Below are 57,314 nucleotides of genomic sequence, written 5' to 3'. Positions count from 1 at the left end.
GCGGCCGGCATCATTGTTGATCTTCGGCGTGCGGCCAAACTCGCCCATCCAGACGACGAGCGTGCTTTCGAGCAGGCCGCGTTCTTCGAGATCATCGAGCAGCGCGGCGTAGGCCTGCTCCATCGGTGGCACGAGACGGTTCTTGAGGCCGTTGAAGTTGTCCTTGTGTGTGTCCCAAGTGATCGACGGGCCGTTCACGGTGGTGACAAAGCGTGTGCCGGATTCGATGAGGCGACGCGCGAGCAGGTGCGACTGGCCCCAGCTATGACGGCCGTAGCGTTCGCGGACTTTGTCGGGCTCTTTCGAGAGGTCGAAGGCATCGGCGGCTTTGCCGGTTTGTAGCATGCTGGTCGCCTGCTCGTTGAAGATGTCGATTTGAGCCGTCTGCGGCGAGGTGATGGGCCGTGCGGCGGCGCTCATGTGATTGAGCAGCGCGAGACGCTCCTGAAAACGCGTGGGCGTGAGGCTGGAATCAAGCGCCATGTTTCGCACGCGGAAGGAGGCCGCGTTCGGATCGTCATCGAGCACGAAGGGATCGTAGCGATTGCCCAGACAGCCGCCGAATTGACCGGGCGTGAGGTACACTTTGCTGTCGCAGTGCGGGAAGGGCGTGATGACATACGGCGGCACGCCTTTGGAAAAGCCATCGCGCTGAGCGAGCCAGCCGCAGAGCGTGCCGACGCCGGGGATGTCGGTGGGGCTCGGTGTGATGAGCGTGCTGTCCACGCGATACGGCCGGCCGACGGTGGCCCAGTGCATGCCGCCGTTGTGGCTGCTGTGGCCGTGATGCACGCTGCGGATGAGCGCGAGCTTGTGCATGCGCTTGGCCATCTGCGGCAGCAATTCGGTGATGTGGGTGCCGGGCACGCTGGTTTTGATCGTTTTGAACTCACCGCGGATCTCCGACGGCGCATCGGGTTTCGGGTCCCAAAGGTCGATGTGGCTCGGTGCGCCGCCGTTGAAGATCAAAATGACTGATTTGGCCTTTCCGAGGCCGGTTTGCGGAGAGCCGAGCGCACGGAGGTGGCTCAATCCGAAGCCCAGCATACCCATCCCGCCTGCTTGCAGGATGTTCCGACGCGAAACGCGCATTTCTGGCAGAGGAGCCTTCACGGGAGAAACCTACGATGGCAAGCTGCTCATCTTACGAACGCAGGCAAAGCCCTGAACAGCCCGCATCACTTCGACTTCTTCTTTGCCTTCGCGGCGGGTATTGGTTTGCGAATTTTGACCTCCACGGCGTTCTTTTGCGCGTTGCCCGGAGTGCTTCGGCCATCGGCGACGATCTTTTCGAGCTGCTTTGTCATTTGCGCCACGATGTCTGGCTTTTCTCCTTGGAGATTGGTCTTTTCGGCGATGTCATCCTTCAAATTGTAGAGCTGGGTGTCGGGAAGCCCCTTCTCGCCAGGAGAACCGGGACGCGGATCACTCCAGCCGCCCGAACCGGCGCAGATCTCCAGCTTCCAGTCTCCATCACGCAGCGCGAAGCTGCCATTGATCGAATGATGGATCACACTCTTCCGCATCGCCGTGCTGGATTCACCCAGCAGGGCTGGCAGGAAGCTGAAGCTGTCCTCGGCGGCGTTGTCAGGAAGCTTCGCTCCCACGATGTCGGCGGCCGTGGCCATAAAATCTGTCAGACAGACGAGTTGCGTGGAAGTCTGCCCACCTTTCACCTTCGCAGGCCAGCGCACGATGAACGGCACGCGATGGCCGCCATCGAAAATGTCTGCCTTGTGACCACGATAGATCGCGCTCGGGTTGTGGCCAAAGGTCGCGAGCTTCGGGTAATCGGCGCTCGGCGAGCAGCCGTTGTCGCTTGTCACGATGATGAGCGTGTCCTGCCCAATGCCGGCGTCCTCGGTGGCACGCATGATCTGACCGATGGCGTCGTCCGTCTCCATCACAAAGTCGGCATACAGGCTGATGCCGCTCTTTCCCACCCACTTCTCACTGGGCAGGATCGGTGTATGCGGTGAGTTCAGTGGCAGGTAGATGAAGAAAGGGCTTCCTTTTGCCGCTGCTTTCTCTGCGATGATCTTCTTCGCCCGCCCGGTGAGCGCCGGCAGCACGTCCTCGCCACGGAAACCGGGTGCGCCGGGGCCTTCGCGCGTGAAGGATTTTTTTCCGCCAGCGGCGTTCATTTCCAGTTTCATCGTCTCCGTGGGATTCGCGGTGACGTGATCGTTTTCGATGAAGCAATACGGCACCATGTCCAGCGAGGCGCTGATGCCGAAGTAGGTGTCAAAGCCGACGCTGGTGGGGCCGTTCGCGATCGGCTTCGTGTAGTCCACATTGTTCACTTGCTCGGCGGATTCGATGTTCAGCTCGGCCACCTCGCCTTTGCGCACCCAATCCATGCCGAGATGCCATTTCCCGACGCAATGCGTCGAGTAGCCCTGTTCCTTCAGCAGGCTGGCGACCGTCGTGCGCCCCTGCTCGATCAAACGCGGGCTCAGACCACCGAGCACGCCGCTTTGCAGCTTCGAGCGCCACGCGTAGCGGCCGGTCATGATGCCGTAACGCGTCGGCGTGCACACGCTGGATCCGGAATGCGCATCGGTGAACTTCACCCCTTCCTTCGCGAGTCGATCCATGTGCGGCGTGGCGATCTTCCCTTCGGGATTGAGGCATTTCACGTCCCCGGAGCCAAGATCATCGCACAAGATGAAGATGATGTTCGGTTTGTCGGCAGCAGCGGCCGTGATGATGGCGAATGAGAGGCAAAGCAGCCCCAGGACAGGTCGGTTCATGGTCCGACTTCAACGCATTCAGTCTTCCGAGCTATCGAGATATTCCAACGCCTTCGAGAAACTGGCCTGCGTGAGGAAATGATTCAGCCGTGGCGGCAGTTGCGGGCGCAGTTTCTGATGCTCCGCCGTGATTTCCTCCGAGACATTCTTCAACGCCTCCAGATGCGCCGACGCGTCGCGATCACGGAAAGCATGATCCGCGATGAGATCAATGCGGCGTTGCAGTAAGACACGAAGATGAGTGAAGTCGGACATGTGGCAAATATGGAGGGCCTGCAAGTCGTCAGCAAGATGCTGCGACATTGCCAGGAGGTGGAAAAGTGAACGACAAAAGATGAACGCTAAGTCCGACTTCTGGCTTGTTTCAAGAGGTGCTCCGGCTAGCATGCGGTGGCATTCATCCTCCTCGTAAATTCCTCCGCGTGAAACCCGGTTTCCTTCCCGCCAGCGTGTTTGTTGCCGCCGGGCTGCTCATGTCCAGTCCGGCTGCGGAAAAGCGTGCCGAGGACCCTGGCGCGAGCGCGGAGATCGCCCTGCTGCGGCTGGATTACGAACGCAGCCTCATCGAATCGAGCCTGGCACCGGTCAAACAACAGATCACGACGCTTGCGGCGCTGGAAAAGCAGTTCGTCGATGCCCGCGACTACGACGCCGCCATCACGGCGCGTGACGAGCGGAAACGGCTGCAAAATGAGCTGGCACGGCTCGACAAGGAGCTGCTGCTGCTGCAGACACGTGAGATATCGCTCAAGACCTCGCTGCTGCCGGACCGCGTGAAGCTGCCGCTGGAGGCCGCCACCTTGAGCGACCTGCTTCGGGAAGGCGGCGCGATCACCGGCTGGTCAAAGATCGGCGCGTCCGCCACCTGGAAGCTGCCCGCGCTGCCGCCGGGAGGTTACGATGTCATGTTGCGCTATCGCTGTGGCGCGGCCGAGGGCGGCCAGTTGCTCATCAAGGAAGCGCGCTTCACTCTCACCACCAACATCGAAACCACGCTCAAAGGCCCGGAGGAACGCAGCGCGGGCACCTTGAAGATCAGTGACGGCTCCGGCACGCTCACGCTGGCCGCGCAGTCTCTCGTCACGAACAACCTCATGCAACTCCTGGCCGTGGAGCTGGTGCCCTCCGCACGATGAAGTCTCACCTCCTCCATCTGTGCCTCCTGCTGCCGCACGCCATCCCGGCGCTGCATGCGCAGACTCCCGTGCCTGCGGCGGAGCCAGCCGCGCTCACCAGCAGCCGCGCCGCTTTTTTGCGCCAGGTGATGGCGGACTCGCAACTGCTCACTGAGCAATACGAACGTGCACTGGCCAGAGCCGAGGTGGAAGTCGCCTCCGCAGGAGATTACGAGGAGGCGCGAGCCATCCGTCTGCGCCTTGATCAGTTGAAGGCGCTCTACGCCGGAACCGTGTCCAGCCTGGCCACTCCCCTGCCCCTGGCGCAGGCGCGGTTGACCGGCTCGGCACAATCCTCGGGCGAAACGCTCAGCGGCTGGCGCTCGAACGGCAGCGGCGCGGAGTGGATGAATTTCCGTATCGCCCCCGGCTCCTATCATCTCGAGTTCGAGGTGAACATGAGCGACGCGCCCGTGGCTGGCAGCATCTATGCCTCGTCGAAATTCCAGCCGCAGCAGAACGCTCTTTTTGAATTTAACGAAATCACCCTGCTTGGCACCGCCTCGGAAAACCGCCGCACGTTTCAGATCGCACGCAGCACCGACGAGACCACCTTCACCACGACACGCGTCGGGCCGCTGCAATTCACTCGTTCCCCTGTCACACTTCGTTTCAGCGCCGCCGCCGGCTATCCTGCGAACATCATTCGTGTCCGCAATCTGCGCCTCCTGCCCATCACCGATGACACGCCCGCCACTCCAGCGCCCGTGGCACCGACCAGCGCCACCGTCACGATGCAGCAGGCCGCCGCCGGACTGAAGTCCTCGCTGGAAACGGCACGCACCAGCGCCATCACCGCCTACCTCGCCTCCTTGCAGAAGCTCGCTTCCTTGCAACCCGCTTTGAAAGAGCAGGTCGAAGCCGAGATCAGGCGTGTGCAAAAGCAGGGAGGCCAGGGCAAAGGGGCAACCACCGGCCTGCGCGCGATCACCTCCACCAGCAGCGGGCTCGACGGCTTTGAGAGCATCGCGGATGCGCAGCTCGCCGATGAGCTGCCCGTGTCCGGAGAGCGTTTCAAAATCGTGCATGAAGGACGTGTCCTGCCTGTGCGGCTGCTGTGGATCGACTGCGCCCCGGCGGACGAATCGGATGCTGGCGTGAAACGTTTCTCAAAGCATTTCGGCATCGACGAAGAGGACACGGTCTCGCTGGGCCGCTTCGCGAGAGAATTCACCGCGGGGTATCTCAGCGGCAAACCGCTGCGGCTTCTCGTGCGCCCTGATCGCGACAAGGACGGCACCCTCGCCGCCCTGCTGTTTTTGCCGGATGTCGGGTTGTATCAAAACGTGCTCGTGGACCATGGTCTGGCCGCCGTCGTCCCGCCGCCACCAGATCCGCGGCGCGACGCCGCCGAAAAAGCGCTCATCGCCACGCTCGAATCCCGGGAAAACGCCGCCCGCCGCCATCAGCCGCCTGCCGGAGCCTGGGCGTTGGCCTCACAACCTGAAGGAGGAGGGAAACCATGAGCCGCCGCGCGCTGATCTCGTTGTTTTCTTTGATGGGAGCGCTTTCCCTGACAGCGCAGCAGCCCGCCGCCGCCCCAGCCACGCGGCTAAGGCAGATGGAGGCGATTTATCAGAAAGAACTCAGCTCTCGCCACATCCCGCTGCTTGGGAAGTATCTCGTCGAGTTGCAACGCCAGGCTGCCAGCGCCACGGACAAAGCCGCCTATCAGGCGGAAATCTCCCGCATCCAGCAGATCATCAGTTCCGGAGGCGTGGTGGATCTGATCGCCGCACAGCAGGCGCAATCGAATGCGATGCCCATGCCGCCTCCGACGCCTGAAATCGTGCCCGTGGAGCGCAGGCAGGCCTTGATCGTGCTTTCCCCTGCCCTCGCCAGCAAAATCGTCCCATTTCCTGCCCCAAACACGACGACCGCCGTGCTGGCAGAGGCGGAATGGCGCATCGAGGCCATCGCCGCAGGCACCTACGATGTGCTTGTTCAATACGCCTGCCCGGACATGACCGGGGATGTTCCTCTGAGCGTCGAGTTCAACGGCCAGACGGTGGAGAAGGCGCTGGAAGGAGACCGTGCCACTAAGGATGCCCAAACTTTTCGCATCTTCCGCCTCGGCAGCCTGACCTTGACCGGCGATCATCGCGGCGAAACACTGCGTTTTGCCGCAGGCGACAAAAACAGCCCCAAACTCATCCTCAAAAGCATTCTCATCACCAAACCGCGCCCCGCAAACTGACTTCCTTCATGCGTTCGCCCAGCCTCCTGCTCCTTATTCTGCTCTCCATCTGCGTCCTGCCCTCCTGCAAGCGCATCGAGGACAAGCTGCGCCGTCTGGCGGAGCAGAGCGGTGTCGCCCCCAAACCTCCCCCTCCGCCAAAGCCCGCCGAACCGGCGCTCACCGAGGAAGAGAAGGCTATCGAGAAAAAACTGCAGGAGTCGGCCATGGCTGCGACGGCGGCGCCCGAGCCCCAGATTCCCGCCGCACCTGCCTTTGAGCTGAACAAATCCTCCGTCGTCTCCATCCTCGGCTATCACGACTTCCGCGAACGTGGCGGCAGCCCGATGCTCATCTCGTCATCCAAGTTCCGCGAGCAGATGCAGGCCATCAAGGACTCGAAGATTCCCGTAATCTCCCTCAGCGATGTCATGGCCTGGAAGCGTGGTGAAAAAAACATCCCGGAGGAGTCCATCGTCATCACCATGGATGACGGCTGGGAGGGCGTTTACACCTTCGCCTATCCCGTTCTGAAGGAATTTGGCTTCCCCTTCACCGTCTATCTCTACAAGAAGTACGTGAACATCGGCGGCCGCTCGATGAGCTGGGACCAGATCAAAGAGATGATGCAGCATGGCTGCGAAGTCGGCAGCCACAGCGTCTCCCACGAAAGTCTCAAAAAACGTCCAAAGAACGCGAAGACCGAGGCTGATGTGCAGCAGTGGGTTTTGTCCGAATTGAAGGACTCGCGTGAATTCCTCGAACAGAACCTCAAGATCAAATGCACCTCCTTCGCCTACCCGTATGGCAATTTCGATGACGCCATCATGGAGACCGGTCTGCAGATCGGCTACGAATCTCTCGTCACCGTCAACGGCCAGAAAGTCACCTGGGACACGCCGAACGGCAAACTCGGCCGCTACATCGTCCACGGCGACAGCGACACGAACTTCAAGCTCGCCACCAGCTTCCGTGGTCGCGGTGACGTCGGCTCGAACAAGTTCCTCGTCGCAGACGCGAAAAACGACCAGGGCGAGCAGCTCATCCAGCTCAGTCCGAAGCCGGACGCCATCGTCACCGACCGCATGCCGCTCATTGAGGCGAACCTCAGCAAGCTCGGCACGATCCTTCCGGAGAGCATCAAGCTGCGCATCGCCGGCCTCGGCACCGTACCGGTCGAATACGACGCTGCCACCATGACCGTGCGTTACCAGTTTCCCTACAAGCTGCGGCGCGAGGAATGCGCCCTCAGCCTCAGCTTCCAGCGCAATCCCGCCCAGCCGGCTGAAGTCGTGAGCTGGCGCTTTAAAATCGACCTTGCCGCGGCCTATCTGCCCGCGAAGTGACATCCGTCCCCCCGCATCCACGCAATGTTCTCCACCCTCACCGAAAAACTCGAAGACGCCTTCAAAAAGCTGCGCGGCCAGTCCCGCATCAGTGAATCCAACGTCAGCGACGCCATGCAGGACATCCGCATGGCGCTGCTGGAGGCAGACGTGGACTTCAAGGTCGCGAAGGAGCTCGTCGAAACCGTCAAAGCGCAGTCCATCGGCGCGCAGGTGCTGCGCAGCGTCTCTCCCGGCCAGCAGATCGTCAAAATCTTCCACGACGAGCTCGTCAAGATCCTCGGCACCGCCACCGCGCTGAACCTCGACACGCCGCAGCGCATTCTCATGACCGGCCTCAACGGCGCCGGCAAGACCACCACCTCCGCCAAGCTCGCCAACTGGCTCAAAAAGCAAGGACGCCGCCCGCTCCTGCTCGCACTCGACCTCTATCGCCCGGCGGCCATCAAGCAGCTCCAGGTGCTCGGCCAGCAGCTCGGCGTGCCCGTGTTTGCTCCAGCCGAAGGCGAAACCGATCCCGTGAAGGCCGCGAAGGCCGCCCTGGATTGGCTGAAACAGCAGAGGGCTGGCATCGCCATCTTCGACACCGCCGGACGTCAGGATCTTGACGAGGAGCTCCTCGCCGAGTTGAAAAAGGTCCGCGAGATCGTGCAACCGAGCGAAACGCTGCTCGTCGCCGACGCGGCCACCGGCCAGCAGGCCGTCAGCGTTGCGCAGAAGTTCAACGAAGCCGTCGGCGTGACCGGTCTCATCATGACCAAGCTCGACGGCGACGCCCGCGGCGGCGCTTTGCTCTCCATGCGTCAGGTCACCGGCTGCGCGGTCAAATTCCTCGGCGTCGGCGAGAAGATCGAACAGCTCGAGGTCTTCCATCCCGACCGCATGGCCCAGCGCATCCTCAATATGGGCGATGTTGTGAGCCTGGTGGAAAAGGCCGCGGAGGAGATCGACGAGAAGGAGGCCATGAAGCTCGCCGAGCGCATGCAGTCGAACAAATTCGACTTCAACGACATGCTCCAGCAGATGCGCATGATGAAGAAGCTGACCTCCGGCGGCGGCATGGGCGGACTGCTCGGCATGCTGCCCGGCATGGCGAAGATGAAGGATGCCATCGGTCCCGACGCGGACAAGAAGATGAAGCACACCGAGGCGCTCATCCTCTCCATGACCCCTAAGGAGCGCCAGCGTCCCGAGATCATCAACGGCCAGCGCCGCAAACGCATCTGCGCCGGCGCAGGACGCCCCGTGATGGAGATGAACCAGCTCCTGAAGCAGTTCGAGATGATGAAAAGGATGATGAAGAACCAGGGAGCCATGATGCAGATGGCCAGCGCCATGATGGGCGGCGGAGGAGGCGGCATGGGAGGCCTTGGTGGCCTGCTCGGCGGTCTGGGAGGTGGCTGCGGCAAGATGCCCAAGCTGCCGCCCGGAATGAAGTTCCCCGGCAAGTTTTAAGCCCGCTCGTCATTCGTCATTCAAAATTCATCATTCGTCATTTGCATGTCCTCCTCCCCCTTCCGCATCGGAGTCGCCGGCGTCGGCGCTATTGGCAAGAATCACGCCCGCATCATGGCGGAGATCGCCGCGAAGAGCGGCGGTTCGATCGCCTTCACCGCCGTGTATGACGCGGACCCAGCCCGAGCCGCCGAATTCGCCGCGCAATACAAGACGCATGCCGCGAGCGACCTGGAGGACTTCGCAAAGCGTGTGGATGCCGCCACCGTGGCCGTTCCCACGATTTATCACCGTCGTGTCGCCGAGCCGCTCATGCAGAACGGCATTCACGTCATGGTCGAGAAGCCCATCAGCGAATCCTACGCCGAGGCGCAGGCCTTGATCGAACTGGCGAAGGCGAAGAGCGTCATCCTCCAGGTCGGGCACATCGAGCGCTTCAATCCGGTGCTGCGCCAGCTTGAGGAGCGCATGGACAACCCGCGCTTCATCGAGGCGCACCGCCTCTCCCCTTTCCCGAACCGTAGCATGGACATCGGCGTCGTGCTCGACGTCATGATACACGACATCGAGATCGTCCTGCACCTCGTGAAGTCCGACCTCATCCAGGTCGATGCCGTCGGCATCCCCGTATTGACGAAGCGCGAGGACATCGCCAACGCCCGCCTGAAGTTTGCTAACGGCTGCATCGCCAACATCACTGCCAGCCGCATCTCCCCGGAAAAGATGCGGAAAATCCGCGTCTTCCAGAGCAGCAGCTACCTCAGCCTCGACTACCAGGAGCAGAGCGGCTGGATTTACCGCAAGGACGGCATGCAGATCATCCGCGAGGCCGTCGAGGTGGAGAAGGACGAGCCGCTGAAACTGGAGATCGCCGCCTTCGTCGAATGCGCCCGCCACGGCCGCCGCCCTGTTGTCACGGGCCAGGAAGGCGCGGAGGCCGTCCGCATCGCCCTGGAGATCACCGACCAGATCGAGCGAAACGCCGCGCTCGGCGCGGTTAAGTGAGGCGTGCCGCCAAAGTTATTGAACTCCTTCCTCCGGAGCCGGATCGGGCGCGGGAGGCGGCAGGTTGTCGATGATGTTGAGGAGCGGGACACCACGCTCGACCGATTTGTCGAGGCGGAAGTAGAGATGCGGGCTGCTGCGGAGCTTCACGCGCTTGTAAAGATCGCGCTGGATAGCGCCCCGGGCCTTGGTGAGCTTTTCGATGGCGTTATCCTGCTGGTACGGTTTTCCAACGACTCCGACATAGACGAAGCACTGCTTCATGTCGGGGGTGCAGTCCACGTCATGGATGGTGACGAGGCAGTTTTCGATGCGGTAATCCTTCTCCAGGATCATGCACAGCTCGCGGCGGATCAGCTCGCAGACTTTTTGGATTCGAAGACTCATGAAGTTCGCTGTTCCTGGTTCGCCGTTCGCGGTTCGGCCACCGAGAACAGTGACCGATAACTGCGAATGTCTGCCATCAGAGTGTTTGGGCGATCTTTTCGAGCTCGTAGCACTCGATGACGTCGTTTTCCTCGTAGTCGGAGAAGCCGTTGAGCTTGATGCCGCATTCGAGGCCGTTGCGGACCTCGCCAACCTCGTCCTGGAAGCGGCGGAGGGTCTCGAAGCCGCCGTCATAGACGGCCTGGCCGTCACGCAGCACGCGGGCGCGCTGCTTGCGGAGCATGACACCATCGGTGACGACGGAGCCGCCGACGTAGCCTTTCTGCACCTTGAAGACCTGCTTCACACGAGCGTGGCCGAGGATCTTCTCGCGGGTGATCGGGTCGAGCAGGCCGGCCATGGCCTCCTTCACCTGGTCGATGAGCTCATAGATGATGGAGTAGAGCTTCACCTGGACGCCTTCGCGCTTCGCGGTGGTGAGAGCCTTGTTCTCCACCTTGACGTTGAAGCCGAGGATGACGGCGTCGGAGGCGCTGGCGAGAAGCACGTCGGATTCGTTGATGGCACCGACCTCCTTGTGCAGGATGTCGAGGTTGCACTTGTCGCTCTTGATGTCGGTGAGGCACTTGGCGATGGCCTCGACCGATCCCTGCACGTCGCACTTGAGGACGATCTTGAGCACTTTCTTGCTGCTGTCCTCGATGCTGGCAAAGAGGTGCTCCAGCGTGCTGCGGCGTGGTACGGTGAGTTTTTTCTGGCGGATATCCGCAAGGCGCTCCTCGCTGAGTTTTTTGACATCGCGCTCGTTTTTCATCACAACGACCTCGTCGCCGACGTGGGGCATGTCGCTGAAGCCGATGACCTCGCAGGGCATGCCTGGGAGGACTTCCTTGATGTTTTCGCCACGGTCGTTGATGAGCGCTTTCACCTTGCCCCAATATGGGCCGCAAATGAATGCCTGGCCGACTTTGAGTGTGCCCTGGCCGACGATGACGGTGGCGACAGGCCCCTTGCCAGCGACCATGGAGGATTCGATGACGGTGGCTCGCGGATCGGCCTTCGGATCGGCCTTCAGCTCAAGCACCTCGGCCTGGAGGGCCATGGTTTCGAGGAGATTGTCGAGACCGAGACCGGTTTTGGCGGAGACTTCCATGCACTCGATCTCGCCACCCCAATCGACGGGCGCGAGGCCGATCTCCTGAAGCTGGCTCTTCACGCGCATGACGTTCGCGGTGGGCAGGTCGCATTTGTTGATGGCGACCATGAGCTGCACGTCGGCGGCCTTGGCATGGGCGAGAGCCTCCTTGGTCTGCGGCATGATGCCGTCATCCGCGGCGATGATCAGCACGACAATGTCAGTGACATTGGCGCCGCGTGCTCGCATGGCGGAGAAGGCGGCGTGGCCGGGCGTGTCGATGAAGGTGATGGGCTTGCCGCCGTGGAAGATGCAATACGCGCCAATGTGCTGGGTGATGCCCCCTGCCTCGCCGGCGGTGACCTGGGTCTTGCGCAGCGCGTCGAGCAGAGAGGTCTTGCCATGGTCAACGTGTCCCATGAAGGTGATGATCGGGGCGCGCAGCTCGAGTTTTTCGACCGCGACCTCCTCGACGGGCTGCGCCACCGGCTCAACGATGACTTCTTCTACCTTGTGGACGCCGGCCCCCTTCTCACGCTTCTCGCGCTCCAGCTTGAAGCCGTGCTTCTCGCAAATTTTTTCAGCGATCTCGATGTCGATGGCCTTTTCGGCGCTGGCGAAGACCTTGAAGGCGATGAGGTCGGAGATGATCTTGAAGGGCTTCAGGCCCATCTTGTCCGCCAAGTCCTTCACCACGATCGGCTGTTTCAGATGGATGACCTTCTCACCGCTCTCGTTGACCTCAAACTCGGCCACCGGAGTTTCGGCTGGCGGCGCATGTACGATGGGAACGATCGGTTTAGGAGTGGTATCTTCTTTGAGCAGCGAGATGGGCGGCAGGGCGGTCTGCTGGACGGCGTCGGCAGGACGGCGGCGGACCTTTGGTTTGTCGTCGTCCTCGAACAAGTTCAGCGCGGCAGCCTTGCGCTCGTCCAGTGTGGGTTTGGCAGGCGCTGGAGGCTCATCCTTCACAGGCTCTTCAACAACCGGCTTTTTCGTGGCTCCCAAGGGGGGCAGTTCTGTGGCGCCCTTGGCTCTCCGAGTCTTGGGTTTTTCCTCTTCAATCAGCGAGAGCACCTTGCTTTTGGCCGCTTTTTTGGGCTTGGCGCTTTCGGCATGCACGTCGACTTCAGGCGTTTCTTCGCCTTCGGGCTTGTGCGGTTTGGAGGATGAGGACTTGCTGGGCATGAGAAAAATGGATCGGACGAGCGGAGCGGCTGGCTGGCTGGGATGAAGTGTTGGGGTTGTTCGGGGAAGCTTTCATGGCGGCACAAGAACTACTCCCCTGCAGGAGCTGCGTGTGCTTTCGCCTTTTCGAAGATCTGCTCGGCAAGCTCGCGGTTGCCGCCGAGAACGCCGGTGATGTCGTCCACATCGACGCCGGAGGCAAGCGTGGCGAGATCGCCCATGCCGCCCTCGGTGAGCTGGCGGGCGGTCTCCTCGTTGATCCCAAGAGCGTCCACGAGATGATGCACCGCGCTGCCCATCTGGCCTTCAAAGACCTCGGCGGCGTGCTGGTCTTTCTCGATGATCAGATCCATGCCCACGAGGCGGGAGGTCAAACGGGCATTCTGGCCGCGACGGCCGATGGCCTTCGACAAATCCTCCTCGCTGACCGTGAGGCGCGCCTCCTTCTTTTCAGCGTTCACCTGGATGGTGAGCACCTTGATGGGCTTCAAAGCCTCGCGGATGAACTCGGCGGGATCGGACTTCCAGCGGATGATGTCCACCTTCTCGTTGTTCAGTTCGCGCACGATGTTTTTCACACGCGCGCCACGCAGGCCGACGCAGGCGCCAACGGGATCGACTTTCTCGTCCGCGCTGTGTACCGCCACCTTTGTGCGGTAGCCGGCCTCGCGGGCGATGCTGGCGATCTCCACGGTGCGGTCGCCGATCTCGCTGACCTCGAACTCAAACAAGCGGCGCACGAAGTTCGGATGAGCGCGGGAGAGGATGATCTCGGGACCGCGACCGCTGTCCTTCTCCACCGCTTTCACATAGAAGCGCATGCGGTCGCCTGGGGTGTAGTCCTCGGTGGCCACGCGTTCCTTCGAGGTCATGACGCCCTCGAACTTGCCGAGATCAATCACGACATCCGACTTCTCAAAACGGCGCACCACACCGCTGACGACGTCTCCGGTGCGGTCCTTGAACTCGTCGTAGAGGTTCTCCTTCTCCGCCATGCGGAGGCGCTGGAGCATCGTCTGCTTCGCCGTCTGCGCGGCGATGCGGCCCATGTTGTTCGGCGTGACCTCGATCTCGATCTCGTCACCGATAACGGCGTCCTTTTTAAACTTCTTCGCCTTGGCCAGCGGCAGCTCTTCCCATGGATTGCTCACGGTTTCGACTGCGAGCAGTTTGGCGAAGGCCTTGATCGTGCCCTTGTCAGGATCGATGTCGATGCGCAGCTCACGCGCGGGACCGATGCTTTTCTTGGAGGCGGCGAGCAGTGCCTGCGAGAGGGCCTCGACCATCTTGCCGCGGTCGATTCCTTTCTCTTTCTCGTAGTAGTCGAAAAGGGCTTTAAGTTCGCTGATCATAAAATTTCGTGATGCCACCAGACAAAAAAGAGCGGGGAAGACCCCACTCTCGCCGAAAAACGCTAATTCTGTCCGGGAAGGACGCGGATCATAGAGGCATGTGTTCATTCGGCAAGCGGAAAAAGCCTGATTTCCCTTCGTGACGCCACCTGCCGCACCTGCGGCGGCCACCCCGCTGATGGTGCAGAAGAACACAAGCCCGTTCTTTGTTTTACTCGCGCTCCTTTCTCCTGAATGCGTGAACGCCGCAACCATGGGAAGGTTTGAGCGGATGGCGGCGTTGATGGTGATCATGATGCGCCTCACCCTCTTTCTGTTCTCCCTTGTCTCCAGCATTCACGCCGCGATGGCACCCAACATCGTGATCATCTTCATGGATGACATGGGTTATGCGGATGTCGGTTGTTTTGGCGCGCAGGGCTACCAAACCCCGAACATCGACAAGCTGGCAGCGGACGGGCGCAAGTTCACAAATTTCCACGTCGCACAGCCAGTCTGCAGCGCCTCACGCACCGCTCTTTTGACTGGCTGCTACCCCAATCGCGTCGGCATGCACGGCGCCCTCGGGCCATCGGCTAAACATGGCATCCACGCGGATGAGATGACCGTCGCCGAACTGGTGAAGCAAAAAGGCTATGCCACCGCCGCGGTCGGCAAGTGGCATCTCGGCTCCATGCCGCAGTTTTTGCCCGTGGAGCACGGGTTCGACGAGTACTACGGCATTCCTTACTCGAACGACATGTGGCCCTACCACCCGCAGGCAAAACCGGGCGCGTATCCGAAACTGCCGATGGTCGAGAACGACCATGTCGTCGATGAGGAAATCACACCGGAGGATCAAACCCATCTGACCACCGATTACACCGCGCGCGGCGTGACATTCATCGAGAAGAACAAGGACAAGCCATTCCTCCTCTACCTGGCGCACAGCATGGTGCATGTGCCCTTGTTTGTGAGCGACAAGTTCAAAGGCAAGTCCGGCAAGGGGCTATTCGGTGATGTGATGATGGAGGTGGACTGGTCCGTGGGGCAGATCATGGGCACGCTCAAAAAAAACGGTCTCGAAGACAACACCTGGGTCATCTTCACCTCAGACAACGGCCCCTGGCTCAGCTATGGCGACCACGCCGGCAGCGCCGGCCCCTTGCGCGAAGGCAAAGGCACCTGCTGGGAGGGCGGCACGCGTGTCACCGGCATCATGAAGTGGCCCGGCAAGATTCCCGCTGGCTCCACCACGGACACCATGATGATGACGATCGATCTTCTGCCCACCATCGCGCACGTCATTGAAGCCAGGCTGCCGGAACACAAGATCGACGGCCTCAACTGCTGGCCCATCGTCAGCGGCGCGCCCGACGCGAAGAACCCGCATGACTTCTACGCCTTCTATTACGAGCAAAACCAGCTCCAGGCCATTACCAGCGGCGACGGGCGCTGGAAGCTGCAACTCCCGCACAAATATCGCAGCATGGCCGGTGTCACCGAAAAGGCGAAAAACGGCATTCCAGTGCTATACAAGCAGCAGACGATCGAGCAGCCGGAGCTTTACGATCTTTACACCGACATCAGCGAGTCAAAGAACCTTGCGAACCAGCATCCCGCCGAGCTCGCGAAGCTCCAGAAGCACGCCACGGCAATCCGCGCGGAACTGGGCGACTCCTTGATGAAGATGCCCAAGGGCAGCGGCACGCGTGAGGCGGGGAAATAGCGGGCGCAGGACGGCGAATCCGGTCATTTGAAGGACGGGCATCATTTTTGCGAATGCCTGATTGCGAATTGTCAGGGAGGCGGGCATAGGCTTTAATTTCCGCCCTCTCATTTCCCTTCCCCAGATCTCCCAGCCGTCATGATCGATGTCGAAAACCTCACCAAGCAGTATGCCGGACGCACTGCGGTGAACAACATCTCCTTCAAGGTGGAGCCGGGGGAGATCGTCGGATTTCTGGGGCCGAACGGCGCGGGAAAATCGACCACGATGCGGATCTTGAGCGGTTACATGCCCGCCACCTCCGGCCGGGCCAGCGTGGCAGGCTTCGATGTCTTTCACCAGTCCATCCAGGTGCGCCAGTCCGTGGGCTACATGCCGGAGATGGCCCCGCTCTACACGGAGATGAAGGTGAAGGAATACCTGCGTTTCCGCGCCGAGCTGAAGGGGCTTTCCGGCCACGCCATGCGACGTCGTGTTGGCGAGGTGATGGAACTCACCGGTATCTCTGACATGCGCCGCCGCCTAATCGGCAATCTGTCCAAGGGCTACCGTCAGCGTGTGGCGCTCGCGGACGCGCTCGTTCACAAGCCCGGGCTGCTCATCCTCGACGAGCCGACGAACGGCCTCGATCCCGTGCAGATCCGCCAGGTGCGCGATCTCCTTCGCAGCATCAAATCCAAGCACACCGTGCTGCTCTCGACGCACATCCTCCAGGAGGTCGAGCAGACCTGCGACCGCGTGATCATGCTCCACCAGGGCCGCCTGCGGGCCAATGACACGCCGGAAAACCTCACCCGCCAGCTCCGCTCCACCACGCTGCTGCACCTCGAGATCGACGGTCCCGGCAATCTGGCCGAGAAACTCGCCGCCCTGCCCGGCGTGCGCAAAACCACCGAGGAGCCGGTGATCGCTCAGCCCTGGCGGCGCTTCACGCTGCGCGTCGAGCCGGGACATGACCTCCGGGACGCGGTCTTGGAATTGGCGATGAAGCAGAAATGGCGTATCCGGGAGATGCACCGTCAGCTCCCGAACCTCGAAGATGTCTTCGTTGAGTTGTCTATGAACGCAGGCGTCCCCACCGACATCCCCACCCACGTTCTATGAGGATTTTCTGGATTCTGCTCAAAAAAGAGCTGCACGCCTTCTTTGTCTCGCCCGTGGCCTATGTGGTCCTCGCGCTCGTGATGATCTTGAACGGCTTCGCATTCCGCGCCGCGCTCTCCGTGCTGGAGAGCGCGCCGAGCGAGGGCTCCATCGTGAGCTGGACCTTCCACGCGATGTGGTTCTGGCTGTCCTACTTTTTCATCTTCCCGCTGCTGACCATGCGCCTCTTTGCGGAAGAGAAGAAGATGGGCACACTGGAGACGCTCTTCACCGCCCCGGTGCGCGCCTGGCAGGTCGTCGGCTCGAAGTACCTTGCCTCGGTCATCGTCTATGGCGTGCTGTGGCTGCCGAGCTTGTTCAATTTCAAGTTCGCCCAGTGGATCACGGCCGGCCAGGTGGAGGTGCCTGCCGGGGCCATGCAAGGAGCCTATCTCATCCTCATGGTGATGGGCATGTTCAACCTCGCCGTCGGCTGCTTCGCCTCCTCTCTCACCGCGAACCAGATCGTCGCGGCGATCATCTCCTTCACCCTCAGCCTGCTGCATTTCCTGCTGGGCATCTTTGTCATGGTCGTCGGCCGCAAGCTTTCCGACACCATCGTGGACATCGTGAACTACTTCGCTGCCACGGAACACATCCGCATCTTCACCGCGGGACTGATCGACAGCCGGGCGCTGGTTTATTACTTGAGCATGTCGCTTCTGTTCCTGACCTTCACCCATCACGTCGTCGAGTTCCGTCGCTGGCGTCCGTGAAGACTGCCATTTCCCTTTCAGCACCATGCCGGATTCCGCCCAGCCACCCAACGCCGCGCAGCCGCCCGCCAAAGCTCTCGACATGCCGCGGCGTTACGGCATCGGCGTCAATGTCGCCGTCCAGATCATCCTCGCGCTGGCGCTTTTCGCCGGGGTGAACCGCCTCAGTTGGCGGCATTACTGGCGGTGGGACCTCAGCCCCAGCCAGGACTACACGCTGAGCCCGGCGACCCTGAATTATCTCGGCAGCCTTTCTCGTGACGTGCAGATCTTCATCGTCTTCGGACGTGACTCCAAGGTCTATGGTGAAGTGCAGTCCCTGCTGGAGGAATACCGCCTGCACGGCAGGCAGCGTGTGAAGGTACGCTCCATCGACCCCGTGCGCGACATCGAGCGCGCCGAGCAGCTCAAGGCCGACACCGGCCTCTCCCTCGCTCAAAACGGCGTTCTCCTGCGCTGCGGGGTGAACAAACGTTTCATCACCGAGGAGGAGCTCGTTGTACGTGAGTCCGGCACCAGCACCAACCGGCAGATCATCGAGTTTCGCGGCGAGGACGCCATCAGCTCCGCGCTCATCTCCGTCGTCGAGGGACGCGTCCGCCGGTTCTATTATCTCGTCGGCAAGGGCAGCCGTTCCGATGCCGCGCTCAGCGACGCCTACACCGCCGCAATCGATCTCGGGAAGCAGCAGAACTTCGAGGTCGCCCAGGTCAACCTCTCCGAAATCAACCGCATGCCCGATGACGCCGACGGCCTGCTCATTCTCGGCCCCCGTTATGATCTTTCCGAGCGCGAGATCACCATGCTCGACGACTACTGGAAGCGCAAACGGGCGGGCATCTTCGTCATGCTCGATCCTGGTGGGGAGACCCGCCGCCTCAACGCCTTCCTCACCGCCAACGGCGTGCGTCCGCGTGGCGACCGCGTCATTTTCGCTGAGAGCACCAGCACAGGCGCGCGGAAGGAATTCACCGTCCTCGCCGAGTTCATGAAGGAAGTCCCCTTCACCCGCCATCTCGCATCCTCCGCCATCACCCTCGCGGGCCAGTCGGAGTCCCTCGAGCTTCGGGACGAGCAGGATCCTTCGCTCAAGGAGCAGTCCATCACCCTACAGCCGCTCATGCGCGCCTCGCCCCGCTACTGGGGCGAGCGGCAGTATCTCGAAGAGCTGCCCATCGTCGATGAGGAGGACACGATCCCGCCCATCTACGTGGCTGCCAGCATTGAGCGCGGTATCGTGAGTGATGAAAGCCTCCGCGCGGACAGCTCCCGCATGGTCGTCGTCTCGAACTCCACTCTGCTCGACAAGCAGACCATGCTCGCCGTGAACCGCGACTTCGTCTCCGCTGGCCTGAACTGGCTCATGAACCGCGAGAGCCGCATCGGCATCGGCTCCAAGCCCAAACGCTCCTATCGCATCCAGCTCACCAAAAGACAGCACGAGCTGATTTTCTGGATCACCTCGATCACCTTGCCCGGCATCGTCCTCGGCCTTGGCTTCATGGTCTGGGCGAGCCGCCGGTCCGCCTGAACTGGTTTTGACGCATGAGCGCACGCACCACACTTCTTTTGTTCCTGCTTGTCGCCGCTCTCGGCGCCATCATCCTCGGCATCGAGCGCTACTTCCCCTCCGCCCAGGAGCTGCGCGAGATCAAGCGCGGCCCCTCCCGCTTCGAGAAGGAAAAAGTCACCCGCGTCGAGGTCCTCAACGCGGACAACACACCGCTCACCCTTGTGCGCGACGGCAACGCTTGGCAGATCGAGGCCCCTTTCAAGGATCTGGCCGATCCGCAGAAAGTCGCCGCCCTCATCCTCACCCTCGACGGCGTCGAATGGATCGAGCGCATCCACCGCGAGGAGTTCGACAACAACGAGTGGAAAAAAACCGGGCTCGACACGCCCCTTCACAAGGTCCGTCTGCTCTCCGGCGACACCGTCGTGCATGAGTGCTGGTTCGGTTCCCCCGCCGTCATTGAAAACAGCGTTTACATCGGCATCCCAGACGCCAAAACCGGCGAAAACGCCTGGTATCTTGCCAAAAGCGGGGCGCCCGACGTCCTGCAAATCCCAGCCGCCTCCTGGCGTGATCCCAAGCTCCTCCGCCTCCCCGCCGAGGTCATCACCGGCATCACCCTCACCCAGGCCTCCGGCCAGATCGTCCTCGCCCGCGAAAACGAGCACGCCCCCTGGATGCTCGAGAAGCCCCTCAAGACACGCGGCAGCAAGGAGCGCATCACCGAGCTGCTCTCCACTCTCCTCAACATCGAAATCACCGAGGCGAAAGACAAGGCCGCTAACGGCAGCGGCGGCTCCGCCAAGGACGACACGGCGCAGACCGCGCCCGCCGATGAGATCAAGATCACCATCGAATCCAAGACCCGCGGCAAAAGCTACGCACTCAGCTTGAAAAAACCCGCCGACGCCAAGCAGGCCATCACCTCCGCCACCTCCGCCTACCGCACCTCCGCGTTCACCGTCGCGGCCAAAAACCTCCTCGGCCTATGGGTCACCCCGAACGCCCTGCGCGACCACCTCCTTGCGCAGATCGACGGCGAGAAGCTCGAATTCATCACCCTCACCAGCAAGACCCATCCCGAGATCAACCTCCGCAACGAAGGCGGTTCCTGGTTCCTCCAGCGCCACGGCAAATGGGACCCTGCCAACGGCGAGCGCGTCGCCCGCTGCCTCAACGCCCTCAACACCCACGAAATCATCCAGTTCGCCGCCGACACCGCTGCCGACCTCACTCCCTACGGCCTCGCCGATCCCTTCCAGACCATCACCTGGACCCCGTCGCGGGAAAAGCCCGTGAAGCTCATGTTCGGCCACAATGCCGAAAGCACCCAGTTCTTCGCCAAATACGAGCACGAGCCCTTCATCTACCGCATCGACGCCTCCCTCCTGCCCTCCCTGCCCACCGACGGCATCAAATGGAAAGGCCTCGGCGCTCTTCGCTTCACCACCTTCGCCCTCCGCCGCATCAGCCTCGCCTACGGCGCCATCGCCCCCGTCGTACTGGACTACAACCCCGTCACCGCCCAGTGGAAGGCCACCCGTGGCGGACGTGATGTCACCGAGGAGATCGACCGCGTCAAAGCCGACCAGCTCGCCGGCAACCTCGCCCGTTTCACCGTCCAGGACTGGGCCGCCGACCGCAGCGAGGCCCTCCAGGCCCTGCAAAACCCCTTCCTCACCATCCAGATCGTTCTTGGCGAGCCCGGCCGCGCCGACGGCCCTGTGCGCGAAGTTGAGATCCACTTCTCCCCCACCCAGCCGAATGCCGAGACCGCCTTCTACTACGGCCAGATCAAAGGCGACCCCGACATCTTCTACATGACCCGCACCGCCCTCCTCCAGATCGTCGGAGAGAGCGTCTTCAAGGCAAAGCCGGTCAAGTGACCGTCACGCACGCGCCTAGCCAAGTCATCAAGCAGTCACGTCCACGTTGCACATCTGCCCCGCCAGCGGCGTTCCTGGCTCGTGCAGTTGCTTTCCAGCCTCGCGCCGGAGACATGCTGAACCTTGGCAGAGAGTGATGGAAGCACAGTTCGCAATGCTTGTGTCACCGGGGTTTGTCCTGCTAGCTGAAGGCCAAATTGGAGCTCGCCTCCGGGAGCCGCTCATTCACAAACAGCCACCCTCCGGTTGTTCATCCAACACTTGGATGAATATGGCGGTGAGGGAGGGATTCGAACCCTCGGTAGCTGTTAAGGCTACGCATCTTTAGCAAAGATGTGCTTTCGACCACTCAGCCACCTCACCGTTGCGCTGCGCCGTTAAGGCTGCGCGGCCCTATTTAGCGTGCAGCGTGGGAGATCGTCAAACGAAATGTCATCGTCCCATGTATCTGGAGATTCACAGCAGATCAGGGCGGTTCGTACGCGTCCGCTCCAGCGCCTGCTGCGCGCGCCAGTCGGCGATTTTGGCGTGATTGCCGCTGAGAAGCACCTCCGGCACCGTCAGACCACGGTATTCAGCCGGCTTCGTGTACTGCGGCGCTTCGAGCAGGCCGCTGGCACCGAAGCTTTCCTCCACCGCGCTCATTTCATCCCCCAAAACACCCGGCAGCAGCCGCACGATGGCATCCATGACCACCACGGCGGCGATGGCTCCATTCGTGAGCACATAGTCTCCGAGGCTGATCTCCTCATCCACCCAGTGCTCGATGATGCGGTGATCCACGCCTTCGTAATGCCCCGAAAGAAAGATCAGATGCGGCTCGGCGGCGAGACGCCGCGCCATGGCCTGGTCGAAGCGTTTCCCCGCCGGTGAGAGGTAAATGACTCGCGCCTCGGGCGTGTCGATCTTGTCCAGCGTCTCAAACACCGGCTCGGGGCGGATCACCATCCCCTGCCCGCCGCCATACGGCGTGTCATCGACGTGACGGTGCTTTCCCAGCCCCTGCTCGCGCAGATCATGCACGCGCAGGTCGAGGATGCCCTTTTCCTGTGCGCGTCCCATCATGCTCAGCCCCATCGGGACCGAGACCAGCTCCGGGAAGAGTGTCACCACGTCGATTCGCATGCGCCGCGATATGCCGCAGGCCCGCCGGCAAAACAAGCGCGGTATTCCCGGGGAATGCGCCTTGACGCTTCATGCCGCGCTTCTACTATCGCGCTCCCCATTTCTCCCCCATGAACATCCACGAGTACCAGGCCAAGCAGTTGTTTGAAAAGTTCGGTGTCGCCAGCCCCAAGGGCATTGTTGCCAGCACCGCGGAGGAAGCGGGCAAGGCCGCGCGTGAGATCGGCGGCCCGGGCCTGGTCGTGAAGGCCCAGATCCATGCCGGCGGCCGCGGTAAAGGCACCTTCAAAAACGGCTTCAAGGGCGGCGTGCATGTCGTGGACACACCGGAGCAGGCGCAGGAGATCGCGGGCAAGATGCTCGGCCAGACCCTCGTCACCCACCAGACTGGTCCGGACGGCAAGCTCGTGAGCAAGGTGCTCATCGCGAAGTCGGTCGATATCACCAAGGAGTACTACTTCGCCATCCTGTTTGATCGCGGCAGCAGCGGCCACGCCATCATCGCCTCCACCGAGGGCGGCATGAACATCGAGGAAGTGGCCGAAAAAACACCGGAGAAGATCATCAAGGAGTTCATCCACCCCACGCTCGGGCTCCAGCCTTACCAGTGCCGCAAAGTCGCCGCCGCGCTCGGCCTGCGCGGAGCCCTCGCGGGCCAGGCGGGCAAACTTTTCGCCGCCCTCTGGAACCTCTATCTCAAGAGCGACTGCTCCCTCGTCGAAATCAATCCGATGGCCGTGACGAAGGACAACCAAGTCGTGGCGCTCGACGCCAAGTTCAACTTCGACGACAACGCCCTCTACCGTCAGAAAGACGTCGTCGAGATGCGTGACAAGACCGAGGAAGACCCGCGTGAGGTCGCCGCGAGCGAGTTCGGCCTGAACTACATCGGCCTCGATGGCAACATCGCCTGCCTCGTGAATGGCGCCGGCCTCGCCATGTCCACCATGGACATCATCAAGTTCCACGGCGGCGAGCCGGCGAACTTCCTCGACGTCGGCGGCGGCGCTACGAAGGAGCAGGTCACCGCGGCCTTCAAGATCATCCTCGGCGATCCAAACGTGAAGGGCATCCTGGTGAACATTTTCGGCGGCATCATGGACTGCAACATCATCGCCACCGGCATCATCGCCGCAGCGCAGGAGGTTTCCCTGGGCATTCCGCTGGTCGTCCGTCTCGAAGGCAACAACGTCGAGGCCGGTAAGGCCACGCTCGCCGCCAGCGGTCTGAAGATCACCAGTGCCAGCGACCTGACCGACGCCGCGCAGAAAATCGTCGCGGCGGTGAAGGCATGACGCGCTGCCTTTCCGCGCATCTGTGACGAAACAAGTCTGAAAACCCGGTTTACGGCATCGTGAACCGGGTTTTCTATGCCCCATGGCCAGCATCACCAACGAAGAACTCCTCGCGCACACGCAATGGCTCGAAAGCGGAGGCAAAAGCGGCCGCAAGCTCGATGAGACCGGCATGAACCTGGCCGGAGCCACGCTCAACGACCTCAATCTCGCGAAAGCTCAGTTTGTCGGCACCACTTTCACGAAGGCGAACCTCGCAGGCACCAATCTTTCCGGCGCGGACTTCAGCGGAGCGAATCTCGACAGCGCCAACCTCAGCGGTGCCAACCTGAGCTGCGCGGATCTCGGCGGGGTGTCCCTGCGCAACGCAAATCTCAGCGGTGCCGACATTCGCGGCGCGGATCTTTCCGGTGCGAACCTCGAAGGAGCGAATCTGAGCGACGCCGACTTCACCGACGCGGATCTCATCGCCGCGAACCTCACCGGTGCGAACCAGAGCGGCATCAAGCTCGCCGGAGCCAAGCTGGCGGACACACGCGGGCTGAAAAGCTGAGCGGCTGCGGCGTTGCGCGCGCAACATCGCACCATCAATGGCGTAGTTGGTTCATGACCTCACGCCGCAGTTTCATCGCCACGGGAATCGGCGCGCTCGCCACGCGCAGCTTTGCTCAAACCGAAGCCACGGAGCCGGTGATCGACATCCACCAGCACATGAACTACCACCTGCGAACGGACGAGCATCTCGTTCTGCATCAAAAGGCCATGGGCGTGACGAAGACGATCATCCTGCCCTCCGGCACCTATGTGAACCGCCCTTCCACGCATGAAGGCCGCTCCAACGGCCTCGCCGCGAAGTGCGTCGGCACCGCGTGGGCGCGCGACTTCGCACAGGCACGTCCGGATGCTTATCTGTGGGCCTGCAACGAAGTGACCGACCTCGGCTCCGCACCGGCGGAGATCGAGACGTGGCTCAAGCAGGGCGCGTGCATGATCGCCGAGCAGAAGTTCAACGTCGAATGCGACTCCGCCGAAAGCCAGAAGCTCTACGAACTCGCCGCCGCCTACAACGTGCCCATCCTGCTGCATTTCCAGCACCAGACCTACAACCTCGGCTACGACCGCTTTTACACGATGCTGGCGAAGTTCCCGAAAACAAACTTCATCGGCCACGCACAGGCGTTCTGGGGCAACATCGACAAGAACCACGACCAGAAAGTGAACTACCCGAAGGGCAAGGTCACTCCCGGCGGATTGACCGACCGCTACCTCGCCGATTATCCGAACATGTTCGCCGACATGTCCGCGGGCAGCGGCTTGCTGGCCCTCACCCGCGACGAGGGGCACACCACCGCCTTCTTCCAGCGCCACCAGGACAAAATCCTCTACGGCAGCGACTGTGCCGACCACCTCGGCCGCGGCCCCGGCTGCCAGGGCGCCGCCACCCTCGCCGCGATCCGCAAACTCGCGCCGAACAAGGCCGTGGAGCGCAAAATACTCTTCGAGAACTCGAAGAAGCTGTTCCGGCTGGCGTGATCAGGTCTTGCTTGCGCGCACCTCGTTCACGAACTCCTCCATCAAATCCATCGCCTTGGCGATGAGCTCGGGGGCGGTGGCGTAGCAGCAGCGGACGAAGCCCTCACCGGCGCTGCTGAAGGCGCTGCCGGGAACGACGGCGACGCTTTTCTTCTGCAAGAGCTGGATGGCGAACTCCTTGCTGGTGAGGCCGGTGCTGCGGATGTCCGGGAAGACATAGAACGCGCCGCCGGGATTGAAGCAGTGCAGGCCCATGCCGTTGAGGCGGCTGACGATGAGATTGCGGCGCTGCTCGTAGCTTTGACGCATGTCCTCATACGCGGTCTCGCCCATCTTGAGGGCCTCCAGGCCGGCCACCTGGCTCATGATGGGGGCGCAGAGCATGCAGTATTGATGAATCTTCATCATCGCCTCCCGCAAAGGCGCTGGAGCACAAGCGTAGCCGAGACGCCAGCCGGTCATGGCGAAGGCCTTGCTGAAGCCGTGCAGCAGCACGGTGCGCTCCCGCATGCCGGGATACTCGACGATGCTCTTGTGCTGGCGGCCGTCGTAAAGCAGCTCGCTGTAAATCTCGTCGGTGAAAACGAGCAGGTCGTGCTTCACCGCGAGCGCGGCGATTTTCTCCAGCTCCTCGTGCGGCATGATGCCGCCGGTGGGATTGGTGGGGAAGTTCATCGCGATGACCTTCGTGCGCGGCGTGATCGCCTTTTCGACATCGGCGGCCATGAGCGCGAATTCGTTCTCCTCACGCGTCTGCACGACCACGGGCACACCGTAGGCCATCTTGATGCTCGGTGAATAGCTCACATAGCAGGGCTCGTGATAGATGACTTCGTCGCCGGGGTTCAAAACGGCGCGGAAGGCGATGTCGAGCGCCTCGGAGACGCCGACGGTGACGAGGATCTCCGTCTTCGGGTCGTAGGTGACGCGGAAATGCTTCGTCACATACTCGCTGATCGCGATGCGGAGCGATTCGAGACCGAGATTCGAGGTGTAGCTCGTCATTCCCTTTTCGAGGGAACGAATCGCGGCCTCGCGGATCGGCCACGGGGTCGGCTTGTCAGGCTCGCCCACACCGAGGGAGATGACATCGCTGCGGCCGATGACGAGTTCGAAGAAATCACGGATGCCGGAGCGCGGCAGATCACGGATGACGGTGGAAAGTTTGCTGTCGTAGTCCATCTGGCGGGTCTTCCTCGGCAAAAATTACGGACTGACGGGCAGGCGCACTTCATCGCCGTCCGCATTCACCAGGAAGCCGCCTTCTTTGTAGGCCTTCAGTTGGAAGCGCGTGGCCGTGCTGAGCACCCCACCAAGCGTGCTGAGCTTCTCCGCCACGAAATTCGCCACGTCGAGCAGGTCCTTGCCCTCGACGACCACGGCAAGGTCATAACCGCCGCTCATGAGGAAGCATTCGCGGACCTGGTCGAACTTTGAAATGCGGCGGGCAAGGCGGTCAAAGCCGCCGTTCGGCTCCGGCGTGATGCGAACCTCGATCAAGGCCGTGACACGACGATCCCCCGCCTTGAGGCGGTCCACCACGGCGCTGTATCCCAGAATCACGCCATCAGACTCCGCCGCGGCCATGCGTGCGGCGACCTCGGATTCCGAGATGCCCAGAGTCAGGGCGATGTCCTTGTGCGTGCGGTTGGAGTCGTTGCGTAGCAGTTCAATGAGGGGGTCCATGGCGATCGGGGCCGCGAGTGTAACGCGAGACCACGATTTGAACAGGAGAAATCCACCGTTGCTCTCCAAGCCATGACAGAGACGGCACATTGAACCTTGAACATCGAACCCTGAACGCTGAAGGGTCGGCCTCATGCGGAAAACCGCCGTCCAGATCATCGAAAAACTCACGCAGGCAGGCCACACGGCGATGCTGGCGGGCGGTTGCGTTCGGGACATGCTGCTGGGCCGCGAGCCGAAGGACTACGACGTGGCCACCAGCGCCACGCCGGAACAAGTGGTGAAGCTCTTTCCCGGCGCGCAAACGGTCGGCGCGCATTTCGGCGTGGTGATCGTGCGCCTGAACCACGTCCATGTCGAGGTGGCCACTTTCCGGAGCGACGGCAGTTACAGCGACGGCCGACGACCGGACAGCGTGACGTTTTCCACACCGGAACTGGACGCGCAGCGCCGCGATTTCACGGTCAACGGCCTCTTCTTCGATCCGCTGACGGAGCAAGTGATCGACTATGTCGGCGGTCAGAACGACCTGCGCTTGGGTCTGCTGCGCGCCATCGGCGTGGCAAAAGACCGCTTCGAGGAGGACCATCTGCGCATGCTGCGCGCGGTTCGTTTTGCCACCGTGCTCGGTTTCGACATCGAGCATGCCACATGGGAGTCCATCTGCGGACTTGCCCCGAAAATCAAGAGCGTGAGCATCGAGCGCATCCGCGATGAATTCATCAAGACGATGCTCAGCCCGAACCGCGTGCGCGGATTCGACCTGCTGGTGAACAGCGGCCTCATGGAGCAGTTCCTGCCGGAAATCCTCGTGCTGCAGGGCTGCGAGCAGCCGCCGCAGTGGCACCCGGAGGGCGATGTGTTTGTGCATACGCGCCTCATGCTCAGCCTGCTGCCTGCCGAGGCCTCATTGCCGCTGGTGATGAGCGTGCTGCTGCATGACATCGCCAAGCCAGCCACCCAAACACGCGACGAGACCGGCCGCATCCGCTTCAACGGCCACGACAAACTCGGCGCTGAGATGACCGGCGGCATCATGCGCCGCATGAAATTTCCGAACGACGTCATCGAACCCACGGTGACCGCGGTGGAGAACCACATGGCCTTCATGAACGTGCAAAAGATGCGCACTGCCACGCTGCGCCGCTTCATGGCGCGTCCGTCCTTTGATGACGAACTGGCATTGCACCGCGTCGATTGCCTCGGCTCAAACGGCTTCACGGACAATTACGAGTTCCTGCTCGCGAAGAAGGAGGAGTTCGCCAACGAGCCCCTGCTGCCGCCACGTCTCATCACCGGCGCGGATTTGATCGCGCTCGGCTGGCATGCCGGCAAGGCCATGGGCCGCCTGCTGACCACGATCCAAACCCTCCAGCTCGAAGGCACGGTAAAGACCAAGGAAGAGGCTCTGGCGTGGATCGCGAAGAACGCGCCGACGCCGGATTCGTTTGAGGCGGCCGTGGAATGAGTCCGCGCCTTTGACGGCGGCCGGACACGCCTCATGGAATGGGAAAGCGAAGCAGGACGGAACTAGCCGCAAAGAATGCGGCGGATGCGCGTTTATGAGCGCCGTGTTTTTGCGACTGCCATTGATCCTCGGTTTTCTCATGCTCACCGCCCACGCGGCGGAGTGCTGCACCATCCCGGTGTTCCGCTACGCCCTCGACCGATGGGAGGCGGACCGGTTTCAGCTGATTTTGCCCGCCAGCGCCTCGCAGGACGCGACTTTGCAGGACCTGCTGCGCCCACTGCGGGCCAACGGCAAGGCGAACCTCGACATCACGACCGCCCGTGATGCGACACTGACGGAGGCATTGCTGAATGACTCGCGTGGTGGCGAGAAGCCGCTCTGGCAGGGACGCCTCGACAAAGCGGCGCTGGAGGCCGTGCTGGATTCACCGGCGCGCCGGAAAATCATCCAACAGGTGCTCGCTGGAGATTCGATCATTTGGGTCATCGCCGATAGCGGGGCGCCGCTGGACGCGGCGGAGGTGGAACGAGTCGAAAAACGCCTCAAGTTCCTGGAACAAGTGGCCTCGCTGCCCATTCAGGATCCCAACGACCCGGACAGCCAGCTCGGCCCCGGACCATGCCTCAAGCTCAAATTCACCACTTTGCGCGTCAGGCGGGATGATCCGGCGGAGGCCTTGCTGCTGCGCATGCTGGCCGGCCCCAAAGGGGAAATCGACCCGGCAGGCACGAACTTCGCCGCCGCCGTCTTTGGACGCGGCCGGGTGCTGGGTGCCTGGCCGCTGGCTCAACTCGATGACCGCACCCTGGAGGAAGTCAGCATGTTTGTCGTCGGCCGCTGCTCCTGCAGGATGAAAAATGAGAACCCGGGGTGGGATATCCTCCTCAATGTGGATTGGGAAAAAGCGCTCCAAACCGCCAATTCAGCCGCATCCGGGCTAACTGCGACCATTCCACCTGCCAAGGCAACCGGCAAGGCTGCCCCGGAGGTTGTTTCGATTGCCCCCAGAGAGACGCCCTCACCTCAAAAAAACAACATCAGCAGCACTGTGGGCATCAGCGGCCTTGTGGTCGGCTCGATCTTGGTGGCATTGCTGTTACGCATGCGCCTGAAGCACTGAATACCTCGAGCCGGGGTTGGAGCCAGATAGAAAGAAAATCTCCAAAGCTCTCGAGGGAGTCGCTTCATGCCTGTAACTGCTGTTAGGAGTCGAAATCTCAAAATCGCAAAAAAGGTTTGCCGAAACTATTGATTTGAGAGATTATTTAAGTTATCTAAATAATCAATAGTTCCCTTGTTTGCCATGAAAAGCATCCTTTCCAGCATCTTGCTCTTCAGCGTAGCACTTTGCCAAACAGCGTTCAGCCAAGGAGCACCTCCTCCTGGCTACGGAGTGATGGGGGTCCCGCCGCCCGGTTATGGCGCACCACCTCCAACCACGGTGCCCGCCTACCCCAACTCATTACCACCTCCTTCGGTGACTCCGGCAGTCACGGCACCTCCGCCTTACGCCGACCCTTATGCCACCGCCCCTCAGCCCGGAGCCATGTCTTCCTACGCTCCGCAGGGAACCGGTGCCTACAGCGCGCCTCCCCCAAATGCCGCCAGCTATGGAGCCAAAGCGGGCCCCAACATGATCAACTTCAACAATCTGGAAGTTTTTTACCGCTACGTTGACCCGAAACAGAAGGATCTTGATGGCGCTCACACGATCGGAGGTGCGCTGACTGTCGCGCTTTTCAATCCCCTGTATCTTAAAGTCGGCGCATCCTGGGGCAGCGGCCCGGGCGGTAGTGGCAATGTGGGCGGGGCGAGGAATGCCGATTACGACTTTGCCAGTATCCAGGCGGGGGCGGGCTTTCACACATCGCTCATTTCGGACAAACTCACCTTTATTGCCGAGGCCGGTTTGAACTACACCAGCCTCCGCGCTACGGATTCCACCCTCAGTTTCAGCGACGGCTCGATCTATGTCCGCCCTGCGCTGCGTTTCATGCCTCTGGACTTCATGGAAGTGCAAGCAGGTGTCACCGTCAGCAGCGCGGACAAGTATGACAGCAAGATGATCGACATCTCCACCTACTTCCGGGTGCTGCCGATGTTCGACATCGGCATTGGGGCCGATTTTGGCGACGCCACCCGTGCTTTCCGCACCTCCTTGCGTCTGCGCTGGTAATAAGTTCAACCACACCTCAAGACACGAAAGCCCCCTGTCTCCCGACAGGGGGCTTTTTTATGCTTTGCGTGTCCGCTTAGGACGTTGGCGGGCGGGAAAGCAGACGCGGCAGATTTCACACACCGTTCCATCGCAGCCCCGGGCGGTGCAATGCTCACGTCCATAATAAATGATCTGAAGATGCAACTTGTTCCAAGCATCACGAGGAAACAGCTTTTTTAGATCCCGCTCAGTCTGAAGCACTGACTTGCCCTGCGTCAGTTCCCAGCGCTGTGCGAGCCGGTGAATGTGCGTGTCCACAGGAAAAGAAGGCTCCCCAAACGCCTGCGCCATGACCACCTGGGCGGTTTTGTGGCCGACTCCGGGGAGTTTTTCGAGAGCTTCAAGCGAGGCCGGCACCTGCCCTTCATGCCCGGCCACAAGAAGGCGGGAGAGTTCCTTGATCGCACGTGCTTTTTGAGGCCCCAGGCCACAAGGCCTCACGATGGATTCGATCTCCTCCACCGGTACCGCAGCCAACTCATGCGGCGTCCCGCCCAACTTGAACAAGGCCGGCGTGACCTGATTAACGCGCACATCCGTGCATTGCGCCGAGAGCAAAACCGCCACCAGCAGTGTGAAAGCATCTGAGTGGTCCAGCGGTATGGGCGGATCCGGGTACAATTGCCCCAATCGCCTAAGCACAAAATCCGCCCGTTCTTGCCTTGTCACTTGATTTAAAAGCCAGCGTCTAGGTGCTGGTTTCGATCCGGGACACCATCTTGCGGATGTGGGGGTAAGCTGTTCTCGGCTTCAGGATCGACAAGCTCTTGGAGAACGAGCCCCACTTCAGAACTCGGATGTTCACGTTGCGCACCCCCCAGGCCTTCATCGTTGCCTTGTCGGGTTTGTAGAGATCGATTGTGTTGGTTCCCACAAGCGCGGAACCATAATCATCGACTTGGTAAACATACGGCAGCCCCTCAATCTGGAAAATTGTCCCCACCGGGAAAACTGACCAGTCAGCCGCCGCGCTTCGCACATTGCCATATTTCAAATTCGTGCCCACAGCCGTTCGAGCGCCGTAAATGATGTGATCAGACTCGCTGTGTGTGTAGGCTGTCGTGCGAACGGAAGTGATGCGGCTAGCATTTTTGGTGAACTTACCCGAGCCGAAAATGCCAGACGAAGAACAGGAAGCCAGCAGGCAGGTGACGAAAATGGGGAGGAGGTGGCGCATTGTTATCAACAATATGCTGGTTATTATCTTTCCTGAGAGGCAATTTTTATAGTGAGGCATCCCCTTCAGGAAATCAATCCCTCATTTTAGGGGGGGCACCTCCTTGCCGAGAAAAGCCATTCCCATAGCTGCCAGCCTCAGCCAGTGTTTCAGGCAACAAATGTAGTTGCGTGCCTCTCAATGGGCCGAAGCCTTTTTAAGCACGCCTTCAAGCTTGGCGACAAACTCCTTGCTGGTTTCGACACCGCCATCCTGCACGTCGAGTTTCTTGCCAGAAGCATCCATAAAGAGAATGTAAGGCACGCTTTCGAGCTTCAATCCCTCGAACACCTTCTGGTTGGCCGGCACATCGATGTCCAGATAGGCCCAGTTAAACTTGTCGTGGAAGGGTTTTACCTCAGCGCTGGGATACACATTCTTCTTCATCTCCTGGCAGGGGCCGCACCAGGAGGCGGAAAAAACGATCAGGGCAGGTTTGCCGTTCTCCTTCGCCGCCTGGGTCACGGTATCGTGGCTGGTGGAGAATTTTGGACTCCCGGCGGGAAAATCTGCGGCGTTCAAAATGGAAGCAACCAGAGCAGCGGTGAAGATGAGGACGAATTTTTTCATGAAGGTGATGAGAAGGCTTTGCGGAGCCCAACTAAGACGTGCTGAATCACGAATTATTCCACAGGGAAATCTTCCGCGCTCATTTTGCGCTCAGTTCCCCGGCCAGCGCCCTCAGCCGTCGCCAGCAGGTCCATAATCCACCGAAAAAGATCAGCGTCAGCGCGACCAGAATGCCCTGGCGACCAAGTCCGGCGAGTTGCTGCGTCATTTCAATCAAAATGCCACCGCATAGCAGGGCCATGCGGTGCTGTTTCGCCATCGGCCCGCGAAAATCGTGCTTTCCGATCAGGGATGCGCCCAAAACACGGATGTAGGCTGTCCACACCGCCACGACGGCGCAGCACCAGCCTAGAGGAATGACATCAAAGAGCTTCACCACACCCGGCTCCCCCGCCCCGCTGTAACCTGCGCCCACGAGGATCAGCACATCCGCCACACGATCCGGCGCGTCGTTGTAGATCGCTCCCACAGGCGAGCCTTTGCCACCCTCCACAGCCACCATGCCGTCCATCAGGTTGCACATGAGCCGGAGCTGAATGCACGCTAGAGCGCCTCCCCATGCCGCGATGATACCCGCTGTGCTTGTTTGATCTCCTGCGACAAGAAAGCATGCCATCGCCCCTCCGGCAAAGACCACGCTCAACACCGAGATCGCGTTTGGCGTGACGCCGGAGCGCACCAGCATCCCGGCCAGCGCACGCGCCCAGCGGGTGTCGCGTGATTTCAAAACACGCCGGGAGGCTACATGCTCTTCGGGAACGCTCATGCGGTATAAATAGCCTTAATCAGCGCGGCGATGCCATCCAGCGTGTGACCCGGCCATTGGTGAATTCCACCACGCCTGCCGTGTATGGCACATACGTCACTGAAGGACCGCCGCCCCAAAATCCAGGCCCGCCCCAGCCCCAGGGACCTCCCCAGTATGGATTCCAGGCTCCATAGCCGAATCCGACGCCCATGTTAAGCGTCCGCACCGGCCGCTCGCCGACATAAGTCCATGCCTCGATCTCCTTACCACGGCTCGTGCCGACCGAAACGCGGTCCGGCCGCCCCCATGCCAGGAACACTGCGTCCCGTGTCATGCCTTCACGGATCACGCCGCTGGTCACAAGCTGGCGGTCTTTGGCGCTGAGGCGGGTGAAAAGCTGCGGGTTGCGTTCAATGCGCGTCTGCGGCGTCGATGAGGCGCACTGTGATAGGGTCAAGGCAGTTAACAGGCCGAAGAAGAGCCGGAGGATCGTTTTCATGGCAGGAGGAGTTTAGGAGGAAGACAAACAACTTGTTCAGCAGCTCTAATGACGTGCGCCAGCCCTGCTTCGTTCATCCGTCGGCATCGAAAATCGCCGCAGCGCCATCCAACCGCCCGCAACCAGCAGCAGAAACGCGAACCACCACGGCCAGGCCCGAAGCGCTGTGGCAAAAACCTGCGGGTCGTCCGCGCCCAGATTCAGGCGGTCGCCGGTCCAGCGTGTCTGCCAGCCGAAGAGCAGCGTCGTCAGCCCGTAGGCCAGATTGATCGTCAATCCGCGAAAGCTCAGCGCTGTCGCCCGCTGTTCCGAGTCCACGATCTCGTTCAGGTAGTGTGAGAGAAAGAACTGCAAAAAGCGCATGCTCATGAAAAGCGGCACCACCAGCGCGATCCCGGTCCAGCCGGCTTGCGGATGCGCCGCCGCCATGAGGCCCGCAAACACCGCCACGGCCAGCCATGCAAAATTCTGCCGTGCACTCATCATCTTCGCGCTTTTTTCCATCAAACCCGCCGTCACCAACCCGAGCAGCGACACGCCGGTGCCGATCACCCCGTACCAGACTTCCTCGATGCCCACGAGGCGGTAGAAATTGCTCGCCACTGTCAGAAAGAGGCGGATCACGCTGTCAAACACCAGCCCGAACACGATCAACGCGAACGCCGCCCGTGTCCGCCAGATCCAGCCGCCTGTTTGCAAAATCGAGCGCCAAGTTTCCCCGACGCTGTGCCAGAAGGCCGTCTTGACCGGCTGAGCGCGCTGCTCCGACATGCGCAGCGTCACCGCCAGGCAGGCCAGCGCCGTGCCCAGGCACAGCAGCGTCGGCAGCTTAATCGCAACCTCCTTCGTCACCGTCATTTCCAGCCCCAGAAAGCCCAGCAGTGATGTGAGCGTGTGATGATCATACACCACCGAGCCGGTGATCGACGACACCACAAACCCCAGCGCCATCCCGCGTGAAAGATTCGCCATCACCCGGGGCCACAGGGTCTTCCGCTGCGCCTCAGGAAGCGAGTCGTAAGCCAGCGCTTCGTCAGCGCCACTCGCACAGGCCTCCGCCGCGCCGCTGAGCACTCGATTCAAGGCAAAAAGCCACAACACCAAGTCATGCCGTCCTTGTGGCATCGCGCACAGAACCCCCATCTCCAGCACCATCAGCACCCCCGCCGCGATCACCAACGGCCTGCGGCCAAAGCGATCCGCCAGAGCGCCCGAGGGCACCTCCAGCACCACGCTTGTCAGCGCCCACACCACGTTCAGCGTCGCGAATTCCCCGATGCTCAACCCCAGGTCCAGAAAAAGCACCGTGAACACCGGGTAATAAAACCGGCAGTTAAAAAGGATGCGGAACCATACAAAAAGGCGCGCGTTGTGATGCTCGGACATGCGCATCGTCTTACTACGCTACGAACTCAGCGCACGGCAACAAACTTCACCAGCGCGGCACTCACGGCACCACCTGCAACGAAGCGAGGACCTTTTGCACTGACGAGTTCTTGGAGAGCGCAGGCTTGTTTGAGTGAAAAGTCAGCACCCACAACTGCCGCCCCTGCGGCACGTGCACCTGCAGGATGGACTGCGACTTGTCCCCGCTCACCGCCTCGCACGCATAGGCGTTCACACCGGAGATCGCCGTCAGTCCGCTGCGCACGATCTTCACATAGCCGCCCTGCTGCATCGTCGTCTGGATTCCCTTTTGATAAGCCGCGTTGGCCACCAGTCCGGCCTTTGAACCTTCGTCTTTCGCGCCCAACGGGCCCGCGACCACCATCCGCAGGCGGCCCTCGTCCGCCGCGGCCGCGAAGAGCGTCTTGTCCGGTGCCGATGCAAGCTCACGCCACTCACCCGGGAGCGCAAAAGCCACGCGATGCGCCGGAACCCGGACACCCATGGCGCCATCTTGCAGAGGAATGCGTTCTAGCTTGGAACGATTGGCGCAACTCGTCAGAACCAGGGAGATCAGAAGTAAAAAGACACGTTTCATGGAAAAGTCAGAAGGACAGTCTCATCAAGCAGCGATCTGAGGCCAAAGGCAACCTCAAGTAATGTCACCCGCGCTCATCACGGCTTCTTCATCGCCCGCACATGCCTGAAGGCCGCCTCCTGCATGAATTTGGAGGCGGCGGGCGTGTTCGTATGCCCGGCGAGCACATCGGCATGGATTTCCTTCGGAATCGTGAGCGCGTTGTAGGCCGCATACACACTCGTCGGCGGGCAGGTCGTGTCGATGAAACCCACCGTGACCGCCGCGCCCTTGCATTTAGCGCGCGTGGCAAAGTTCACGCAGTCAAAGTAACGCGACACCTGCAACGCGGCGGCGTCCGGTTTGCCCTCGGCGTCGTTCGGCACGATTTTCGGCCAGCCGGCGATGCGGTTGGCCTGACTGCCGGTGTGATCGCACCCTGCGGGCACGCCCGCACAGAAGAAACTCACGCGCTCGTCCAGTCCCGCCGCCGCAAAGGCCTGAAAACCACCTTGGCTGCTGCCATACACGATCAGGGTTTTCCCATCCCACTCCGGCTGCGCCGTGAGGAAGTCGATGGCGCGGATCAGGCGCAGAAACATGCCTTTGAAGTAACACTGCTGGCGATCCTTGTTTCCGACGGCGCGGTAGTCCTTCAACTCGCCCGCCGCCAGCGCATCATAAAACTCCTTCGGCTTCCCGTTTGGAATGCCATGCGCGTTGATGTCCAGCGACAGCATGCCGCCCTCGTTCGCCGCCCAGAAGACGCTGCCAGGATTCGAGCCGCGCACACCCGCGCCATGCACATGCAGGATCGCGGGCAGGGATTTCGGCTTCGCGTTCTTCGGACGGCCAAAGTAGCCGCTCACCGGCCTGCCCAGGCACTCCACCTGCAAATCAAACGCGTCCACACCTTTCACCGCGGTCTGCACCGGCGTGAGCGTCGGTTTCAGCGGCACCTTCGCCAGTTCCGCCTTCTGCGCCGCCCAGAACGCGTCAAAATCCTCCGGCACCGGCATGCTTGGCTTCAGGAGCAGCGGCTCATAGCCGGCGGCGGCCAGGGCGGAGGCTTTTCCGCTCGTCGCACGCAGCAGCAGGAAACCGGGCTCGTCGAGCTTGCCGATCAGCGTGGCTTTGCCGTCCTTTATGTTCAGAGTCTGCGGCGGCTGGGGCTGCACACCGTCCTTCGACAGCACGCACACCACCTTGCCCTCGGCGAGAGGTTTGCCGTCCTGCGATGCCTCGATCGTGAAAGTGGCGGTCTCGCCAGTCTTGTAGATCGCGTCCTGGTGGTCGGTGGCGGCCTTCAGCGTGAGAACCGGTGCCGCTGTCTGCGCCTGCAGACTGCAAACCAAAGCAAAGAGGCATAGAGACGATTTTTGACGGAACATGCGCGCGATGCTGCGGCAAGGCGGTGATTGAATCAATCTTCAAGTGCGGAAATGACATCGCGCTTGATCCACCCCGTCGCTGCTTCATGCTGGCGCGCCCCCATGTCTGAAAAGAAACGCGGATGTCTCAAAAAGCTTCTGCTGCCCGCCCTTGCAGGCGTGCTGCTGGCATGGCTTGCCGCCGAGTATTTTTTCAATGTGGACAGCAACCTCGTCGCCGTCGCCGTGCGCAACTCTCCCAAGCCGCTGCAAATTCTCTCCAAGCGCGGCGAGTGGAAGCCGGCAAGCGGCCTGACCACTGGCGATTTCGCTGCCGCGTTGATCGAACGGCATGAAGAACCCGGCATGCGCTGGTCCACGCTCAAGGTGCGCCGCGGCGGCGGGTTGCTCGCCGAGACGGCGCAACGCATTTTCGGCGCGGAAGTCCAAATCATCACACTAGCGCCCGACCAATTTGATTTCATGACCACCTTTCAGCCCAAATTCGCGCTCACCACCGCCCGGGAGCGCATGGCCGAAGGAAATCTGTGGTTTGCCATCACCGCAAACTTCCGCGATCCAAAAGGACGACCAATGGGCTGGGTTTATCACGAAGGCCGGCAGGTTAATCCCCCCTTCGGCGACTGGAGCGGGTGCTTCTTTGTCAAAGACGGACGTCCGTGGTTCGGGCCCAAGTCCCTACTCAACGATGTTCCCGGCCTCATTCAGGAAGGATCGCAGGTCTATCCTTCGGTGATGAAAAACCACACGATCTTCTCTTATGTGGAGTTAAAGCCCGACGAGTTGTTCGACGGAAGCAAGATCAGCTACCGTGCTCTCGGCGGCATGCGTCAGGACGGCACGATTGTGTTTGTACTCTCCGGCGATGGCGGCGTGATGAACGTCGGCGAAGTCACCGAAATCGCCCGGAAGCTCGATGTCCAGCACGCCACCCTGCTGGACGGTGGCCGCGCCCTTCAATACTCCATCCGCACTGACGACGGTCCCTGGCACTTTCACGCCGCCAACACCGATTTGCCCATCGAATACAAGCTCCTCGAACGCCAGCGCTCCCCCGTTTACATCGGCGTCCGTCGCAAAGCGCCGCTCATCATCAATGGAGCCAGCGCTAATTGACCGCTAGAATGTCCTGAAAAAGCGCACTTCAGGAAAGCCGCGACACATCAAAGCATGCCCGGCGTGTAGCGGGGTCGCGCGGACGAAGCTGTGCCGATGGTTTGTCGCAGGCTGGCATCATCCAAGGCGCGATCCACGGCGTCCTGAAGGGCGCGCGATGTCAGTTCGCGCAGAACGGGCACCGGCGAACCGCTGCCGGGGCGGTAGGCGTTGCTCTGGCGCTCGCCTTCATAGATTTTTGTGAACAACACCCGGCCGGAAGAGGCTTCGATCACATTCACCCGGATGCGCGCATAGCCATAAGGGTGAACCAAAAGTTGCGAGCGCAGATCATGTATTTCTCCGGCGATGGTGAAACGCCCCTTCCCCGCCTCCGCCAGCATGCCGCGTGCTTCCAAAGCATGACCAAAAGCGTTGCCGACGATGTCTTTGACCGGAAGACGTGTTTGCAGGGTGTCCACCTTGGGACCGATGGGCAGACGCACATGTCCGAGCGTCTGCGCCTGCACGCCCCGTTTGTCTTTGAATTTCCCCACGTTGAAGTCAGGAGTGCCGCGCACCATCTGCCCCGGAACATAATCAAGACTGACAACGGAGGAGTTGGTGCAGTTTGAAAGACAAAACACGGAAAGGGCTCCCATGAGGGCTGGCAGGCAGCGGAGGTTCATGGACGCATCCTTAAAACGCCTTCGCCACGAATCAATGAATGAGATTTTGACCGCGAGGCTCATCAGGCAAAAAAACAACCCTGCCGGCACTCGGAACTCAGGAAAAAAACCCCCAAAACCTGAATCCAATTAACCCGGCAGGGTTGATTAATTAAATTTATATTCGGAAAGTGGGGGGCCATGCAATCTCAAAAAATTTGCCGTCAAAAAAAATCATCCGCCCTTTTGATTCTGGGCTGTTTTTTTCTGCTCTGGAGCGTCTCTTCCGCCCACGCACAACTGGGACGTGCCGTGCGGCAGGTCATTGTCACCCGGGCGGCGTCCTGGGACTCGAACACGGCCTCAATGCAGTGCTGGCAGCGTCCTTCAGCGGCGGCGGCGTGGCAGCCGGTGTTTGAAAAGCCCGTGCCGGTGCTTCTGGGCAGAAAAGGCCTCGCTTGGGGGCGAGGTGTCTTCAATCCGCCCCGGAACGGCGTCCCGATGAAAGTTGAAAAAGACTGGAAGGCACCGGCCGGTGTCTTTCACCTTGGCAGCCTCTTTGGCTATGCTGCCACACCACCGTCTGGCACACGCTGGCCCTACATCCAGGTGGGCCCTTGGGATGCTTATGTGGATGATTCGACGAGTCCGTTTTACAACCAACACGTGCGCATTGACCCGCGCCAGGGCATCCCGCCGTGGTTTGATAAGCAAAAAATGCGGCTTGGCGATGCCGCCTACAAATGGATGCTCGAGATCCGTCACAACCAGAGGCCTGCGGCACCGGGCTATGGCAGCGCGATCTTCTTCCACGTCCGCCGTGGCCCCGACAAGCCCAGCGCCGGCTGCACCACGATGGCGGAGGGCGACCTGGTGCGTCTGCTCAGGTGGATCGACCCTGGTGCCTCGCCGCACTACGTCCTGCTGCCCAGAGCTGATTATGCGGCTCTGCGCTCAGCGTGGGGACTGCCCTGAGAAGGGGCCCGCGAAATTCAAATGGAACGCCCCGTGCGCTGAATGGCTTTTTTGAGCCAGCCACCTTCGTCTTTCCACGGTGACGTGCTGCGGATTTCGGCCACGGTCATCGGCAGGCGGGCGCTCCAGTTGCTGTTCGCGGCGATGCCGGGCACGTTGAAGCGGTCCTCAAGACCAAAGAGGTCCGTCAGCATGAAAGCGGCGAAGCGCGCATTGCTGGCCAGCAGCGCCTCCAGCAGCGCACGACGGATGTGATCGTCATATTCAGGCCAGCCGCCATCCGAGAAGCGCAAACCGGCGAAATCAGAGAGAAAGCGCAGCTCTTTTTCCGCCATCGCACACTCAGACACCTCGTTGCTGCCCAAGGCCCGGCGACGATGTTCCCAGAGCGTCTTCATCGGCTCATGATCATGAGTGGCGTAGGTGGTGAAGGCGCAGTTATCGTAGTTAGCGCCCATGACGACGCGGCCATTCTCATCATCCTCCCAGTGGCTGACCTTGAAGCCCGGCACATCGAGGCTGAGCAGATGCGGACGCACATAATCAGGTACGGTGCCGAGATCCTCGGCGACGACCTCAGCGCGTCCTGCCGCGGCATCGAGGATCATGCGCAGGTATTTGTCGCCATTTGCGAGGTTCGCAGCCTTGTGGGCGGGGGTGTCGTCATCGTTTTCGATGAAATGCGGCAGGCGGCCGGCAGTTCGCGCCGTGGCTCCTTCGTCGGTGAGGTGACAAAACTCCGCGTTGCGTGCCGGACGCCACGGAAAGCTGTAAATGCGGTAAAAGCCCAGCACATGGTCGATGCGAAAGATGTCGAAGACCTCCGTGAGCTTCCGGGTGCGCTGCCGCCACCACTGGAATCCACCGCGCTCCATCTCGTCCCATCGGTAGAGCGGGATGCCCCAGTTCTGCCCCCAGCGCTGCACAAAGTAGTCGTCCTTGAAGTAAGTCTCCGGCGGAGCACCACCGCACCATTCGAGATCAAACTGCTCCGGATGGAAGAACACATCCGCGCTGCACCACGAAATGCCGAAGGGGATGTCCCCCATCAGCTTGATCCCCTTCCCGTTCGCGTAGGCCCTAAGCTCTCCCCACTGCTTGAAACACAACCACTGCACATAGGCATGGAAAAGGATGCGGTTGTCGATCTCGTCGCCCATCGCATCGCGCCAGGCACGGGCTTTGGCGGCGGTGTTCAGCTCCGGGCGCCAGTTCGTCCAGTCCTCATGCCCGTGCTCCTCCATCAGCACGCGGAAAAGGCAGAAATCATCCAGCCATGCGGCCTCCTGCTCACAGAACTTCTCGAACACCGCCATGCGTTCCGGTTGCTGCTGCACCTGGCTGAAAGCGCGGCGCAGCAGCGTGGTTTTCAGCCGGCGCACCTTCGTGTAATTCACCGGGCCATGACGAAGCAGGTCGGCGCGCATGATGCGGGTGATCGTGCGATGAAATTTTTCATCCAGCTCCGGCACGGCGGCAGGCGTCAGCTCCAGCGTGAGATAATCGAGCGCGACGGAGCTGATGGCGTTGTAAGGGCTGCTGTCGCTCCCAGTGGCGTTGATGGGCAGGAACTGCACGAAGCCGAGGCCGGTCTCCGCCGCCCAGTCGATGAGCTGCCGCACGCCCCCGGTGTCACCAATGCCGAGATCGTCGGCGGTGCGGATGGCAAAAACGGGGATGAGGATGCCGGCGCGGCGCGGCTGGACGGTGGGCATGCGTGAAAAGCAAAGTTCGCTGGTTGTCTGGTGCGATTTGGGTAGCTTGGCAAGCGTATAGAGCACGATGCGTTCCCGATTCCTGACGTTGCTGACAATTTCGAGCCTCTCCACCGCCCTCCCGGCCGCGGAGTCCACAGAGCCGCGTGTGATCGACTTCAGAGGCCCGCCGCACAACTACCTCGACTGGCAGCCCAGAGACCGCTTCGCCCAGTTGCAGGAAAAAGCGCAGAAAGGCGAGGTGAAGCTCGACACCAGCAGCGACAAGGTCTTCCTCACCAGCCTGCTGGAAGCCTTGGACATCCCCATCAGCTCCCAGATCATGGTCTTCTCCGCCAGTTCGCTCCAGAGCGAGATCATCAACCCGCGCAACCCGCGTGCCCTCTACTTCAACGAGGATACTTACATCGGCTGGGTGCCCGGCGGCCTCGTGGAAATCATCGCGGCAGATCCTGTCATGGGGCCGATGTTTTATGTGTTCAACCGCCTGCGTCCCGGCGGCCCGGTGCCGAATGTCGAGCGCTCGACCAAATGCATGAACTGCCACGCCGGCAACGCCACACGCCGCCTGCCCGGCCTCATCGCCGAGTCGCTGCTCGTCTCACGCGCCGGTTCCAGCCTTGAAACCTTCCGCCGCGACGTGCAGGGGCACCAGATCCCCCTGGAGCTGCGCTTCGGCGGCTGGCACCTCACCGGTGAGCACAACCTCTCCAGCCACAAGGCCAATGTGATGGGCATCCCGAACGCCGGCAAAAACGAGATCACCTCCGTGAATCCCGGCCAGTATTCCGACCTCAGCCTGCACCTGCTTCCCACCAGCGACATCCTCCCCCACCTCATCCACGAGCATCAGATCGGCTTCGAAAACCGGCTCGTCTATGCCATCTACACCCTGCGCCAGCTCAAGCATGAGAACAAAAACATGCTCGGCGCCGCCGCGAAGGCCGAACTCGAGGAACGCGCGCAGGAACTCGCCCGCTACATCACCTTTGCCGAGGAGGCGAAGTTCCCGGCCAAAGGCATCAACGGCGACCGCAAGTTTGCGGAAGATTTCCTGCGCGACCGCAAGGCGACTAGGTCCGGCCTCTCCTTGAAGGATCTCGACATGAAGACGCGCATCTTCAAACACCGCTGCAGCTTCATGCTCTACACCGACACCTGGAAAGAAGCGCCGAAGGAACTCAAGGAGCGCGTTTACTACCACATGGCGCTCTACCTGCGCGATCAAGCCGACCCTCAGCACGCGCACATCCCGCAGGCGGAACGTCTGGCCATCCGCACCATCCTCAAAGAAACGATGACCGACCTCCCGGCCTGGTGGCGGTAATGTGATGCGGGCACTCTTGCCCGCAGTTGAGCGCCTTCTTTGCGGGCAAGAGTGCCCACATCACTTACTTGCTCAGCTCCAGCATGCGCAGGATCGGCTTCTCGGCACGCTTGCGCAGTTCCTCGGGCATCTCGACCTGCGGGGTGAGGTCGCGCAGGCAGTCGTGGAGCTTCTGCAGGGTGTTCAGCTTCATGTAGCGGCAGTCAGCGCAGGCGCAGTGGCCGGTGGGCCCGGGAATGAACCTCTTCCCCGGCACCTCACGCTCCAAACGATGCAGCATGCCGCTCTCAGTGACAATGATGAAGGTGCCCGCCGGACTGTTGCGGCAGTAACCGACCATTTTCTCCGTGCTGCACACTTCATCCGCCAGCATGCGCACCGCATACGTGCACTCCGGATGGGCGACGACCTTGGCATCGGGATGCTCGTCCTTGATTTTTTGAATGCTGTCGCGGGTGAACTCGACATGGACGTAGCAGGCCCCCTTCCACAAATCCATCTTGCGGCCGGTCTTTTCCATCACCCAGGAGCCGAGGTTCTGGTCCGGCACAAACAGGATCGGGCGGTCCTTCGGCGCAGCGGCGACGATCTTGTCCGCATTGCCGCTGGTGCAGATGCAGTCGCTCAGGGCCTTCACATGGCCGCTGCAGTTGATGTAGGCGATCACGTAGTAGTTCTTGGCCGCGTTCGCCTTCAAAAAGGCCTCAAGCTGCGGTCCTGGGCAACTTTGCTCCAGCGAGCAGCCCGCGTCACGATCCGGCAGCACGACGGTTTTGCTCGGATTCACGATCTTCGCGGTTTCCGCCATGAAATGGACGCCGCAGAAGGCGATCACGTCCGCGTTCGTCTCCTTCGCCTTGTAAGCGAGGCCGAGCGAATCGCCCACGAAGTCCGCCAACTCCTGAATCTCCTTGGATTGGTAGTTGTGCGCCAGAATCACGGCGTTGCGCTCCTTTTTCAGGCGCAGGATTTCATCAACTAGATTGGGGGCGGCGGTGGCAACCATGGAAAGAGATTTAGAGCGTCCCGCGTGAGGTGCAAGAGACGAGGTTGCATTCGACATTCTGCATTCATCATTCGACATTCATCCCGTGACCCAAAAACAGCCCCATCCCCTGCTCGATCTCGCCCTGACTGTCATTCTGCCATCCATCGCGCTGGAAAAACTAAGTGCGCCGGACCGCCTCGGACCGCTTTGGGCTCTGGTGGTCGCTTTGCTGCTGCCGCTGGGATTTGGCATCTGGTGCTTCATCAACAAGCGCGGGCTGAACTTCTTCTCCGTGCTTGGCCTGATCGCCGTGATCGTCACCGGCGGTCTGGGGCTCTTGAACCTGAACGCCACCTGGTTTGCCGTGAAAGAGGCCCTGTTTCCGATCTTCCTCGGCATCGCCTTTCCTCTGAGCCATCGCTGGGGCAAACCGCTGGTGAATGAGATGCTGCTGAATCCGCAGGTCATCAACATGCCCGTGTTGCATCAGGCGCTCGACACGCCGGAGAAACACCACGAATTCGCCGTCCTGCTCAAACGCGCCTCCTGGGGCATGGCAGGCACCTTCATGTTCTCCTCGGCCGCGAACTTTGCCCTCGCCATCTACCTGCTGGGCGACAAAGCCCCTGGCAGCCTGGAATACACGAAAGCGATCGGCCGCCTGAACTGGAGCGGCTTCCTCGTGATCGGCCTGCCGCTCATGGGCGTCACACTGGCGCTCCTGCTCTGGCTCCTGCGTTCCATCACGCGCCTGACGGGTCTCGAACGAGACGACCTCATGAACCAGGGGGCCACCGTACGGCGGCAGGTGAACAACGGCTGAATCCGCAGGCAAAAACCGTTTGCCGAAACAGCGCGGGGCATTTATACACTGCGCCCCGGACTCGCGCGGTTAGCTCAGTGGTAGAGCATTACCTTGACATGGTAGGGGTCACAGGTTCGAACCCTGTACCGCGCACCATCTTCGGTTGAAGATTACACCTCCGGCTCAAGCGAGAATCTCGCTGACCACACGCGACTGCGGATTCTCGACCAGCGTCATATCGGTGCCGTTGCGCTTGTAGCTGAGCTTTTTCGGGTCGAGGCCGAAGAGGTGCAGCAGCGTGGTATGGTAGTCGTAGTGATTGACGACGTCCTTGACCGCATGATGGCCAAACTCGTCCGTCTCGCCGTGCATATGACCGCCTTTGAAGCCGCCACCGGCCACCCACATGCTGAAACCGTAGGTGTTGTGATCGCGGCCGACGGTTTTGCGGTCCTTGGCGCCGGCGCGGTTTTGAATGACCGGCAGGCGGCCCATTTCACCGCCCCAATGCACCACCGTCGTATCGAGCAGGCCGCGCTGTTTGAGGTCGGTGACGAGCGCCGCGGCACCCTGATCGACATACAGGCACGTCGCCGGCAGGCCGGTGAGGATGCTTTGATGATGATCCCAGGTCTGGTTGCCGGTGAAGAGCGACACAAAACGCACACCACGCTCGACCAGACGGCGCGCGATGAGGCAGCGCGTGCCAAACTCCGCCGCGGCCGGATTGTCGATGCCGTAGAGCTTCTTCGTGGCCTCGCTTTCCTTCGAAATGTCGAGCGCCTCCTTCGCAGCGGTCTGCATGCGTGCCGCGAGCTCAAAACTCTGGATACGCGCCTCGAGATCGCTTTCACCGGGACGGGCTTCGAGATGCTCGCGGTTGATGCGCTGGACGAAATTGAGGTAGCGGGCCTGCGCGTCGCCTTTGAGGCTCAGCGGCGCGTCGAGATTGGGAATGCGCGGCTCTTTGGGACGAATGACCGTGCCCTGGTAGAGGGAAGGCAGCCAGCCGTTGCTCCAATTGTCCACGCCGAGCACCGGCACGCCGCGCGGATCAGTCAGCGCGACGTAGGCAGGCAGATCCTGATTCTCGGAACCGAGGCCGTAGGTGATCCACGAGCCGAGCGTGGGCCGCCCACCGGTGACCTGGCCGTTCATGAGCGCGTAGATGCTCTGGCCGTGGTTGTTCACGCCGGTGTGCATCGAGCGGATGAGCGTCACGTCATCGACGATGCGGGAGAAATGCGGCAGCAACTCGCTCACATCCATGCCGCACTGGCCATACTTGCCGAATTTCCACTGAGGGCCCATCACCTCGCGGCTGGCACCGGCGGCGTCGTCGTATTTGACCTCACCGGGGAATTCCTTGCCGTCGAGCTTCACCAGTTCCGGCTTCGGGTCGAAGAGATCCATGTGGCTGGGGCCGCCCTGCATGAACATGGAGATCATCGCCTTCGCCTGGCCGAAGCGGTGCGGGCGCTTCGGTGTCAGGTCAAAATGCTGCGCCTTAGCCTGCTCGGAGGTGGCCAGCAGGCCCTGCTCCTGCAGCAGCGTGGCCAGCGCGATGCCGCCGATGCCATAGCAGGAACGGTTGAGGATGGAGCGGCGGGTATGAAGCATGCTTGTTCTACGCGGGCAAAGCATGGGCTCTAACTCAACAGCGGGCAGAAAACCTCTACTTCACGACACTTCGCACAACACCTCTCGCCAGACGGGTTACGAGTTCATCTCCTTCTGCAACCTCAACCGCATCCGAGAGCACACGGCCCTCGGCATTCGTTGTGTAGGAAAAACCGCGGGCGAGCACCGATTCGGGGCCGATATGCTTCAAAAGCTCGCCGCGTGACTCCAGACGATCCGCCAGACGATCCAACCTGTGCATGAGCCCCTGCCTCAGTCGTTGAGACAGTGTTTCGGCACGGTGTACGGCCTCGGCGAGTTGCAAGCGTGGATGATGCGCGGAGAGGACATGCTGCTTTTGCGTCAGATCGTCGGCAAGCGACTGCAAACGCTCGCGAACGGCCTCACGCATCCGTGATTCGGCTTCATCGGTGCTTTGCTCGGCCTGCTGGAGCAAACGATCTGGCGCGTGCAGCAGCGGACCTTTGGCGGTGAGGTCGAGGACGTGCTGATGATGATCAAGCAGCGTGCTGACACGCGTCTTCAACGTGCGTGCGATGCTTTCAAAGTGCCGCTGCAACTCGCCAACGTCCGGCGCGAGCAGTTCCGCCGCCGCGCTAGGGGTCGGAGCACGCAGATCAGCCACGAAGTCAGCGATGGTGAAGTCGATCTCATGCCCGACCGCGGAAATGATTGGGATCGGACATGCAGCGATGGCACGGGCGAGCACTTCCTCATTGAAGCACCACAGATCCTCCAGGCTGCCTCCACCACGACCGACAACGATGGTGTCCGGCACCGGCAGGCCGAATCTCTCCGCATCGCCGAGCACTTCCAGCGCGCGCACGATCTCGCGCTCAGCACCCTGGCCCTGCACACGCACGGGAAACACCAGCACGCGCACCCACGGCGCACGGCGCGTGAGAATGTTCAGCATGTCCTGGATCGCCGCGCCGGTGGGTGATGTGACGAGCGCGACGACGGCAGGAAAACGCGGAATGGGCCGCTTGCGTTCGTCGTCGAAAAGGCCTTCCGCGAAAAGCTTGCGTTTCAGCGCCTCGAACTGCTCCTGCAGCGAGCCTTTGCCCTTCGCCTGCACCTGTTTGACGACCATCTGATACTGGCCGCGCGGCTCATACACGCTGATCTCTCCATGCACCTGCACGAGAGCGCCATCCTGGAGGCGCACATTGGTCCGGGCGGCGGCTCCGCGAAACATCACGCAGGAGAGCTGCGCCCCTGCGTCCTTCAGCGTGAAATACTGGTGGCCGGAGCTTTGCAGGCGGTGGTTGCTGATCTCCCCCTCCACCCAAACGCTGCCGATATGACCTTCCAGCACTTCGCGAATCTCGCGCGTGAGCTGGGTGACGGAGAGGATTTCAGCGTCTTCGGGCATGACGTCCCGATGTGACACAGAAGCGGGCAATGTCCAGCCGCCACAAAGCATCATCGGCTGACGTCGGTGCCTGCTTCTGGCGGAAAGAAAGAATACAGGAAGCCGCCAGGTATTGCATCACTGCAAACTTCCAACCACATGGATTCATCTTCCCTCCCACGCCGTCGTGACTTTCTTCAAACCGCCGGCCTCGGAATCCTAGGGTGGCCGGTGATCCAATCTTTTCTCGGAAATGCGGGCACCGCGTTGGCTCAAAATGTCACCCCAGCACCAGCAGGTGTTGTTCCGGCACTAAACCGCTTCCCGCGAATGATGCAGGACTGGCTGGTGGCCGAGGTGCGTGCGGCTGAACAACGCGGCAATGCCCGGCGCGAGGCTTTGAAGACCAAGGCCGACGCCGAGGCTTATGTGCAATCCGCGCAGGAGCGCATTCGTCAGTGTTTCGGTCCGCTGCCGGAGAAAACACCACTCAACGCGAAGGTTACCAGAGTTCTCGAGCGCGACAAGACCATGGAGAGGGACCATTATCGGATCGAGAACATCGTCTTCGAGAGCCGGCCGAATTATCTCGTCACCGGCAATCTGTACCTGCCCGCAGGACCGGGTCGCAAAGGCCCGTTTCCCGGTGTGATCGGCGTTTGCGGCCACTCACTCAATGGCAAGGCCGAGAAAGCGTATCAAAGTTTCGCGCAGGGACTCGCGCGCCAGGGCATGGCGTGCTTCTTGATCGATCCCGTCGGCCAGGGCGAACGCTTTCAGTATTTGAACGAGAAACTAGGCTCCCGTCTCGGCGGCGGCACTTCCGAGCACAATCAAATGGGCGCGCCGCAGGCACTCGTCGGCGAGTTTCTCGGTACTTGGTTCGTGTGGGATGCGATTCGCGCGCTCGACTACTTGCTTACCCGCGATGAAATCGACCCGAACCATCTCGGTGTGACCGGAAACTCCGGTGGCGGCACGCAAACAACATGGCTCTGCGGCATGGAACCGCGTTTCACCATGGCAGCGCCTTCCTGCTTCGTGACCACCTTCCGTCGCGACGCGGAAAACGAACTGCCACAGGACATGGAACAGTGCCCGCCACGTGTTTTGGCGGAAGACCTCGATCACTGCGATTTCCTAGCCGCGATGGCCCCGAAACCAGTCATCATCATGGCGCAGGAGAAGGATTACTTCGATGCCCGCGGCTCAGCGGAGACTTACGAGCGGCTGAAGAAGCTCTACACGCTGATCGGCAAACCGGAGAACATTCAGCTCCACATCGGCCCTGATCCGCACGGCTACACGCAGCCGAACCGCGAGGCGATGTATCGCTTCTTCGGAAAAGCCGCCGGCATTCCCGCTGCTGACGCAGAACCGCTCATCACCATCGAAACAGACGAGGATCTGCTCTGCACGCCCAAAGGCCAGGTCACGGCGATGGGATCGCGAACGCTGATGTCGTTCACACACGACAAAGCGGAGACGCTCGCGAAGAAACGGGGCTCCGTGAGCGGTGCCGCGCTCGAGACAGCGGTGGGTGAAGTCTTGAAAATGCCCGCGCTGCGGGATTCGCCGCCGGATTACCGCATTCTCCGCAGCATGGGCCAGCGCAAGTATCCCGCCAAAGCCTACTGCGCCTACGCCGTCGAGACGGAGCCGATGATTCATGCCTTGGTGACGCGTTTGAGCGAGGAAGTGCTCACCTCGCGCCTGCCTCGCGGCCAGAGCAAGGCCGTGCTCTACATTTCGCACCGTTCCGCCGACGCCGAGTTGCGCGATGATCCCTTCGTGCAGGAACTCGTCGCTTCCTCAGCCGGCGCGGCCTTCTTTGCCTGCGACGTGCGCGGCATCGGCGATTCGCAGCCAGACACCTGTGGCGCGAACCAGTTCCTCGGCCGCTACGGCAGCCACTACTTCTACTCCGCCTACAGCCTGATGCTCGACAGGCCGTTGCTCGGCCAGCGCACCTTCGACGTGTTGCGCGTCATCCAGCTCCTCACTGCCGCAGGACACACGGAGATTCATCTCGCGGGCCGGGGCTGGGGCGCGCTGCCCGCCGCTTTTGCAGCGCTTCTGAGCAAAGACGTGAAAAAGGTCACGCTGAAGCATGCGCTCACCTCCTTTCACGACATCGCCATCCACGATGACCAGCAGTGGCCGAACGCCTTCATGCTGCCACATGCGCTGGAGCATTTTGACCTTCCCGATTGCTACACGGCGCTGAAAAGCCGCGATCTGCGCCTCATCGAGCCGTGGGGAGCCGCCGACGGCATGAAATGACCACCCAACCAACACGCACCATGCAAACGCAGCTCAAGACCAAGCTCTCCATCTTCATGTTTCTCCAGTATTTCATCTGGAGCAGTTGGTACATGACACTTGGTGCCTATCTTGGCACGTTGAACTTCAGCGGCGAGCAGATCGGCCTCGCCTATGGCGCCTTTGCCTGGGGTGCCATCCTTTCGCCTTTCATCGTCGGGTTGATCGCCGACCGCTACTTCGCCTCCGAGAAAATCATCGCGCTACTCGGCATCGCCGGTGGCCTGGTCATGCTGGTGATCCCGCGTCTGCACACTTTCGGCACTGTTTATCCGGCGCTCATCATTTACTGCACGCTCTACGCTCCCACGCTCGCGCTGGGGAACTCGGTTTCGATGACCCATCTCGCGGATGCGAAGAAGGATTTCCCGTTTGTGAAGATCTTCTCCGCCGTGGGTTGGATCGCGGGCGGCGTGGTGCTCAGCCAGTTGAAGGGAGAACAGTCGCCGCTGCAATATTACCTGGCAGGCGGCACATCGATGGCCTTCGGCCTATTCGCGCTGAGCCTGCCGCACACGCCGCCGAAGAAGAAGGGCCAGAACGTGCCGCTGGGTGAAGTCCTCGGGCTCGATGCGCTGGCGCTGCTGAAAAAGCCCGCCTTTGCCATCTTCATCCTCTGCATGTTCCTCATCTGCATCCCGCTGTACTTTTACTTCGTGAACCTCGGCACCTACCTCACGCAGTTGGAGTGGGTGGACTGGGCGCAGAAGATGACACTGGCGCAGATTTCAGACATCATCTTCCTCATCCTGCTGCCACTGATGCTGAAGAAGCTCGGCTACAAGAAGACGATTTTCCTCGGCATCCTGGCCTGGGCCACGCGCTACTTCCTGCTCAGCGCCAGCGCCTCCAGCACCGGCACCGTGCTCATCTTCGGTGCCATTCTGCTCCACGGCATCTGCTACGACTTCCTCTTCATCGCCGGACAGCTTTATGTCGATGGCGAGGCGAACGAGCGCATCCGAGGTGCGGCTCAGGGACTGATCGCCATCATTCTCTGGGGTTTTGGGTCGCTCGTCGGCACTTATTTGGCCGGCCGCGTGATGGATCAGCACAAACTGGTTGAGGCCAAGGGTGCCATCGCTCACGACTGGGCTGCCATCTGGGCCACTCCTGCATGGATCGCCGTCGGCGTGCTAGTGGTGTTCCTGATCTTCTTCCGTGAGCCCGCCAGATCATCGAGCGGGGAGCAATGAAAGTGTGTGTGGGCGTGTTGATTTCTCGACAGGCGAAAGTCCAGATGGAATCGTGGCCCGACCGGCCACCGCGTCGTTCCATCGCACAAGAATGCAGACCAGTCTGTCCAGTCTTATGAAAACCCTCTCCTTCCTGCTCCTTTCCGCCACCACATTGCTTGCGGAAACCACCTTCAGCCCGTGGTCTTACACCGACAAGGACCTCTTCCCCAGCGCCATCGTCTCCACCGCCACCGTGGACTGGAATGGCGATGAACAAGCCGCCGAGGACAAAAAAACCGTGGATGATCCCAAACTGAAGAAGCGTGACATCCCGATCTATGGCGATGAAAACGGCTGGCTTGCCATCGAGCTGAGCGGCCTGCCCAAAAACGCGCAGGTGGAGGCGGAGATCAGCATTGACGGCTTCATGAAGCCCTCCCGTTGGAAGGGCAAGATCGCCAAGACCACTCGGGAAGGAGAAGCACGCATCTTCCCGAAAGCGGCCTGGGATTATGAGGCGCTGCTCAAGGTGCGCCAGCAGCGCCCGGTCAACGTCACCTACAAGGTGTCTGTTAACGGCACGGCCATTGATGACGTTACCGAGACTTGTGTCATGAAATCCATCAACGACTGCCCCTTCTATGTGTTGTGGGACGAGGACGGCGAGGACTTCGACGACTTCTCGTGGATCTTCGCCGCCTATGTGAATGAGAACCATCCTGAAGTGGACACGATTCTCAAAGAAGCCCTCGAAAGCGGCCTGGTGAGCAGTTTTGACGGCTACCAGTCGGAAGACCCCAAGCAGGTGATGATGCAGGTCTTCGCCGTCTGGAACGCCCTGCAACGACGCGGCATCAAATACAGCGATGTGTCCACCACCACGCCGAGCAAGTTCGTCGTCAGCCAGACGGTGCGCTTTCTTGACGACTCCATCGCCGCCACCCAGGCGAACTGCGTTGATGGCTCCGTCCTTATGGCCTCCGTTCTGCAAAAAATCGGCATCAACTCCTACCTGGTCATGGTTCCCGGCCATTGTTTCCTGGCTTTTGACTCGGGCGAAGGTGACGACGACAATATCATCGGCCTGGAAACCACCATGCTTGGCAACGATGAGCTCAAGCCGGTGAAGGACATCCCAAATCTGAACCAAAAGATGAAACTGAAGGAGTTCCAGGCCTCCTACCGGACCTTCAGCAATGCGGTCAAAACCGGCAACAACGCCTTGGAGCGGCACGCTGAGGCGTTTGAGAGCGAGGAAGACCCGAACATCCAGATGATCTCCATCGCCGACGCCCGTGAGTTTGGCATCATGCCCATCGCCTCCACCAAGGCGCCGAAGTAAGTTCCCTATTTACATAAGCGGTCAAAAAAGGAACGCATGGCCTCGCGGCCATGCGTTCGTGATTTTCATACTGTAAAGTGGCCGGAGAAGATCAGCAGCAGCAACCCTCGCAGCATTCAGCGATGCCGTCGTCCTCTTCTTCTTCCTCTTCCTCCTCTGCTTCTTCCTCATCGCAGGATTCTTCGTCTTCTTCCTCATCCTCGAGGCCGTCGCCGTCATCATCGCCGTCTTCCTCGTCGGACGTGCCGTCGTTGTCGTCGTCAGTGTCTTCTTCGTCGCTTACACCGTCGCCGTCTTCGTCGTCATCACTATCTTCCACTTCTTCAAAGAGGCTGTCATCGCCCTCCTCGTCGATTTCGACTTCCTCCTCGAGCTCGGCCTCGTCGTCCTCATCTTCCTCGGTGGCTTCCTCCTCGTTGTATTCCTCAAGGTCTTCCTCATACTCGGTCTCCTCCGTCTCCGAGATGGATTCGGTGATGGATGTCTCCTCGTAATAGCTCTCGTAGTTTTCGATGCTCACCTCGTAGTAGTTCCACGATTCGTAGTAACTCCATGCATCTTCATAAAAAAGAGTGTTCATCGCGGTGGTGTCGCTGTCGAGCACCTGCCACACCGTGTAGTATTCAGGATAAAACGACCTGATGATGTTTGAGTAGGCGGCCAGCGCGTTTTGAAGACGATTCCACTGATACTGGTACTTGGCGTAGGCCAGACGACCATCCCCTTCCACGGCAGCCAGTTGTTCCACCAAATGCACGAGATCCAGGATCATGCGCTCCTGGTAGGACTTCGGTCTTGCTTTTCCAGCCACCTTTTCCAGCTTGCCGAGCAGCGAGTCCAACTGGGTGCCGGATTTTTCGATCAGCGCTAGTTCTGCGGGTGTCAGCTTGCCCTTCTTGCCACCACCTTTCTTATAGCTGGCGACCGAAGGACCGAAGTGATTCACATACATGTCGTAGGCGGTGGAAAGGGAAACCACTCCGCGCCCGACGGTGGACTTCGGATGAGCGCCGCGAATCATGCCCCAGGTCGCGGCCAACTGCGTGATGCCCTGGCCGGTCAAATCCAACCCCTTGAGCATGTCCGGGCTCTTTTTCTGGATGCCCGCGTCCATAAGGTCGATGCCGTCGATGATCGTCTTCAGTGAAGACCAGTAAGGCACCGCCTGCTTTGACTTCGGATTGATGTCCTTGGAGTTCTTGACGATGTAAACGACGGACGCCTTCATATCGTCCACCAACGATGAGGCCGTGGGCGGAGCGCCCTTCTTATTTTTGGCCTTGCCGTGTAGTGAAACTGCTGGAGTTAACCCAAGGCAGAGGCTTGCAGCAAATGCCACGGAGCGAATGAGTGTCAGATGTATCTTTTTCATGAGAAGAGAAATGCTTCTAGCGCCTTCCATGAGCAGTTGTCACACCTTTTTTGTAACTATTTCGCCCCTCGTGCGATGCAGGCAAAGAAATCAAACAAACTGGTCGGGCTGGCGAGATTCGAACTCACGACCTCTTGCACCCCATGAGTGGTTGCTTAGACATGGAAGCGTTGACTTTCCTTGGACACGGCAGGGCTGCGCTAAGCTTATTGTGTTAAAACGAAAATAGGTCATTCTGCTACAGCGCCATTTCACCTGCCGAGGATGCAATTCGGCACCCAAAGTTGACGCCACCTCGCCCATGAAATGATGCCGTCATAGTGCTTGTCGGGACTATGCAGCCATCTGCAACACCGGGGCTTGCTCCTGCGTTCCAGCTTGGATGAAAAGCCTCCTGGCGTGTTCAATGATCTTCACGTTTTGGCTTGGGCCGATCGCCCGGGCCGATCCAAAAGTTTCTGCCGCCGCCGATGAAATTGACGCGCTTCTGGCGAGGGACTGGGCGGCTAACAACTTGACGCCCAACGCCCCGGCGGATGACAGTGTTTTCGTGCGCCGCATCTATCTAGATGTGGTGGGCCGCATTCCCACCTCGCGTGAAACTGAGGAGTTTCTGACTTCCAGCGAAACAGGAAAACGTGCGGCACTGATCGACAAGCTCCTCGATTCCGAGGGCTATGTGCAGAACTATTTCCATTACTGGGCGGATGTGCTGCGTGTGCAATCCAAGGGCCAGCGAACAGGCCCTGCGTATGGTCATTTCATCAAGGATGCGCTGCGCAGCAACAAACCGTACGACCTTTTCGTGCGGGAGATGGTCGCCGGAGAGGGCAAGGCCTGGTCCGATGGCGCGATTGGCTACTATACACGTGATCGTGGCATGCCCTTGGACAACATGGCGAGCACGCTGCGCATCTTTCTGGGCACCCGCATCGAATGCGCCCAGTGCCACAATCACCCCTTTGACAAGTGGACCCAGATGCAGTTCTACGAGATGGCGGCCTTCACTTTTGGCGTGGAGATCAGAGACTTCGGCGGCGGCATCACGGGAGGCATCAGCGACCTTGTGCGTGATCAAGGCATGGCCATTCGCAACACGTTCAAACAGCCTGAATGGCCCAAGAACCCGGCCACCGTGGCCGACCGCCTTGCTTACTGGGCGGAGGTGGAGAGAGTGGCGCGCGCACGCCGGGCGGCCGAGGATGCCTTGCACCAAGCTGAGCGTCTCTACAATCAGGCCTTGTATCGTGGCAACCCGCACTATCCCAAGATGACCTTTGACGAAAAGCGCAAGGTCACTCTGCCACCGGATTACCAGTATGACGATGCGAAACCCAAATCCGTCGTGAAACCGGCTTTCATCATGGGCCATGCATGTACTCCTCTGCCAGGAGAAACACGGGTCCAGGCCTACGCACGCTGGCTGACGAATCCCAATAACGACCGCTTCAACAAGGTCGTGGTCAATCGCCTATGGAAAAAGGCCTTCGGCCTCGCCCTGATCGAGCCGCTCGATGATCTCACGGACACTACCGTGGCGGTGAATCCGGAGCTGTTGAGCCATCTTGAAAAGCTGATGGTGAGCCTGAAATACGATATGAAGGCGTATCTGCGCATCCTCTTCAACACGAGCACCTACCAGCGCCAGGCCTCCCACGAGGAGGTGGCGCCCGGGACTGCCTACCACTTCACGGGCCCGCTGCTGCGCCGCATGACAGCCGAGCAATTGTGGGACAGCTTCGTGACGCTGATCAACCCGAGTCCCGACATGCCAAACATGACCACCCGCGAATTCTTGGAGCAGCGCAGGCTGGCTGTGGAAAAAATCGCCGGTCCGGCTGAGGCGTTCAAGAGCATTCAAGTGGCCGCCAAGAAGTACCAGGAGCAGCCGGAAGGTGTGGAAGCCATGCAGAAACGGTTGGCGGAGGCCCGCGAAGACGCCAAAAAATTCCAATCCATCGCCGCCAACGTCACTGGACCTGAAAAAAGGGCTGCCATCACCCACGCTGCTGAGTGCAATGCGAGAATCAAATCCATCAGCCGTGAGATCACTGCTCTTTATAGCAATGCACGCCGCACCGTCATGGCTGAAGTGATCATTCCCGGCCAAAAAAAGCTGTTCGAGAAGGTCACCGGCACGCCCTGGGAGACCATTGCTTATGAACCCAAACGGGAGGTTCCAATTCAAGCCGCCCCCGGTGCCGTCATGCAGGCGTCCGGTGCTGCCGAGGGAGAGCGCACCATGGCCCCTGGGAATGGCAAGACCAAGCCGACCAAGGCGGAGGCCGCCGAAGCTGAGATCAAGGCCTGGAGCGAAGAGGCCACCTACTATGCCATCCCCCGGAGGCAGTGGCGGGACTACTTCCGTTCGCGGGCCCAGCAGTCCCGGCAGTGGTTGCGCGCAGCCGAAATCGAAAGCCCAGCCCCGCGCGGTCATTTCCTGCGCGAATTTGGCCAGAGCGACCGGGAATTCATTGAGAACGGAAACAGTGAAGCCTCTGTTCCCCAGGCTCTGGCATTGATGAATGGTGAACTCCTGCCGCAGATCGTTCACCGCTACAGCCAGCTCATGCTCACCGTGGGCAAGTCCCAATCTGCCGACGAAAAAATCGACGCCGCTTACATGGCCGTGCTTTCCCGCAACCCCACCGCAAGGGAAAAGGGCCTTTGCCTTCAGGCCCAGGACAAGGGCCTCAGTACCGTGGAGGACCTGATCTACGCACTAATCAACACCCAGCAGTTCATCTTCAATCAGTAGGTGACTGCCTCCGGCATTCTCCCGTCGAGTCAGCGCCGCCAGGACTCAACAGGCGAGATCGTCGGCGTTCGGTTGTAAACCTGGGCGACTTGATCGTTCGGGGCGTTGGTCAAAATCGAATACCTCTCGTCCATCGGCGCCAAGCTCGAAACGCTGCTGAGGCAGACCCGGCAGCGGAGTCAAACGCAACCGCCAAATCGTGTGCCTTTTTGAAGAGACCTTTCTTTGACCCAGAACTCTGTGTCAAATTGTGGCCTTGTCGGTCAAAATGGAGAACGCCGTGGATGGCGGTCAGTGGACACGTGCTTGGGCCCTCCTGGGCTAAAGTGCTGTGCTAAAGCGTGCCACAATGTGCTACCCCCCTCTGCCAGACCTAGAACACACTGCAGAAATTAATTGGAATCCAAATCCGCGTAATCCCTTGGTTTCAAGCCAACAAACTGGTCGGGCTGGCGAGATTCGAACTCACGACCTCTTGCACCCCATGCCAGAGAGCGATGCTCCTAAATCACTGAACGCCAGAGACTCGCAAAGGTGTGTGCTAAAGGCTGTGTGCTAAGGGGTGCGGCAGTCCACAAAGTCATCAACAAAACATCAATCACAGCAACTTCAGCCATGGCAAATCTCGCCCGTGTTATGAGCTCGGAAGCGAAGGGAACAGCTCACGTCTGTGGTGATTCACGAGACGGGCCAAGTCGTTGAGCCAGCGCCCTGAATCCGCGCCCTCCCCGTTAATGGAGAGGGATCCAGCGACTGAGCGGCACAGCAGCTCCAACCACTCAACAGCCTTACGCAAAGCCTACGGCTTGCTGGAGAAAATCTTCTGTCCGCATTTGGTGCATTTCCACCGCGGAGCAGGCTGAGGCCTGCAACCCCCATAAGCTATGAGACCCGCAGCTACTTTATGCTCAATCACCTCTGACTCGGCTGGGTAGCCATACAGGATCGTAGCAACGGGCCGGTGTCCACATGAGGGGCAAGAGCGTGGCTTGCTTGCGTATGGACTGATCACCTTCCCTGAATTGCGCGACGCAAGGGCATCGTCCTTTTTCGTGATGACTCCAATGTATTCAAACATGTCCATTTCAGAGATCCCAAGCTCCCACTGAATGTCTAGGTAC

48 protein-coding genes and 2 tRNA genes (1 of these 50 running past the window's edge) are annotated in these 57,314 nt (G+C 60.6%); 26 read left to right on the top strand and 24 right to left on the bottom strand.

Annotation, left to right across the window (positions count from 1 at the left end; genetic code table 11):
• From ACILSE_RS16005 to ACILSE_RS15995, 3 genes are all read right to left on the bottom strand, one after another.
• On the bottom strand, positions 1–1,113 hold the 5' portion of the coding sequence (locus tag ACILSE_RS16005; RefSeq protein WP_395718421.1) for a DUF1501 domain-containing protein. Its footprint begins 240 nt before the window's first position; 1,113 of the gene's 1,353 nt are visible here — the first part of the coding sequence; its start codon is at positions 1,111–1,113; its stop codon lies beyond the left edge, outside the window.
• A 65-nt stretch (positions 1,114–1,178) separates the two neighbouring features.
• Positions 1,179–2,753, bottom strand: a complete 1,575-nt coding sequence (locus ACILSE_RS16000) for an arylsulfatase (protein WP_395718420.1) — start codon at positions 2,751–2,753, stop codon at positions 1,179–1,181.
• Between the two features lie 18 nt (positions 2,754–2,771).
• Positions 2,772–3,008, bottom strand: a complete 237-nt coding sequence (locus ACILSE_RS15995) for a hypothetical protein (protein WP_395718419.1) — start codon at positions 3,006–3,008, stop codon at positions 2,772–2,774.
• Between the two features lie 167 nt (positions 3,009–3,175).
• Between ACILSE_RS15995 and ACILSE_RS15990 the strand changes: the two genes are divergently transcribed.
• The 6 genes from ACILSE_RS15990 to ACILSE_RS15965 are packed head-to-tail and all read left to right on the top strand — an operon-like array spanning position 3,176 to position 9,910.
• Complete coding sequence (locus ACILSE_RS15990; protein WP_395718418.1) at positions 3,176–3,889, top strand: hypothetical protein; 714 nt, start codon at positions 3,176–3,178, stop codon at positions 3,887–3,889.
• The gene (locus ACILSE_RS15985) at positions 3,886–5,394 is read left to right on the top strand and encodes a hypothetical protein (RefSeq protein WP_395718417.1); all 1,509 of its coding nucleotides are present in this window, start codon (positions 3,886–3,888) and stop codon (positions 5,392–5,394) included. The genes ACILSE_RS15990 and ACILSE_RS15985 overlap by 4 nt, the downstream gene beginning before the upstream one ends.
• Entirely contained in the window at positions 5,391–6,125 is a 735-nt protein-coding gene (locus ACILSE_RS15980; protein WP_395718416.1) for a hypothetical protein, read from the top strand. Before ACILSE_RS15985 ends, ACILSE_RS15980 begins: the two co-directional genes overlap by 4 nt.
• 8 nt (positions 6,126–6,133) lie before the next feature.
• The gene (locus ACILSE_RS15975; RefSeq protein ID WP_395718415.1) at positions 6,134–7,450 is read left to right on the top strand and encodes a polysaccharide deacetylase family protein; all 1,317 of its coding nucleotides are present in this window, start codon (positions 6,134–6,136) and stop codon (positions 7,448–7,450) included.
• Positions 7,451–7,474: 24 nt separating this feature from the next.
• Positions 7,475–8,905, top strand: a complete 1,431-nt coding sequence (ffh, locus tag ACILSE_RS15970) for a signal recognition particle protein (protein ID WP_395718414.1) — start codon at positions 7,475–7,477, stop codon at positions 8,903–8,905.
• A gap of 45 nt (positions 8,906–8,950) precedes the next feature.
• Entirely contained in the window at positions 8,951–9,910 is a 960-nt protein-coding gene (locus tag ACILSE_RS15965) for a Gfo/Idh/MocA family oxidoreductase (RefSeq protein WP_395718413.1), read from the top strand.
• Positions 9,911–9,925: 15 nt separating this feature from the next.
• Here ACILSE_RS15965 and rbfA read toward each other — a convergent pair whose 3' ends face one another.
• From rbfA to nusA, 3 genes are all read right to left on the bottom strand, one after another.
• Entirely contained in the window at positions 9,926–10,297 is a 372-nt protein-coding gene (gene rbfA / locus ACILSE_RS15960) for a 30S ribosome-binding factor RbfA (protein ID WP_395718412.1), read from the bottom strand.
• Positions 10,298–10,373: 76 nt separating this feature from the next.
• Positions 10,374–12,620 carry a translation initiation factor IF-2 gene (gene infB / locus ACILSE_RS15955; protein WP_395718411.1) on the bottom strand — a complete coding sequence of 749 codons (2,247 nt, stop codon included), beginning with the start codon at positions 12,618–12,620 and terminating at the stop codon, positions 10,374–10,376.
• Between the two features lie 89 nt (positions 12,621–12,709).
• Positions 12,710–13,972, bottom strand: a complete 1,263-nt coding sequence (gene nusA, locus ACILSE_RS15950) for a transcription termination factor NusA (protein ID WP_395718410.1) — start codon at positions 13,970–13,972, stop codon at positions 12,710–12,712.
• A 139-nt stretch (positions 13,973–14,111) separates the two neighbouring features.
• Between nusA and ACILSE_RS15945 the strand changes: the two genes are divergently transcribed.
• From ACILSE_RS15945 to ACILSE_RS15925, 5 genes are all read left to right on the top strand, one after another.
• On the top strand, positions 14,112–15,680 hold the full coding sequence (locus tag ACILSE_RS15945) for a sulfatase (protein WP_395718409.1): 1,569 nt from the start codon (positions 14,112–14,114) through the stop codon (positions 15,678–15,680).
• Between the two features lie 138 nt (positions 15,681–15,818).
• Positions 15,819–16,784, top strand: a complete 966-nt coding sequence (locus ACILSE_RS15940) for an ATP-binding cassette domain-containing protein (RefSeq protein WP_395718408.1) — start codon at positions 15,819–15,821, stop codon at positions 16,782–16,784.
• Complete coding sequence (locus ACILSE_RS15935) at positions 16,781–17,539, top strand: ABC transporter permease (RefSeq protein WP_395718407.1); 759 nt, start codon at positions 16,781–16,783, stop codon at positions 17,537–17,539. Before ACILSE_RS15940 ends, ACILSE_RS15935 begins: the two co-directional genes overlap by 4 nt.
• A gap of 25 nt (positions 17,540–17,564) precedes the next feature.
• On the top strand, positions 17,565–19,070 hold the full coding sequence (locus tag ACILSE_RS15930; RefSeq protein ID WP_395718406.1) for a Gldg family protein: 1,506 nt from the start codon (positions 17,565–17,567) through the stop codon (positions 19,068–19,070).
• Positions 19,071–19,084: 14 nt separating this feature from the next.
• Positions 19,085–20,938 (top strand): DUF4340 domain-containing protein, encoded by a 1,854-nt coding sequence (locus ACILSE_RS15925; protein ID WP_395718405.1) that lies wholly within the window; start codon positions 19,085–19,087, stop codon positions 20,936–20,938.
• 272 nt (positions 20,939–21,210) lie between these two features.
• Here ACILSE_RS15925 and ACILSE_RS15920 read toward each other — a convergent pair.
• Together ACILSE_RS15920 and trmD are read right to left on the bottom strand one after the other, a co-directional pair.
• Positions 21,211–21,301 (bottom strand) — tRNA-Ser (locus tag ACILSE_RS15920).
• A 93-nt stretch (positions 21,302–21,394) separates the two neighbouring features.
• The gene (gene trmD, locus ACILSE_RS15915) at positions 21,395–22,063 is read right to left on the bottom strand and encodes a tRNA (guanosine(37)-N1)-methyltransferase TrmD (protein WP_395718404.1); all 669 of its coding nucleotides are present in this window, start codon (positions 22,061–22,063) and stop codon (positions 21,395–21,397) included.
• Positions 22,064–22,173: 110 nt separating this feature from the next.
• Between trmD and sucC the strand changes: the two genes are divergently transcribed.
• The 3 genes from sucC to ACILSE_RS15900 all read left to right on the top strand — a co-directional run bounded on the left by sucC (position 22,174) and on the right by ACILSE_RS15900 (position 24,891).
• Complete coding sequence (gene sucC, locus ACILSE_RS15910) at positions 22,174–23,358, top strand: ADP-forming succinate--CoA ligase subunit beta (protein WP_395718403.1); 1,185 nt, start codon at positions 22,174–22,176, stop codon at positions 23,356–23,358.
• A gap of 82 nt (positions 23,359–23,440) precedes the next feature.
• Entirely contained in the window at positions 23,441–23,911 is a 471-nt protein-coding gene (locus tag ACILSE_RS15905) for a pentapeptide repeat-containing protein (RefSeq protein ID WP_395718402.1), read from the top strand.
• 53 nt (positions 23,912–23,964) lie between these two features.
• On the top strand, positions 23,965–24,891 hold the full coding sequence (locus ACILSE_RS15900; RefSeq protein ID WP_395718401.1) for an amidohydrolase family protein: 927 nt from the start codon (positions 23,965–23,967) through the stop codon (positions 24,889–24,891).
• On the opposite strand, the gene ACILSE_RS15895 is transcribed toward ACILSE_RS15900, so the two are convergent.
• Positions 24,892–26,073 (bottom strand): aminotransferase class I/II-fold pyridoxal phosphate-dependent enzyme, encoded by a 1,182-nt coding sequence (locus tag ACILSE_RS15895; protein WP_395718400.1) that lies wholly within the window; start codon positions 26,071–26,073, stop codon positions 24,892–24,894.
• 24 nt (positions 26,074–26,097) lie between these two features.
• The gene (locus ACILSE_RS15890; protein WP_395718399.1) at positions 26,098–26,577 is read right to left on the bottom strand and encodes an Lrp/AsnC family transcriptional regulator; all 480 of its coding nucleotides are present in this window, start codon (positions 26,575–26,577) and stop codon (positions 26,098–26,100) included.
• Positions 26,578–26,710: 133 nt separating this feature from the next.
• Between ACILSE_RS15890 and ACILSE_RS15885 the strand changes: the two genes are divergently transcribed.
• The 3 genes from ACILSE_RS15885 to ACILSE_RS15875 all read left to right on the top strand — a co-directional run bounded on the left by ACILSE_RS15885 (position 26,711) and on the right by ACILSE_RS15875 (position 30,224).
• On the top strand, positions 26,711–28,045 hold the full coding sequence (locus ACILSE_RS15885) for a CCA tRNA nucleotidyltransferase (RefSeq protein ID WP_395718398.1): 1,335 nt from the start codon (positions 26,711–26,713) through the stop codon (positions 28,043–28,045).
• 139 nt (positions 28,046–28,184) lie between these two features.
• Complete coding sequence (locus ACILSE_RS15880; protein WP_395718397.1) at positions 28,185–29,168, top strand: hypothetical protein; 984 nt, start codon at positions 28,185–28,187, stop codon at positions 29,166–29,168.
• Between the two features lie 426 nt (positions 29,169–29,594).
• A complete protein-coding gene (locus tag ACILSE_RS15875; protein ID WP_395718396.1) occupies positions 29,595–30,224 on the top strand; it encodes a hypothetical protein in 630 nt (209 codons plus the stop codon).
• 57 nt (positions 30,225–30,281) lie between these two features.
• Here ACILSE_RS15875 and nth read toward each other — a convergent pair whose 3' ends face one another.
• The 8 genes from nth to ACILSE_RS15835 form a co-directional block, all read right to left on the bottom strand.
• Positions 30,282–30,935: an endonuclease III gene (nth, locus tag ACILSE_RS15870; RefSeq protein ID WP_395718395.1), complete on the bottom strand. Its 654-nt coding sequence runs from the start codon at positions 30,933–30,935 to the stop codon at positions 30,282–30,284.
• 19 nt (positions 30,936–30,954) lie between these two features.
• The gene (locus tag ACILSE_RS15865; RefSeq protein WP_395718394.1) at positions 30,955–31,443 is read right to left on the bottom strand and encodes a 3D domain-containing protein; all 489 of its coding nucleotides are present in this window, start codon (positions 31,441–31,443) and stop codon (positions 30,955–30,957) included.
• Between the two features lie 177 nt (positions 31,444–31,620).
• Positions 31,621–32,052: a thioredoxin family protein gene (locus tag ACILSE_RS15860; protein ID WP_395718393.1), complete on the bottom strand. Its 432-nt coding sequence runs from the start codon at positions 32,050–32,052 to the stop codon at positions 31,621–31,623.
• Positions 32,053–32,131: 79 nt separating this feature from the next.
• A complete protein-coding gene (locus ACILSE_RS15855; RefSeq protein WP_395718392.1) occupies positions 32,132–32,818 on the bottom strand; it encodes a CDP-alcohol phosphatidyltransferase family protein in 687 nt (228 codons plus the stop codon).
• 19 nt (positions 32,819–32,837) lie between these two features.
• Entirely contained in the window at positions 32,838–33,299 is a 462-nt protein-coding gene (locus ACILSE_RS15850; RefSeq protein WP_395718391.1) for a hypothetical protein, read from the bottom strand.
• Between the two features lie 45 nt (positions 33,300–33,344).
• Positions 33,345–34,691 (bottom strand): MFS transporter, encoded by a 1,347-nt coding sequence (locus tag ACILSE_RS15845; RefSeq protein ID WP_395718390.1) that lies wholly within the window; start codon positions 34,689–34,691, stop codon positions 33,345–33,347.
• Between the two features lie 55 nt (positions 34,692–34,746).
• Positions 34,747–35,283 (bottom strand): hypothetical protein, encoded by a 537-nt coding sequence (locus ACILSE_RS15840; protein WP_395718389.1) that lies wholly within the window; start codon positions 35,281–35,283, stop codon positions 34,747–34,749.
• A gap of 77 nt (positions 35,284–35,360) precedes the next feature.
• A complete protein-coding gene (locus tag ACILSE_RS15835; RefSeq protein WP_395718388.1) occupies positions 35,361–36,653 on the bottom strand; it encodes an acetylxylan esterase in 1,293 nt (430 codons plus the stop codon).
• Positions 36,654–36,755: 102 nt separating this feature from the next.
• On the opposite strand from ACILSE_RS15835, the gene ACILSE_RS15830 reads away from it, so the two are divergent.
• Positions 36,756–37,769: a phosphodiester glycosidase family protein gene (locus ACILSE_RS15830; protein ID WP_395718387.1), complete on the top strand. Its 1,014-nt coding sequence runs from the start codon at positions 36,756–36,758 to the stop codon at positions 37,767–37,769.
• Positions 37,770–37,816: 47 nt separating this feature from the next.
• Here the strand turns inward: ACILSE_RS15830 and ACILSE_RS15825 are convergent, their stop codons facing one another.
• Positions 37,817–38,437 (bottom strand): hypothetical protein, encoded by a 621-nt coding sequence (locus tag ACILSE_RS15825; RefSeq protein ID WP_395718386.1) that lies wholly within the window; start codon positions 38,435–38,437, stop codon positions 37,817–37,819.
• 180 nt (positions 38,438–38,617) lie between these two features.
• On the opposite strand from ACILSE_RS15825, the gene ACILSE_RS15820 reads away from it, so the two are divergent.
• Positions 38,618–39,391, top strand: a complete 774-nt coding sequence (locus ACILSE_RS15820; RefSeq protein WP_395718385.1) for a L,D-transpeptidase — start codon at positions 38,618–38,620, stop codon at positions 39,389–39,391.
• A gap of 17 nt (positions 39,392–39,408) precedes the next feature.
• Here the strand turns inward: ACILSE_RS15820 and ACILSE_RS15815 are convergent, their stop codons facing one another.
• A complete protein-coding gene (locus tag ACILSE_RS15815; RefSeq protein ID WP_395718384.1) occupies positions 39,409–41,106 on the bottom strand; it encodes a 4-alpha-glucanotransferase in 1,698 nt (565 codons plus the stop codon).
• A 67-nt stretch (positions 41,107–41,173) separates the two neighbouring features.
• Here ACILSE_RS15815 and ACILSE_RS15810 point away from each other — a divergent pair, with 67 nt between their 5' ends.
• Entirely contained in the window at positions 41,174–42,433 is a 1,260-nt protein-coding gene (locus tag ACILSE_RS15810; protein WP_395718383.1) for a hypothetical protein, read from the top strand.
• A gap of 64 nt (positions 42,434–42,497) precedes the next feature.
• Here the strand turns inward: ACILSE_RS15810 and nadA are convergent, their stop codons facing one another.
• Positions 42,498–43,439 carry a quinolinate synthase NadA gene (gene nadA, locus ACILSE_RS15805; protein ID WP_395718382.1) on the bottom strand — a complete coding sequence of 314 codons (942 nt, stop codon included), beginning with the start codon at positions 43,437–43,439 and terminating at the stop codon, positions 42,498–42,500.
• A gap of 85 nt (positions 43,440–43,524) precedes the next feature.
• Between nadA and ACILSE_RS15800 the strand changes: the two genes are divergently transcribed.
• Complete coding sequence (locus tag ACILSE_RS15800; RefSeq protein ID WP_395718381.1) at positions 43,525–44,244, top strand: VC0807 family protein; 720 nt, start codon at positions 43,525–43,527, stop codon at positions 44,242–44,244.
• Between the two features lie 63 nt (positions 44,245–44,307).
• Positions 44,308–44,382 (top strand) — tRNA-Val (locus ACILSE_RS15795).
• 27 nt (positions 44,383–44,409) lie between these two features.
• Here the strand turns inward: ACILSE_RS15795 and ACILSE_RS15790 are convergent.
• On the bottom strand, positions 44,410–45,846 hold the full coding sequence (locus ACILSE_RS15790) for a DUF1501 domain-containing protein (protein ID WP_395718380.1): 1,437 nt from the start codon (positions 45,844–45,846) through the stop codon (positions 44,410–44,412).
• Between the two features lie 55 nt (positions 45,847–45,901).
• The gene (xseA, locus tag ACILSE_RS15785) at positions 45,902–47,242 is read right to left on the bottom strand and encodes an exodeoxyribonuclease VII large subunit (protein ID WP_395718379.1); all 1,341 of its coding nucleotides are present in this window, start codon (positions 47,240–47,242) and stop codon (positions 45,902–45,904) included.
• Between the two features lie 309 nt (positions 47,243–47,551).
• Between xseA and ACILSE_RS15780 the strand changes: the two genes are divergently transcribed.
• The 3 genes from ACILSE_RS15780 (at position 47,552) to ACILSE_RS15770 (ending at position 52,063) form a co-directional block, all read left to right on the top strand.
• Positions 47,552–49,504, top strand: a complete 1,953-nt coding sequence (locus ACILSE_RS15780) for an alpha/beta hydrolase family protein (RefSeq protein ID WP_395718378.1) — start codon at positions 47,552–47,554, stop codon at positions 49,502–49,504.
• Positions 49,505–49,524: 20 nt separating this feature from the next.
• Complete coding sequence (locus ACILSE_RS15775; RefSeq protein WP_395718377.1) at positions 49,525–50,739, top strand: MFS transporter; 1,215 nt, start codon at positions 49,525–49,527, stop codon at positions 50,737–50,739.
• A 115-nt stretch (positions 50,740–50,854) separates the two neighbouring features.
• Positions 50,855–52,063, top strand: a complete 1,209-nt coding sequence (locus tag ACILSE_RS15770; RefSeq protein ID WP_395718376.1) for a hypothetical protein — start codon at positions 50,855–50,857, stop codon at positions 52,061–52,063.
• Positions 52,064–52,154: 91 nt separating this feature from the next.
• On the opposite strand, the gene ACILSE_RS15765 is transcribed toward ACILSE_RS15770, so the two are convergent.
• Positions 52,155–53,291, bottom strand: a complete 1,137-nt coding sequence (locus ACILSE_RS15765) for a hypothetical protein (protein WP_395718375.1) — start codon at positions 53,289–53,291, stop codon at positions 52,155–52,157.
• Positions 53,292–53,817: 526 nt separating this feature from the next.
• Between ACILSE_RS15765 and ACILSE_RS15760 the strand changes: the two genes are divergently transcribed.
• Positions 53,818–56,193 (top strand): DUF1549 domain-containing protein, encoded by a 2,376-nt coding sequence (locus ACILSE_RS15760; RefSeq protein ID WP_395718374.1) that lies wholly within the window; start codon positions 53,818–53,820, stop codon positions 56,191–56,193.
• Positions 56,194–57,314 lie beyond the last annotated feature (1,121 nt).

The sequence above is a fragment of the Prosthecobacter sp. genome (assembly GCF_044236155.1).
Lineage (GTDB): Bacteria > Verrucomicrobiota > Verrucomicrobiia > Verrucomicrobiales > Verrucomicrobiaceae > Prosthecobacter.
The sequence above is the reverse complement of the archived record's forward strand: the minus strand, read 5'-3'. Positions and strand labels throughout refer to the sequence as shown.

Excerpts from the sequence above, each read along its gene's own strand:
- ACILSE_RS16000 (WP_395718420.1), bottom strand. The coding sequence starts at position 2,753 with ATGAACCGACCTGTCCTGGGGCTGCTTTGCCTCTCATTCGCCATCATC.
- ACILSE_RS15995 (WP_395718419.1), bottom strand. The coding sequence starts at position 3,008 with ATGTCCGACTTCACTCATCTTCGTGTCTTACTGCAACGCCGCATTGAT.
- ACILSE_RS15985 (WP_395718417.1), top strand. The coding sequence starts at position 3,886 with ATGAAGTCTCACCTCCTCCATCTGTGCCTCCTGCTGCCGCACGCCATC.
- ACILSE_RS15980 (WP_395718416.1), top strand. The coding sequence starts at position 5,391 with ATGAGCCGCCGCGCGCTGATCTCGTTGTTTTCTTTGATGGGAGCGCTT.
- ACILSE_RS15975 (WP_395718415.1), top strand. The coding sequence starts at position 6,134 with ATGCGTTCGCCCAGCCTCCTGCTCCTTATTCTGCTCTCCATCTGCGTC.
- ffh (WP_395718414.1), top strand. The coding sequence starts at position 7,475 with ATGTTCTCCACCCTCACCGAAAAACTCGAAGACGCCTTCAAAAAGCTG.
- ACILSE_RS15965 (WP_395718413.1), top strand. The coding sequence starts at position 8,951 with ATGTCCTCCTCCCCCTTCCGCATCGGAGTCGCCGGCGTCGGCGCTATT.
- rbfA (WP_395718412.1), bottom strand. The coding sequence starts at position 10,297 with ATGAGTCTTCGAATCCAAAAAGTCTGCGAGCTGATCCGCCGCGAGCTG.
- infB (WP_395718411.1), bottom strand. The coding sequence starts at position 12,620 with ATGCCCAGCAAGTCCTCATCCTCCAAACCGCACAAGCCCGAAGGCGAA.
- nusA (WP_395718410.1), bottom strand. The coding sequence starts at position 13,972 with ATGATCAGCGAACTTAAAGCCCTTTTCGACTACTACGAGAAAGAGAAA.
- ACILSE_RS15940 (WP_395718408.1), top strand. The coding sequence starts at position 15,819 with ATGATCGATGTCGAAAACCTCACCAAGCAGTATGCCGGACGCACTGCG.
- ACILSE_RS15935 (WP_395718407.1), top strand. The coding sequence starts at position 16,781 with ATGAGGATTTTCTGGATTCTGCTCAAAAAAGAGCTGCACGCCTTCTTT.
- ACILSE_RS15930 (WP_395718406.1), top strand. The coding sequence starts at position 17,565 with ATGCCGGATTCCGCCCAGCCACCCAACGCCGCGCAGCCGCCCGCCAAA.
- ACILSE_RS15925 (WP_395718405.1), top strand. The coding sequence starts at position 19,085 with ATGAGCGCACGCACCACACTTCTTTTGTTCCTGCTTGTCGCCGCTCTC.
- trmD (WP_395718404.1), bottom strand. The coding sequence starts at position 22,063 with ATGCGAATCGACGTGGTGACACTCTTCCCGGAGCTGGTCTCGGTCCCG.
- sucC (WP_395718403.1), top strand. The coding sequence starts at position 22,174 with ATGAACATCCACGAGTACCAGGCCAAGCAGTTGTTTGAAAAGTTCGGT.
- ACILSE_RS15905 (WP_395718402.1), top strand. The coding sequence starts at position 23,441 with ATGGCCAGCATCACCAACGAAGAACTCCTCGCGCACACGCAATGGCTC.
- ACILSE_RS15900 (WP_395718401.1), top strand. The coding sequence starts at position 23,965 with ATGACCTCACGCCGCAGTTTCATCGCCACGGGAATCGGCGCGCTCGCC.
- ACILSE_RS15895 (WP_395718400.1), bottom strand. The coding sequence starts at position 26,073 with ATGGACTACGACAGCAAACTTTCCACCGTCATCCGTGATCTGCCGCGC.
- ACILSE_RS15890 (WP_395718399.1), bottom strand. The coding sequence starts at position 26,577 with ATGGACCCCCTCATTGAACTGCTACGCAACGACTCCAACCGCACGCAC.
- ACILSE_RS15885 (WP_395718398.1), top strand. The coding sequence starts at position 26,711 with ATGCGGAAAACCGCCGTCCAGATCATCGAAAAACTCACGCAGGCAGGC.
- ACILSE_RS15880 (WP_395718397.1), top strand. The coding sequence starts at position 28,185 with ATGCTCACCGCCCACGCGGCGGAGTGCTGCACCATCCCGGTGTTCCGC.
- ACILSE_RS15875 (WP_395718396.1), top strand. The coding sequence starts at position 29,595 with ATGTCTTCCTACGCTCCGCAGGGAACCGGTGCCTACAGCGCGCCTCCC.
- ACILSE_RS15865 (WP_395718394.1), bottom strand. The coding sequence starts at position 31,443 with ATGCGCCACCTCCTCCCCATTTTCGTCACCTGCCTGCTGGCTTCCTGT.
- ACILSE_RS15860 (WP_395718393.1), bottom strand. The coding sequence starts at position 32,052 with ATGAAAAAATTCGTCCTCATCTTCACCGCTGCTCTGGTTGCTTCCATT.
- ACILSE_RS15855 (WP_395718392.1), bottom strand. The coding sequence starts at position 32,818 with ATGAGCGTTCCCGAAGAGCATGTAGCCTCCCGGCGTGTTTTGAAATCA.
- ACILSE_RS15850 (WP_395718391.1), bottom strand. The coding sequence starts at position 33,299 with ATGAAAACGATCCTCCGGCTCTTCTTCGGCCTGTTAACTGCCTTGACC.
- ACILSE_RS15845 (WP_395718390.1), bottom strand. The coding sequence starts at position 34,691 with ATGCGCATGTCCGAGCATCACAACGCGCGCCTTTTTGTATGGTTCCGC.
- ACILSE_RS15840 (WP_395718389.1), bottom strand. The coding sequence starts at position 35,283 with ATGAAACGTGTCTTTTTACTTCTGATCTCCCTGGTTCTGACGAGTTGC.
- ACILSE_RS15835 (WP_395718388.1), bottom strand. The coding sequence starts at position 36,653 with ATGTTCCGTCAAAAATCGTCTCTATGCCTCTTTGCTTTGGTTTGCAGT.
- ACILSE_RS15830 (WP_395718387.1), top strand. The coding sequence starts at position 36,756 with ATGTCTGAAAAGAAACGCGGATGTCTCAAAAAGCTTCTGCTGCCCGCC.
- ACILSE_RS15825 (WP_395718386.1), bottom strand. The coding sequence starts at position 38,437 with ATGAACCTCCGCTGCCTGCCAGCCCTCATGGGAGCCCTTTCCGTGTTT.
- ACILSE_RS15820 (WP_395718385.1), top strand. The coding sequence starts at position 38,618 with ATGCAATCTCAAAAAATTTGCCGTCAAAAAAAATCATCCGCCCTTTTG.
- ACILSE_RS15815 (WP_395718384.1), bottom strand. The coding sequence starts at position 41,106 with ATGCCCACCGTCCAGCCGCGCCGCGCCGGCATCCTCATCCCCGTTTTT.
- ACILSE_RS15810 (WP_395718383.1), top strand. The coding sequence starts at position 41,174 with ATGCGTTCCCGATTCCTGACGTTGCTGACAATTTCGAGCCTCTCCACC.
- nadA (WP_395718382.1), bottom strand. The coding sequence starts at position 43,439 with ATGGTTGCCACCGCCGCCCCCAATCTAGTTGATGAAATCCTGCGCCTG.
- ACILSE_RS15790 (WP_395718380.1), bottom strand. The coding sequence starts at position 45,846 with ATGCTTCATACCCGCCGCTCCATCCTCAACCGTTCCTGCTATGGCATC.
- xseA (WP_395718379.1), bottom strand. The coding sequence starts at position 47,242 with ATGCCCGAAGACGCTGAAATCCTCTCCGTCACCCAGCTCACGCGCGAG.
- ACILSE_RS15780 (WP_395718378.1), top strand. The coding sequence starts at position 47,552 with ATGATGCAGGACTGGCTGGTGGCCGAGGTGCGTGCGGCTGAACAACGC.
- ACILSE_RS15775 (WP_395718377.1), top strand. The coding sequence starts at position 49,525 with ATGCAAACGCAGCTCAAGACCAAGCTCTCCATCTTCATGTTTCTCCAG.
- ACILSE_RS15770 (WP_395718376.1), top strand. The coding sequence starts at position 50,855 with ATGAAAACCCTCTCCTTCCTGCTCCTTTCCGCCACCACATTGCTTGCG.
- ACILSE_RS15765 (WP_395718375.1), bottom strand. The coding sequence starts at position 53,291 with ATGAAGGCGTCCGTCGTTTACATCGTCAAGAACTCCAAGGACATCAAT.
- ACILSE_RS15760 (WP_395718374.1), top strand. The coding sequence starts at position 53,818 with ATGAAAAGCCTCCTGGCGTGTTCAATGATCTTCACGTTTTGGCTTGGG.